At 64.6% G+C, this 55096-nt stretch carries 39 protein-coding genes; 29 read left to right on the top strand and 10 right to left on the bottom strand.

The window, feature by feature from the left end:
- Nucleotides 1–672 (top strand): hypothetical protein (locus VFG49_RS08535; protein ID WP_324859430.1); only part of this gene is annotated, 672 nt, incomplete at its 5' end.
- A gap of 170 nt (nucleotides 673–842) precedes the next feature.
- Nucleotides 843–2375 carry a glycoside hydrolase family 1 protein gene (locus tag VFG49_RS08530; protein ID WP_324859428.1) on the top strand — a complete coding sequence of 511 codons (1533 nt, stop codon included), beginning with the start codon at nucleotides 843–845 and terminating at the stop codon, nucleotides 2373–2375.
- A gap of 94 nt (nucleotides 2376–2469) precedes the next feature.
- Here VFG49_RS08530 and VFG49_RS08525 read toward each other — a convergent pair whose 3' ends face one another.
- On the bottom strand, nucleotides 2470–3798 hold the full coding sequence (locus tag VFG49_RS08525) for a hypothetical protein (protein WP_324859426.1): 1329 nt from the start codon (nucleotides 3796–3798) through the stop codon (nucleotides 2470–2472).
- A gap of 391 nt (nucleotides 3799–4189) precedes the next feature.
- On the opposite strand from VFG49_RS08525, the gene VFG49_RS08520 reads away from it, so the two are divergent.
- The 15 genes from VFG49_RS08520 to VFG49_RS08450 all read left to right on the top strand — a co-directional run bounded on the left by VFG49_RS08520 (nucleotide 4190) and on the right by VFG49_RS08450 (nucleotide 25120).
- Complete coding sequence (locus tag VFG49_RS08520) at nucleotides 4190–4561, top strand: hypothetical protein (protein ID WP_324859424.1); 372 nt, start codon at nucleotides 4190–4192, stop codon at nucleotides 4559–4561.
- A 61-nt stretch (nucleotides 4562–4622) separates the two neighbouring features.
- On the top strand, nucleotides 4623–5057 hold the full coding sequence (locus VFG49_RS08515) for a VOC family protein (protein ID WP_324859422.1): 435 nt from the start codon (nucleotides 4623–4625) through the stop codon (nucleotides 5055–5057).
- Nucleotides 5058–5303: 246 nt separating this feature from the next.
- On the top strand, nucleotides 5304–5786 hold the full coding sequence (locus tag VFG49_RS08510) for a hypothetical protein (protein WP_324859421.1): 483 nt from the start codon (nucleotides 5304–5306) through the stop codon (nucleotides 5784–5786).
- Between the two features lie 72 nt (nucleotides 5787–5858).
- Entirely contained in the window at nucleotides 5859–7640 is a 1782-nt protein-coding gene (locus tag VFG49_RS08505) for an aspartyl protease family protein (protein WP_324859419.1), read from the top strand.
- Nucleotides 7641–8095: 455 nt separating this feature from the next.
- Complete coding sequence (locus VFG49_RS08500; protein ID WP_324859417.1) at nucleotides 8096–9061, top strand: helix-turn-helix domain-containing protein; 966 nt, start codon at nucleotides 8096–8098, stop codon at nucleotides 9059–9061.
- A 617-nt stretch (nucleotides 9062–9678) separates the two neighbouring features.
- Nucleotides 9679–15411: an ESPR-type extended signal peptide-containing protein gene (locus VFG49_RS08495; protein ID WP_324859415.1), complete on the top strand. Its 5733-nt coding sequence runs from the start codon at nucleotides 9679–9681 to the stop codon at nucleotides 15409–15411.
- Nucleotides 15412–15520: 109 nt separating this feature from the next.
- Nucleotides 15521–17482: a S8 family serine peptidase gene (locus VFG49_RS08490; RefSeq protein WP_324859413.1), complete on the top strand. Its 1962-nt coding sequence runs from the start codon at nucleotides 15521–15523 to the stop codon at nucleotides 17480–17482.
- Between the two features lie 252 nt (nucleotides 17483–17734).
- The gene (locus tag VFG49_RS08485) at nucleotides 17735–18397 is read left to right on the top strand and encodes a response regulator transcription factor (protein ID WP_324859411.1); all 663 of its coding nucleotides are present in this window, start codon (nucleotides 17735–17737) and stop codon (nucleotides 18395–18397) included.
- Nucleotides 18398–18515: 118 nt separating this feature from the next.
- Nucleotides 18516–19253, top strand: coding sequence for a response regulator transcription factor (locus tag VFG49_RS08480; RefSeq protein ID WP_324859409.1), 738 nt, complete (start codon nucleotides 18516–18518; stop codon nucleotides 19251–19253).
- Between the two features lie 130 nt (nucleotides 19254–19383).
- A complete protein-coding gene (locus VFG49_RS08475; RefSeq protein ID WP_324859407.1) occupies nucleotides 19384–20310 on the top strand; it encodes a M14 family metallocarboxypeptidase in 927 nt (308 codons plus the stop codon).
- 233 nt (nucleotides 20311–20543) lie between these two features.
- Nucleotides 20544–21467, top strand: coding sequence for a transporter (locus VFG49_RS08470; protein ID WP_324859406.1), 924 nt, complete (start codon nucleotides 20544–20546; stop codon nucleotides 21465–21467).
- Between the two features lie 72 nt (nucleotides 21468–21539).
- Complete coding sequence (locus VFG49_RS08465; protein ID WP_324859404.1) at nucleotides 21540–22370, top strand: SAM-dependent methyltransferase; 831 nt, start codon at nucleotides 21540–21542, stop codon at nucleotides 22368–22370.
- Between the two features lie 182 nt (nucleotides 22371–22552).
- Nucleotides 22553–22852, top strand: a complete 300-nt coding sequence (locus tag VFG49_RS08460; protein ID WP_324859402.1) for a hypothetical protein — start codon at nucleotides 22553–22555, stop codon at nucleotides 22850–22852.
- A gap of 9 nt (nucleotides 22853–22861) precedes the next feature.
- A complete protein-coding gene (locus VFG49_RS08455) occupies nucleotides 22862–24634 on the top strand; it encodes a GGDEF domain-containing protein (RefSeq protein ID WP_324859401.1) in 1773 nt (590 codons plus the stop codon).
- A 240-nt stretch (nucleotides 24635–24874) separates the two neighbouring features.
- On the top strand, nucleotides 24875–25120 hold the full coding sequence (locus tag VFG49_RS08450; protein WP_324859399.1) for a hypothetical protein: 246 nt from the start codon (nucleotides 24875–24877) through the stop codon (nucleotides 25118–25120).
- 343 nt (nucleotides 25121–25463) lie between these two features.
- On the opposite strand, the gene VFG49_RS08445 is transcribed toward VFG49_RS08450, so the two are convergent.
- A complete protein-coding gene (locus tag VFG49_RS08445) occupies nucleotides 25464–26759 on the bottom strand; it encodes an amidohydrolase (protein ID WP_324859397.1) in 1296 nt (431 codons plus the stop codon).
- Between the two features lie 239 nt (nucleotides 26760–26998).
- Here VFG49_RS08445 and VFG49_RS08440 point away from each other — a divergent pair, with 239 nt between their 5' ends.
- Nucleotides 26999–28681: an AMP-binding protein gene (locus tag VFG49_RS08440; RefSeq protein ID WP_324859395.1), complete on the top strand. Its 1683-nt coding sequence runs from the start codon at nucleotides 26999–27001 to the stop codon at nucleotides 28679–28681.
- Nucleotides 28682–28786: 105 nt separating this feature from the next.
- On the opposite strand, the gene VFG49_RS08435 is transcribed toward VFG49_RS08440, so the two are convergent.
- The 4 genes from VFG49_RS08435 to VFG49_RS08420 form a co-directional block, all read right to left on the bottom strand.
- Complete coding sequence (locus tag VFG49_RS08435; RefSeq protein ID WP_324859393.1) at nucleotides 28787–30628, bottom strand: sensor domain-containing phosphodiesterase; 1842 nt, start codon at nucleotides 30626–30628, stop codon at nucleotides 28787–28789.
- A gap of 145 nt (nucleotides 30629–30773) precedes the next feature.
- On the bottom strand, nucleotides 30774–31151 hold the full coding sequence (locus VFG49_RS08430; RefSeq protein ID WP_324859391.1) for a peptidase C13: 378 nt from the start codon (nucleotides 31149–31151) through the stop codon (nucleotides 30774–30776).
- Between the two features lie 141 nt (nucleotides 31152–31292).
- The gene (gene zapE, locus VFG49_RS08425) at nucleotides 31293–32414 is read right to left on the bottom strand and encodes a cell division protein ZapE (protein ID WP_324859389.1); all 1122 of its coding nucleotides are present in this window, start codon (nucleotides 32412–32414) and stop codon (nucleotides 31293–31295) included.
- A 75-nt stretch (nucleotides 32415–32489) separates the two neighbouring features.
- Nucleotides 32490–33179, bottom strand: a complete 690-nt coding sequence (locus VFG49_RS08420) for an alpha/beta hydrolase (protein WP_414649089.1) — start codon at nucleotides 33177–33179, stop codon at nucleotides 32490–32492.
- A gap of 57 nt (nucleotides 33180–33236) precedes the next feature.
- On the opposite strand from VFG49_RS08420, the gene VFG49_RS08415 reads away from it, so the two are divergent.
- Nucleotides 33237–33821 (top strand): ACP phosphodiesterase, encoded by a 585-nt coding sequence (locus VFG49_RS08415; protein WP_324859385.1) that lies wholly within the window; start codon nucleotides 33237–33239, stop codon nucleotides 33819–33821.
- A gap of 55 nt (nucleotides 33822–33876) precedes the next feature.
- On the opposite strand, the gene VFG49_RS08410 is transcribed toward VFG49_RS08415, so the two are convergent.
- Complete coding sequence (locus tag VFG49_RS08410) at nucleotides 33877–34770, bottom strand: LysR family transcriptional regulator (RefSeq protein ID WP_324859383.1); 894 nt, start codon at nucleotides 34768–34770, stop codon at nucleotides 33877–33879.
- 190 nt (nucleotides 34771–34960) lie between these two features.
- Here VFG49_RS08410 and VFG49_RS08405 point away from each other — a divergent pair, with 190 nt between their 5' ends.
- Nucleotides 34961–36151 (top strand): MFS transporter, encoded by a 1191-nt coding sequence (locus VFG49_RS08405; RefSeq protein ID WP_324859381.1) that lies wholly within the window; start codon nucleotides 34961–34963, stop codon nucleotides 36149–36151.
- 195 nt (nucleotides 36152–36346) lie between these two features.
- Here the strand turns inward: VFG49_RS08405 and VFG49_RS08400 are convergent, their stop codons facing one another.
- A complete protein-coding gene (locus VFG49_RS08400; protein WP_324859379.1) occupies nucleotides 36347–36868 on the bottom strand; it encodes a c-type cytochrome in 522 nt (173 codons plus the stop codon).
- Nucleotides 36869–37205: 337 nt separating this feature from the next.
- Here VFG49_RS08400 and VFG49_RS08395 point away from each other — a divergent pair, with 337 nt between their 5' ends.
- From VFG49_RS08395 to VFG49_RS08365, 7 genes are all read left to right on the top strand, one after another.
- Nucleotides 37206–38441 (top strand): efflux RND transporter periplasmic adaptor subunit, encoded by a 1236-nt coding sequence (locus VFG49_RS08395; RefSeq protein ID WP_324859377.1) that lies wholly within the window; start codon nucleotides 37206–37208, stop codon nucleotides 38439–38441.
- Between the two features lie 215 nt (nucleotides 38442–38656).
- The gene (locus VFG49_RS08390; protein ID WP_324859375.1) at nucleotides 38657–41893 is read left to right on the top strand and encodes an efflux RND transporter permease subunit; all 3237 of its coding nucleotides are present in this window, start codon (nucleotides 38657–38659) and stop codon (nucleotides 41891–41893) included.
- A gap of 363 nt (nucleotides 41894–42256) precedes the next feature.
- Nucleotides 42257–45385: an efflux RND transporter permease subunit gene (locus VFG49_RS08385; protein ID WP_324859432.1), complete on the top strand. Its 3129-nt coding sequence runs from the start codon at nucleotides 42257–42259 to the stop codon at nucleotides 45383–45385.
- Nucleotides 45386–45497: 112 nt separating this feature from the next.
- Nucleotides 45498–45803 (top strand): LysM peptidoglycan-binding domain-containing protein, encoded by a 306-nt coding sequence (locus tag VFG49_RS08380; protein ID WP_324859373.1) that lies wholly within the window; start codon nucleotides 45498–45500, stop codon nucleotides 45801–45803.
- A 9-nt stretch (nucleotides 45804–45812) separates the two neighbouring features.
- Nucleotides 45813–46283 (top strand): hypothetical protein, encoded by a 471-nt coding sequence (locus tag VFG49_RS08375; RefSeq protein ID WP_324859371.1) that lies wholly within the window; start codon nucleotides 45813–45815, stop codon nucleotides 46281–46283.
- A gap of 367 nt (nucleotides 46284–46650) precedes the next feature.
- Entirely contained in the window at nucleotides 46651–48879 is a 2229-nt protein-coding gene (locus VFG49_RS08370) for an NADP-dependent isocitrate dehydrogenase (RefSeq protein WP_324859369.1), read from the top strand.
- Nucleotides 48880–49151: 272 nt separating this feature from the next.
- On the top strand, nucleotides 49152–50225 hold the full coding sequence (locus VFG49_RS08365) for a TraB/GumN family protein (protein ID WP_324859367.1): 1074 nt from the start codon (nucleotides 49152–49154) through the stop codon (nucleotides 50223–50225).
- A gap of 127 nt (nucleotides 50226–50352) precedes the next feature.
- Here the strand turns inward: VFG49_RS08365 and VFG49_RS08360 are convergent, their stop codons facing one another.
- Complete coding sequence (locus tag VFG49_RS08360; RefSeq protein ID WP_324859365.1) at nucleotides 50353–51297, bottom strand: aldo/keto reductase; 945 nt, start codon at nucleotides 51295–51297, stop codon at nucleotides 50353–50355.
- Nucleotides 51298–51427: 130 nt separating this feature from the next.
- Between VFG49_RS08360 and VFG49_RS08355 the strand changes: the two genes are divergently transcribed.
- Entirely contained in the window at nucleotides 51428–53638 is a 2211-nt protein-coding gene (locus tag VFG49_RS08355; RefSeq protein WP_324859363.1) for a beta-glucosidase family protein, read from the top strand.
- On the opposite strand, the gene VFG49_RS08350 is transcribed toward VFG49_RS08355, so the two are convergent.
- Nucleotides 53607–53882 carry a hypothetical protein gene (locus VFG49_RS08350; protein WP_324859361.1) on the bottom strand — a complete coding sequence of 92 codons (276 nt, stop codon included), beginning with the start codon at nucleotides 53880–53882 and terminating at the stop codon, nucleotides 53607–53609. The two genes, VFG49_RS08355 and VFG49_RS08350, sit on opposite strands and share 32 nt — an antisense overlap.
- Before the next feature lie 97 nt (nucleotides 53883–53979).
- Here VFG49_RS08350 and VFG49_RS08345 point away from each other — a divergent pair, with 97 nt between their 5' ends.
- Nucleotides 53980–54885: a LysR substrate-binding domain-containing protein gene (locus VFG49_RS08345; protein WP_324859359.1), complete on the top strand. Its 906-nt coding sequence runs from the start codon at nucleotides 53980–53982 to the stop codon at nucleotides 54883–54885.
- Nucleotides 54886–55096 lie beyond the last annotated feature (211 nt).

Raw genomic sequence — 55096 nt, 5'->3', positions numbered from 1 at the left:
GGGCCCGAGCACCAGCGTTTGCCGACCCGCCATCACCGCCTGACCCGAAGCGAACGCCGTTGGCTGCATTCCCTTGACACCGCCGGCGCGTCGCCCGAACACTCGCGCAAACGTGTCGAGTCAGGGGGGCTCATGGCAAGGAAACTGGGTTTGCTTCTATTGGCCTTGTTGGCGCTGCCGGCGCTCGGCCAAGAGGGTTGGAAAGACGCCAAAGGCCAGCCAGCGCCGAACACCGAATCCAGAAAGTCCGTCGGTGGATTTGGCGGATCGCTGATCGTCACGTCCGATGCGGACTGGCAAGCCAAGTGGCAAACACCATCAGATACGGTTCCGCACTTCACCGAGGCGAAAACCGTTGCCAGGGGCAAGCAGGTTTTTGTGCTGACGTTCTTCGCGAATCCCCTTCTCGACTCGCGCGGCTCAGCGGATGTCAGGTGTGATATCGACGTCGTGCGGCCGAACGGAACAACCTCGATCCACCAGGTTGATGCGCCCTGTTTCAAAGGCCCTCTCCAAGGACCGCCGACCTATCTCTATCTCTCGAACGCGGTGATCGGATTCACCGGTGATCCGGGCGATCCTGCTGGCGAATGGATCGTGCGTGTGTCGATCAAGGACAACGTAAGGCAGGTGGCTGTGCCTCTGCGCACGTCATTCGTACTTGAGCCATAGCACCCGGTTGACCTGCGAAACACTCATCTGAGCGATCGGCGTTCCGAGCGTTCCACTTTCGATCCAACGCGTATTCCGAAGAATCGTAACGAGCTTGGGGGCGAGTGATGGTTGGGAAAACAGGACCGTATTTCCTTGGGCGCAGCGGGAAGGGCCTGGCGGCCATAGGCGTGTTCGTTCTGCTCGTTCTCGGATTCATGGTGCTTTGCCTGATCCTGCCGGGGCGCGGCGAACAGCGTGAAACCCCGGCACCGGTGCAAGCGATGGTGTTTCCCAGGGGCTTCCTGTGGGGCGTCGCGATGGCCGGGCAACAAACGGAGAGCGTGCCGGCCAGTGACTGGACAAAATTCGAGGCGGAGGTATTTCGAGGCCATCGTTTCGCGCAGGGCGAGAAGATCGGCGCCACGCCCCCCGGAGATATCCACGATCTTGGTCGATGGTCGGATCAGGTGCGAATCCACAAGGCAGGCTTCGACCTCCTTTACGACCAGGATATCGATGCCGCCGCGCAGCTCGGCCTCAATGCCTTCCGTGTCTCGATCGAATGGGCGCGCCTGTTTCCGCGCGCCGGCATGACCCAGCCCGACCCTGAAGCCATCGCCTATTACCACAGGATTTTCGCTGCCATGCGCAGCCGTGGCATCGAGCCGGTGGTGACGCTCTTCCACTATGTCTCGCCGTCCTGGTTCTTCGAGGCGGACACCGGTGGCAAGCGTGGATGGGAGCGTGCCGATGCATTGATGCTCTGGCAGGCCTACGTCGACGCGGTCGCGCAGAACTTCATTCCCGAGGTGCGGATCTGGTGCACGCTCAACGAACCGATGGTCTATCTCTATGACGGTTATGTCATCGGGTCCTACCCGCCGGGCGAGAAGCGCGGCGACTTCGCTGGTGCGAGAGACGTGTATGCCGCGCTGCTGCGTGCGCACGTCGAGGCTTATCGCGTGCTGCACCGCGTAGCCAGGGCGCGTGGCGCATCGGTTTCAGTGGGGTTGACCCAGAACCTCGAAGTCTTCGAGCCCTACAACCGCTATTCGCCACTCGACCGGGCGCTCGCCTGGGTGGTCGACAAGGCGTGGAACTGGGATTTCCTGGATGCGGTGGCCAGTGGCCGCATGCGACTCACCACGACCGGCATCGACGTGCCGATCGAGGGCCTGGCCGGCACCGAGGACTACGTTGGAGTCAATTACTACAGCCGGAATTATGTGCGCGGCGACTGGCGACATCCCTTCGCACCCGACGTCGGCAATATCGCGCCCGACCTGCCTCACGAGGAGCGGAACGATCTGGGTTGGCCCTCTTATCCGCGCGGCTTCTACGAGATGCTCACCAAGGTGGGCAAGCGCTACGCCAAACCCTTGATGATCCTGGAGAACGGAACGGCCGATGGCGCCGCCGACGACAAGAAAAGGCAGCGCTACCTGGTAGCGCATGTGCGTGAGGCCTGGCTCGCACGGCGGGACGGTGTCGACATCCGCTCCTATGTCCACTGGTCGTTGATCGACAATTTCGAATGGGTGGAAGGGTTCGATGCCAGGTTCGGCCTGTTCGCGGTGGACTACGAACATGATTTCCATCGCACGCCTCGCCCTTCGGCGGCTCTCTACGGTGACATCGCCCATGCCAATGGATTGAGCGCGGCGATGCTGAGCCAATATCTGGCAGACCCGGAGACGGCCGCCAACGCAACCGGTCGATGAGATTTGGACTAGCCGTGCTGGTCCGTACCGGGCGCCCGCGACCTGGAGTGAAAGAAGGCAGGCTTGCCGCAGAAGCGAATGGCAGCGCTCCACGCTACTTTCTTCGCGCATATCCGACCGACCGCATCAGTATCAACACGAACAAAAGCGCGATGAAGGCGGCGTAGGCGTACTGGCCTCTCGCCACTCCCGTTCCAAAGGGAAACCAGATTCCCGGAATGCCGAGTGCGTTGAGCTCCGTTGCGAACAGGCCAATGCCCACCAGGATCGCGGCAAGTGCGGCGAAATACGTGGATGGCTTCCTTGATTGCATCACGCCACGGCCGACGACCCACAGATAAAGCGCCGCAAATGCCACCCGAATGCCTTCTCCAACGATACCGGCAGCCGCCTTGAGACCGAGGGTGGTCTCCGGTGCGAACCAGGGGCGGCCAATCAGCGCAACAACCACGTATGCCAAAGTCAGCACGCTGACTGCGTGCCACAGCCACGTGCTTCCATTCAGGCGAAACCAGTCTCGCCACGCCAACGTCCATGCCGCCAGGACGAGCGGCCTTAGCAGCACGGATACGGCGATGTCATAGCCGCGCAAGCTGAGATACGGCGTCCAGAAGAACAGCACCTGGTTGACGCGTAGCAGTGCAAGGAGAATCAGCGCTGCCATGAGCCAGCGATAGGAATCACCCGTTCGGCTCAACATCAGCCCCGTCGCCATGATGGCGAGCAAGACAAAGGCGAGCGGCTCGATCGCATCGGCCACATAGCCCTTGAATGTCTGTAGCCATTGCACCTGGAACAATGCATCGATGCTTTTCGCATCGCCAATCACCGGCGCGACGTGGATGCCGCCGCTTTCCTGGCCACCGTCAAGCGGGTCCATCCAGACGCGAAACGCAATGAGGTACGTACGCGCGCCTACCGGCGATGAAGTGGGCAAGGGAAACACGCTCGGCCGAACGGCGAACACGGTAGGCGATGTACCGGAGAACACGCCGGGTCCGCCGAGCAGCTTTCCGTTTACATAGACCTGATAGGTTGAATCAACCAGGGTGGGTCCCGCCAGGGCGAGCGAGGAGCCCAGGTCGCCGTCGACGGTAACCTTCATCCGATACCACGCGTAGCCGGTGTAATGCGCATGGCCACGCTGGTTCCAACCGGTGACGTAGCCCGGCAATCCGACATCGCCGTCATGCGCGCCGGGCGCGGGAGTGAAATCGACTGTTTCCCACGCGCTGTCATCGAAGTCCGGCGAGGACCAACGATCATCATCTCCTATGTGAAACCGCCACGGTCCAGTCAAGGGCACGGTCGAATGACCAAGGGTGATGTTCGCAGTCTCGGTTGGCCCATCCGATGCCAGACAGCTGACGGACATGAGCACCATAAGCAGCCAAAGAGAAACCAGAAGCACTGATCGTTGCATCGCATCGCTTCCTGCCAGGTTCTCGCCGGAGTCTAAGAGAGTCCTCGGAAAAGCGCATCGGTGACAGTGTCAGGGGCGGAGGCGAGATGGCCATCCAAAAGGCATGCTTGTGGCCGAACCATGTGAGCACGCGGCATTCCCCGTGCATGTCGAGCCTATAGCCAGCATGTTGGCCCCTGCGTTCCTTGCCGCGGATGGGGGCATTGGGCATGCTGGCGATGCCCGCCATGGAATCGAAGCGGGCGCAGGGGTGCAAGGATTCTCTATTGAGCAGCAGGCCTTGGTGATGCCGAACAGGCTTTCATCAGGAGACGGTGGCATGGCCCAACGGATCATTGCGACCTGACAGTCCGTCATCTTCAATCGCACGACTGTAAATACAGGGGATAACATGAAAGTGTTCGTGCTTTGGATGATGCTTCCGCTGTTGCTGGCGTCATCGGTCCTGTTGCCGCAGGTTCGTGCTGAAGCGCCCTCAAAAATGAAGTGCAGCATCGGTCCCATGGCCAAGCAGTTTGGAAAGACCGCGTGGCTTGTCTATGACTGCGAAGACGGGAAGTCCGTCCGGATCGTGTCTGCCCCGACCAACAAGGCCGTTCGTTTCCATTTCACCTTCATCGCTGACGACGACGGGTACGCGCTTCGCGGCGAATGCCAGGGCGATAAGCGTGTCACCGATGCCGCCTATCAGGAACTGAATTCACTGAGCGAAGCGGATATTGCTGCGCTCGTGTCGGAAGTGCGGAAGTCATCGGGAAGCTGATCGGGAATCCATACTGAGCCGCCGAAAGCGGCCACCATCACTAAAGCGGGAACAGAACGACATGACGCTCAAACGAATGGACAACATCCTCATCGTTGTCGATGACCTCGAAGCCGTGAAGTCGTTCTTCATCGAACTGGGCCTGGAGCTTGAGGGTCAAACGACGGTTGACGGGCCTGCGATCGGCAGCTTGATCGGGCTCACGGATGTCCGGGCAACCCTCGCGATGATGCGAACTCCCGATGGCCAGGGCATTGAACTGGACAAATTCCATACACCCGATGCGGTGCGGTTCGGGCCCGTGAAAGCGCCGGTAAACACACTTGGCCTGCGTCGCATCATGTTCGCTGTCGACGATATCAATGCACTCGTCGCCCACATGCAGGCTCACGGCGCCGAACTCATCGGACAGATGCAGTACGAAGACTCGTACCGGCTCGCCTACATCCGTGGGCCGGAAGGCATCATCGTCGGGCTCGCCGAGCAGCTGGCTTGAGCAGGGAAGCTTGCTCGTGTGCGGCAGCCGCCATGCAGAAAAGCAGCTCAGCAAGCGCCTAATGCCTTGTTGCATGCTGCCGGTTGCCATATTGCGAGTGTTCGCGTCCCGAGGCGGGTGTGTTCATGGCCCTCGCTCATGACCCATACGGTCACGAGTGGCTGGGTCTGTCGGAGCGAGCCTCTCTGGGAAATGGAAGCGGCAATGCGCTGACATCTTGAAATATTGAGGATAAAGGAGATAACCGTGAAGGCCCTGCTGCCAATCGTGTTGCTCGTCGGACTGATGCGAAGCGAACCGGCGGTTTCCCAGTCGCGCAATTCGTCTCCCTTGATTGGCAGTTGGGCTGTCGACGTGTCTCGCTTGCCGATGCCGCCGGAGGGTCGACCGAAGAGCGCCATCATCACCTTCAGCGACGATGGCGCTGGCAGGTGGTTAACGAAAGTTGACATCGTGTACGCCAACGGCTCGGAGAATCACTCCACGGGAACCGCCACGCTGGATGGCAAGTCGTCTGCCGTTAAAGGCAGCGACGAGGCCGATACCGCCGCCTTCAAGATGCCCGCTCCCAACGTGCTGATCATGGCGTTGGCAGAGGGCGGGGTGCCGGCGTCCACGCGCATCTACACCGTCTCTGCCGATGGCAGGTCGCTCATCGAGACGGCCGTCTATTTCGGAAACGATGGGCTGCCCATCATGCGCACGCATTACTTTGCGCGCTTGCCTTGATGAACGCGCCGTCCGCCGTAAGACTATGATCACCGTGCTGCTTGGCGTCACGAGCATGCCTTGAGGCCATTCATGTCAAAAGTCCTCGTCGGATTGTTGCGCCTGTGCTGCGTCGGTCTCGGCCTTTTGCCAGCCGTCAGCGCATGGGCTGAAGACTGCCGTTTGAAGGACTACGGAACCATGCCCGTGGAAGTGGTGGGAAGCCGTGCTACCACCATGGTGAAAATCAATGGCATCAGCACGCGCTTCATCATCGACACCGGCGCTTTCTTCAACACCATGTCGAGCGCCAATGCGGCATCGCTGGGGCTCAAGCTCCAGCCTGCGCCCTTTGGCTTTCGCCTCAGTGGCATCGGCGGTTCGGCGAGTGTCCAGCAGGCGCACGTCAAGGCGTTCGGCATACTCGGCACGACGCTAGACAATGTGGACTTCATCGTCGGCGGTACTGATGCGGGCACCGGTTTGCTTGGGGCGAACCTGCTCGATCTTGCCGATCTGGAGATGGATCTTTCGCATGGCAAGCTGACGCTTTTCAAGGCAGAGCACTGCGATAATGCTTCGTTGGCGTACTGGGCGAAAGACGGCAAGTACAACGTTGCCGATATCGTGGCGTCCGAGAATCCCTTCGACCGGCGCACTTTTTTCGATGTGACGATCAATGGCAGGAAAGTGCGCGCGGTGCTCGATTCGGGAGCGCCGGCCACGGTGCTGAGCCGCGATGCGGCCGAGCGGTCTGGCATAAACCTCGCTGCGACAGGCATCGAGGCTGGCGGTGTCAGCATTGGCATTGGTGCCAAGCCGGTGAAGACCTGGATGGTGCACGTCGATTCGTTTTCGGTGGGCTCGGAAACGATCCAGAACAGCCAGGTGCTGGTGATCGATGGACGGATCGGCGACAGGACCGACATGCTGCTTGGCCTGGATTTTCTGCTCGCCCATCGCATGTTCATCGCCAACAGCAAGAAGAAAGCCTATTTCTCGTACAACGGCGGCCGCGTGTTTGCCTTTGCCGCGGCAACAGGCGATACCGCAGGGCCTGATGCGGGCAGCGCTGCGGGAGAGGGCACTGCCTCGCCCAAAACTGCGGGCGACTACGCGCTATCGGGACAGGCGCATTTGTCGCGCGGCGAAACCAGGGCTGCCTTGGCCGATCTGGACGAGGCGATTCGGCTGGCCCCGAGCCAGGCGGCTTACTACGTTGCCCGCGCGAGTGCACGTGAGGCGAACCAGCAACCCGACGCAGCACTGGCCGATCTCGACAAATCGCTGAACATGGAAGCAGGCAACCTTGACGCCTTGCTGATGCGCGCCCATTTTCGCTTCGCGCGCAAGGATCGCGAGGGCGCGTTGGCCGACGCGTCCGCGGCAAGCGCCCTGGCAGCGGCGGGATCTGCGCAGACGCGCACCCTGGCTGCGCTCTACATCGAACTTGATCAACCTGCCTCGGCGCTGCCGCTGCTCGACAACTGGATTCGACTGCACGGCAACGATGCGATGCTCGGGTCGGCACTCAACGAGCGTTGCTGGGCACGCGGCCTGAGCAACCAGATGCTGGACGATGCCCTCAAGGATTGCCGAAGGGCGATCCAGCGCGATGGCGACCAGCCGACCTATCTCGACAGCCTGGGACTGATTGAGCTCCGGCTGGCGCGTTATGGCGACGCGATCAAGGCGTACGAGCAGGCCTTGGTGCTTGAGCCGCGTTCTGCGTGGTCGCGCTATGGACTTGGCCTGGCGAAGGTTCGAAGCGGTCAGATTGCGGCGGGAAATGCCGATCTCGCGTCCGCGCGCGCGCTCGATCCGCGCATCGAGAGCCGCGCCGCGAAGCTCGGCTTGAGCGCGTCGACGCCTTAGGCACGTCATCACGTCTGCCACGGATTCACGCCTGAGCGCTGCCGTATGCGCGCGTACTGGCGCGAAGGCGCTCTGGCGGGCGGCCGGCGGCGCTATCAACGAGGCTGAGACGGCTTCCCCGAAGCTAGAGCTCACTCGTTTGCCCCGGCGCATCATGATCCTGTGAAGGCGTGCTGTGCGAAACCCGCTTGCAGTTTTGCCAAGCGCCCCCATTTTTTATCTGCATCCGTTGCTTTTTGCCTGATTTACGTAGGCCGACGGATTCGCGCACGGTATACATAGATACCAACCTCGGCGCCAAGAGCGGCCCGAACCCCGTTGGCTTTGGGCTTGCCGGTTGGTTATCAGCGCGCCGTATGGCGCGGTGGGACGCATTCCTGATTCGTCCACCTCTCTGCGACAAGCGGAAGCGAGGCTGCGTGCGGCCATGCCTCCAAGCCAATAGGAGTTGATCCGTGGGCCGACTGACGGGCCTGACCATCGACGAGTTCGAACATGCCATGCGCGGCGTCGAAGGGCGCTACATCCCCGTGCGCAAGAGCACGGGGGACTGGCACATCCGGCACATCGCGCTGGATGGCTTTGAGCTGATGGTCGGATACAACGGTGGCGGAAGCATCTACCAGGGCGCCTGCGGTCCCGGGAACGCAGGCTTGTTCTTTCCGCTTTCCGAAGGAGGATCGGTGCTGGTCAACGGCGAACAGGCCAACGTCTCCACCCTGAGCTGGCTTGCGACGTCCCGCGATTTCCACGTGTACAACAGCGACGCCATGGCGTGGATGGGTGTCAGCATTGACTGCGAAACAGTCGCCCATTGGCTGGATCTGACGCATGAGGATTTTCGTCCTGCCATTCAGCAGCATCTCCTCGCCCCCGTGGGCGATGCGCGCGTGGAGCGACTCAAGGGCCTGATCAACAGGATCTTCGAGGTTTGCGATGCCGGCGAGGATGTCCTGCAAGGGGCTGCGCCGCGTACGGTGTCTTCGCAACTCTCCTGGGCCATCTATGAAGCCGTGCAATCGATGACCTTCGAAAAGCAGGTTGCGCAAGGCCGCCCCAGGCTGTCGCGGGGGAAGATCCTGGACCGCACGCTGCAACTGCTGGAAGCGGCGGGTAGCGAGCCTGTGCAGATCCTGGACCTGTGCCGTGCATCGGACGTATCAAGTCGCACCTTGCACGCCGTGTTCAATGAGCATTTCGGCATAAGCCCTTATCGCTTCCTCGTGTTGCAGCGGATAAGGAATATCCATGACGCCTTGCGCGATGCCGGCGACGAGGAAACGGTTGCCGGCATATGTGCCCGCTTTGGCGTATGGGATTTTGGTCGATTCTCCGGTTTGTACAAGCGGATCTACGGTGTGCATCCCTCTGCCGCCATGGCGAAGAAGTCCCCCTCGCGCGCCAACAAGCCTCTTCAGTAGCGGGCGCATCGCGCATGGATGGCGCAGGCGATGCCGCGCCCAGTGCGGAGGCGATGCCGTGACTCGCGCATGAGCGAGCGCGATCGCCGTGTCGCACTCGTCATGATGGTTTCATATCCGATCGCTATGTTGCGATGCGCGCGCATTGATGCGCCCGCCGTGCCGAAGACATGCGCACGGATGACGGATGCGGAACTGTCTGTCGCTTTTTGACCGGGCAGGGCGAGCGCCGACTTTTTGCAGGAATGGGATAGCGTGAGACGTGGCGGTTCACGCCGCGTGCTGCATGCCTCTCTTCGCGCAGATCAGCTACACCGTTCTCTGGCCGGCATATTTTTCGCGCGCCGCGCAGCAGCGCCTCCTGATCGATGACGGTACGAAGTTTCCGGGCCATCCGGAGCCCGCCGTGTGCTTCGTGAATACCGTGAAATCACGAGAAAAGGTGTGCGTGACGCATGCGTTTTCCACGGTTCACCCTTGATCGGACGAGCTTGTGGCACACGACCCTCGTACTTCGCGTCGCGTGCAGGACCGGCAAACGCCGGTCATCGGGGAGCGAGCTCGACGACTTTGAATCCGGCTCAGACGAGCCTGGCGAAGATCACGGGGAGATACCTATGAACACGATCTACAGCAAAATCTGGAATCCATCGCTCGGCGCGGTGGTCGTTGCCTCCGAATTGGCGAGAAGCAATGGCAAGGGCCGTCGTGGCGTAGCCCGCGCAGGTGCAGCACTCGCGCTTGCCCTGTCTTTTGCACCGCTTGCCTCGCATGCGGCCGTCTGTACCGGAACATTCACCGCGGGCATGGAACCGACGGCAACCACCAACTCGCTCGCTTGCGGCGAGGTGGCTGCCGCCACGGGCCAATACGCCACGGCGTTGGGCAACAACACGGCCGCCACCGGCAACCACAGCACGGCCGTCGGCAACGCCGCCAAGGCGTCAGGGAAAAACGCTGTCGCAGTGGGCGACGCCAGCAATGCCAAGGCGGCAAACAGCGTGGCGCTTGGCCAGGGCTCATTGGCCAATGAAGCCAACACCGTTTCGGTCGGTACGGCGGGCAGCGAGCGTCGCATCACCAACGTTGCCGATGGCACCAATGCCCACGACGCCGTGAACAAGGAGCAGCTCGATGCCGCTTCTGCGCAGGCGCAGGACGATCTGGGCAACGCCACGCGTTACCTCAAGGCCAACGGCAGCAACGATGGCACCGACGATGCCCAATCCCTGGGCAGCAACAGCGTAGCCATCGGTGCCAGCGCACAGGCACAGACCGACAACAGCGTGGCGCTTGGCGCCAATGCCAACGCGGCAGGAAACGCGGCGACAGCGCTGGGCGCCGGATCCGCCGCCTCGGGCGTCAATGCGGTTGCGCTGGGTACGTCGGCCAATGCGCAGGCCGATAACAGCATCGTGCTTGGCGCGGCGTCGGGCACGGGCGCGTTGTCGTCGGGTGCGATCGTCATCGGCAATGGCGCCATGGCGACCGACGGCGTGGACAACAACGGCGTTGCACACGGTTCCACCAACAGCATCGTGATCGGTAACGAGGCCATAGCGTTCTCCAATGCGCAGAACGGCGTGGCGATCGGGTATCAGTCCGGGGTTGCGCAGAACACCGTGAACGGAACCGCCATCGGCACCAAGGCCGTCAGCTATGGCAATGGTTCGGTGGCGCTGGGTTCGGGTACCTATTCCATCGGTGCAGGTTCCACCGCCATCGGCGGATGGTTTGACGCCAACAATGACGGCCGCCTGCCCGCGCACGGCAACGGCGGCGAAACCACCTGGGCCTACGGCAAGGGCTCCAATGCCTATGGCGCTGCCGCCATCGCTTTCGGTGATTTCGCCACGGCACTTGGCACGCTCTCGTACGCCGGCGGCAGCCAGGATGACGGCGACGGTGCGCTGAGCGGCTCGGTGGCTGTGGGCTACAAGGCGTTCGCGGCGGGTGACGGCACGGTCGCCATCGGCCGCGAAAGCGTGACGCAGTATGACGGCGCCACGGCCGTGGGCTTTGCCAGCGTGGCCTACGGCCAGGACAGCGTAGCCCTGGGCCACAACGCCGTGGCGGCATACACCGATGACATGGCGCTGGGCGCCAACGCCTGGGCCGGCGGTGGCTACGGTTCGCGCAACATGGCCATCGGCGTGGGAGCGATGGCTGGCAATCCGAACGCCGACATCGATGATCCCAGCCAGGACGTGAGCGACGCGATGGCCATCGGCGCTGATGCGTCGGCGAGCAGCAACCAGTCGCAGGCGATGGGTGTGGGTGCCACGGCTTCGGGCGAACAGAGCGTATCGATCGGCAACCAGGCGTATGCCCTGGGCGACTATACGACCAGCATCGGCGCATCGAGTTTTGCGGGCAACACGGGTGCTTCGGCCGTGGGCAGCGGCGCGACGGCCGTAGGCGGCTTCAGCACGGCGACGGGCTACAACAGCGTGGCGTCGGGCGAACACAGCTCGGCCTACGGAGAGAATGCGCAGGCCAGCGGCGTGCATGCATCGGCCATCGGCGACAACAGTGTTTCCAGTGGTGACGGTGCAACGGCCTCGGGCTCGTATGCACAGGCCACGGGTGGCTACAGCGTGGCCGCAGGTTATGCCGCGCAGGCCACCGGCGGCCAGGCGGTTGCCGTAGGCCTGGGCAGCCAGGCGCAAGATGGTTCCACGGCGGTCGGCGGGTATGCGGGGGCCACGGGCGTGGCTTCGTCCGCCTTTGGCAACGGTGCACTGGCCAGTGGCAACTCCAGCGTGGCCATCGGCGCGCCGGTGGATGCGGGCGGCGTGCTCTACAACATGCCCACGGGCTTGCTGGTGGGCACGACGGCCAAGGGTCTGGCGTCGACCGCTGTGGGCCCGGGCGCAATGACCGGCACTGAGGCATATAGCGCGATTGCCATGGGCACCATGGCCGAGGCCGATGGCCGGATGAGCATTGCGCAGGGCACCTTGAGTCTCGCCAAGAACGATTTCGGCGTGGCCATCGGCGCGCGTACCTATGCCGGCGGCGACTATGCCGTGGCGCTGGGCTATGCCAGCCAGACATCGGCACGCACCGGCGTGGCCGTGGGCGTGGGGTCCACCGTGGCAAGCGCAGCTTCGGGTGGCATCGCCATCGGCGCGGGTGCCGCGGTACAGGGTACCGCGACCAGTGCGATCGCACTGGGTGCGAACTCACAGGCCACGCGCGCCAATACCGTGTCGGTGGGCAGCAACACTACCAAGCGGCAGATCACCAACGTGGCTGCTGGCACTGATGCAAATGATGCGGTGAACGTCGCGCAGCTCAACGCAGTCGCCGGCACGGCATCGCATTACGTCTCCGCCAACGGTGCGGGTGATGGCAGCGACGATGCACTGGCCATCGGTGATTACGCCACGGCGGTGGGTTCGGCCAGCTTTGCGCAGGGCACGGGTTCGTCTGCCATTGGCAGCGGCACCACGGCATTGGGCGAGTTCAGCAGCGCGGTGGGCTACAACGCTGTTGCGAGCGCCGACAACAGCGTGGCGCTGGGTGCGAACTCGGTGGCTGATCGCATCAACTCCGTGTCGGTGGGCAGTGCCGGTGCGGAACGCCAGATCACCAACGTGGCTGCCGGTACGGCGGACACCGATGCGGTGAACGTGGCGCAGCTCAATCAGTCCAACCAGTACGAAGCGTTTGGTCCGCACGATGGCCCGGGTGGCGGCATCAATGGCAACTATGTACCGGCTTCCGCTACCGGCGTGGGCGCCGTCGCGGTGGGAATGAATTCGCAGGCGCGCGGCGTGTTCGGCACGGCGCTCGGCTTGGTGGCGCGCGCCAACAACAGCGAGACCGTGTCGATTGGCGACTGGACCGATGCCGAAGGCTTTGCTTCCACGGCGGTCGGCGGCAGCTCGAAGTCGTACGGTGACTATTCCACCGCGATGGGCGCACACGCGTCGACGCCGGGTGAAAACGCCACGGCCGTGGGTGCCGGTGCCACGGCGTTTGCCTCGGGCGGCACCGCCATCGGCGAAGCCGCGAAGGTCCTGTCCAATGCCACCAGCGGCACCGCCGTGGGCAAGTTCGCCACGGTGATGGCGGGTACCACCAACGCCGTGGCACTGGGTGGCAACTCGATCGCCGACCGCGCCAATACGGTGTCGGTGGGCGCGGCAGGCAGCGAACGCCAGATCGTCAACGTGGCGCAGGGCACGCAGGACACCGATGCGGTGAATGTGGCGCAGCTCAACGCCGCCACCGGCACGGCCTCGCATTACCTGGCTGCCAACGGCGTGGGCGACGGCAGCGACGACGCACTGGCCATCGGCGATTACGGCACGGCGGTGGGTTCGGCCAGCTTTGCGCAGGGCACGGGCTCGGCGGCGCTGGGCAGCGGCTCGACGGCGATCGGCGAATTCAGCAGTGCGGTCGGCTACAACGCCATCGCCAGCGCCGACAACAGCGTGGCGCTGGGTGCGAACTCGGTGGCTGATCGCGCCAACTCCGTGTCGGTGGGCAGTGCCGGTGCGGAACGCCAGATCACCAACGTGGCTGCCGGCACGGCCGACACCGACGCGGTGAACGTGGCGCAGCTCAATGCCTCGCATCCGTACGAAGCGTTTGGTCCGCACGATGGCCAGGGGGGCACCATCAATGGTGATTTCGCACCGGCCTCGGCCACCGGCATCGGTTCGGTGGCGGTCGGCATGAACAGCAATGCCAGTGGCGTGTTCGGTACCGCGCTGGGCTTGATGGCGCGTGCGACCAACAGCGAGGCCACAGCCCTGGGTGATTTCACTGACGTCGAAGGCTTCAACGCCACCGGCATCGGTGGCAGCGCTAAGGCCTTTGGTGACTTCGCCACCGCGGTGGGTGCGCATGCCTCTGCCCCGGGTGATTCGGCAACGGCCATCGGTATGGGTGCCACCGCGTTTGCAGACAGCAGCGTGGCTATCGGCAACGCAGCGTCAGTGAGCGGTGCTGCGGAAAACGGGACGGCTATTGGCTACTGGTCCGTGGTAAAGGCAGCTGGCACCAATAGCGTGGCACTGGGCACCTATTCGATTGCCGATCGCGCCAACACCGTGTCGGTGGGCAGTGCGGGTGCGGAGCGTCAGATCGTCAACGTTGCCGCCGGTACGCAGGGCACCGATGCGGTGAACGTGTCGCAGTTGAACAACGCCATGCAGGGCGTGAACAGCACGCTGTCCGGCAGCGTGATGTATGACGACGCCGGCAAGGCCAGCATCACGTTGGGTGGCGAATCCGGCACCAGGCTTGGCAATGTGGCGGCCGGTACCGGCGACATGGATGCCGTCAATGTGGCCCAGCTCAATCAGGCCTTGCTCAGCAATAGCAGCAGCATCAGCGGCTCGATGGGCACGTTGGGCAATGCCGTCGCGCAGCTGATGGGCGGCAGTGCCAGTTATGGCGCCAACGGCTTCACGCCGCCGTCGTACCTGATCCAGGGTAGCGCCTATAACAACGTCGGTGACGCACTGGGCGCACTCGACGGTGCGATGAGCGGCGCGCTGGGCAGCATCGCCAACCTCGGCACCCAGATGAACCAGCTGAGCGGCGTGGCGCAGGGCAGCGGCAACGGCTTTGCCGTCGGCCAGGGTAGCGTGGCCACCGACGGCCGCGATACCGCCATCGGCAAGGGCGCGGTGATCGGCGCGGACGGCAGCACGGCCGTTGGCAACAACGCCATCATCGCGGCGACCGCCACCAATGCCGTCGCCGTGGGTGCCGACACCAATGTGCAGGCAGCCAGCGGCACCGCCGTAGGCCAGGCAGCAACGGTGAATGCCGCCGCCACCAACAGCGTCGCTCTCGGTGCCAACTCCGTGGCTGATCGTGCCAACACGGTGTCGGTGGGCAGCGTGGGCGCGGAACGCCAGGTGACCAACGTCGCGGCCGGATCGGCCGCAACGGATGCGGTGAACAAGGGCCAGCTCGATGCCGCCACGTCGGACGCGATTGCCACGGCGAAGACGTATGCCGACTCCGGCGATGCCGCGACGCTCAGCAGCGCCAAGGCCTACACCGACACCAAGCTGGCCAACGGCGTGAGCACCAGCGACTTCACCGCGTTCAAGGACCAGGTCAATGACCAGTTCCACACGGTCAACACCCGCCTGGATCGCGTTGGCGCGATGGGTTCGGCCATGGCGGGCATGGCCGGCGCCATCGCCGCGGCGCCGGGCACCGACAACCGCGTCAGCGCGGCGGTCGGTGGCTACGGCGGGCAGGGCGCATTGGCCGTGGGTTATGCGCACAGCCTGCCGGGCAATGGCGCGGTGATCGTCGGCGGCACCATCGCCGGCGGCGGCGAGTCCAGCGGCACGGTCGGCGTCAGTTTCGGCTGGTAATTCCTCTTCAACCACGCACTCGTCAAAGGCCCGGTCGCTGCACGCGCACCGGCCGGGCCAGGGACGTTCGCATCAGGGACCACAAGTCCACATCCATCGGGGAGTCAACATGTTCAAGATCCGCTCCATCAAGACGTGCGCGCTCGCAGCAGCGCTCGCGCTGGCACTGCCTTCCGCCTACGCCACCGACGCGGCGCCGGCGATCAACGCCAAGCTCAGCCTCAGCCACATGAAGGCGCAGCAGACCTACGACCGCTTCATCGTCACCTACCGCAACGGCACCACCGAAAGCGTGGATGGCAACGCTGCCACGCAGAATGTCCGCACCGCCATCTCGCACGTGGGCCTGGATCGCGCCACCATCAACAGCCTGGGTGCCAGCCAGGCCGCGGTAAGTGTGGGCTATGTACGCAAGCTCGCCATCGGCGGTCACGTGCTGCATACCTCGCGCAAGCTCAGCACCGCCGAAGCGGGCAAGCTGATGGCGCAGATCGCCAGCGATCCGGCCGTGGCTCATGTGGAGCCGGACGTGATGATGCGCCTGGTGCGCGACGTGGCCGCCACGCAGACCGTGGGCGGCACGCTCAAGCCGCAGGACATGCTGACCGGCGCGCCGAACGACGGCTATTACGCCCAGTACCAGTGGCATATGCAGCCCGTCACCGCCAGCGACGCCGGCTCCGCTGACGTGGAGAAGGCGTGGACCGTGGCTGACGGCGCCGGTGTCACCGTGGCCGTGCTCGATACCGGCATCACCGCGCATCCGGATCTGGACGAGTCGCTGGCCAGCGCCGGCTATGACTTCACCTCGGTTGCGCTGGTGTCCGGCCGCGCTGCCGATGGTCGTGCCGCCGGCGGCATGGATACGGGCGACTGGACCACGGGCACTGCCTATGCCGAGTGCCGCGATGCCGGTGACAGCGGCGAACCCAGCAGCTGGCACGGCACGCACGTGTCCGGCACCATTGCCGAGCTGACCAACAATTCCACGGGCATGGCGGGCATCGCGCATTCGGCGCACGTACTGCCGGTCCGCGTGCTGGGCCATTGCGGCGGTCTGACCTCGGACATTGCTGACGCGATTACCTGGGCCTCGGGCGGCCACGTCGACGGCGTGCCGGACAACCAGAATCCGGCGCAGGTGATCAGCATGAGCCTGGGCGGTGAAGGCGCTTGCTCGGCCGACGATGCATTCGGCGTCGCCATTGCCGGCGCTATCTCGCGCGGCACTACCGTGGTGGTCGCTGCGGGCAACTCCGGTGAAGACGTGGCCAATGCCAGCCCGGCCAGCTGTCCCGGTGTGATTTCGGTGGCCTCCAACGGCATCACCGGCAAGCGCGCGTTCTATTCCAACTACGGTACCGGCGTCACGATTTCCGCCCCGGGCGGCGGCATCTACGTGAACGATGCGTCGAGCGGCGACGAAGCCAATCCGACCGGCTTCGTGTGGTCCACCATCAACAACGGCGCCACCGTGCCCGCTACCGCGACCTATGGCGGCATGGCTGGCACCTCGCAGGCGACGCCGCACGTGTCGGGCATTGTGGCGATGATCCTGGGTGCCGAGAAGGACGCGGGCCTTACCGCCTCCACGCCGGCGCAGATCAAGGACATCCTGACCTCAACCGCACGCGCCTTCCCGGTGGCCGAAGATCATCCGATCGGTGCAGGCATCGTCGACGCCTACGCCGCTGTGCAGAAGGCCGTGGGTGGTTCCAACGACGGCGGTGGCGGCGACGATGGCTCCAACGCCACTGCGCTGACGGCCAACGTGACGCTGGCCGGCCAGTCCGGCACGGCGGGTTCGTCCACGCTGTACTCGATCGTGGTGCCGGCCGGCGCCAAGAACCTCAGCCTGCGCAGCTTCGGCGGCACCGGTGAAGTGACGCTATACGCCAAGGCCGGTACCGCACCTGCCGCCGACGGCAGCGACGCCGACGTGGTCTCCGCACGTCCCGGCAACACCGAGACGGCCGTGTTCCGCACGCCGGCCACCACCACGTACTACATCCGCATCGTGGGCGTGGCGGCGTACAGCGGCCTGAGCATCCTCGCGTCCTACACCATGTAAGTGGCAGCAACTCCCGGAATGAGTCCTGCCTTGGCCAGGCTCGTTCCCCCTGTAGACATGGAGGTTGACCGGTGTCTCTCCTACACCCGGGAAAGACACCGTGCTCCACCGTCCGCGCGTCGAAGGAGTGGCGTGCGGACACTGACTCTTTGCAACTGGCAGCCCGCTTTCCAGCAAATGAACCACGCAAGCGATAACCCGCCGCCACACTCCACCCATCGTGCATGGCGCGTTGCCGTGCTGGAAGATGGCGTGAGGCACCACGAAAGTATCATCGGTCCGGGATTGGAGTTCTTCGGCTTCGAGGTCATTGGCGCGGTGAGTGCGGCGGAACTTCATCGTCGCGTGCGATCGAGCCATGTCGACATGGTCGTGCTCGATGTCGGGGTGCCCGGCGAGAACGCGATGGATGTCCTTGGCGCCTTGCGCAACCACGCCGCGCTAGGCATCGTGGTGATCATGGAAAGCGCGACGGAGCGCAATCATCTGGCGGCGCTTTCGCGCGGCGCGGATGCCGTCCTCAAGCAGCCCGTCGACATGGAAGTACTGGCGGCCACGCTGCACAGCATTGGCCGTCGCGTGGTCATGCAGCGACATGACATGGTGGCCGCAAGGCCTTCCGGCTACTGGCAACTGGACACCGAGGGCTGGTGCCTCATCACGCCTTCCGGCAAGTCGGTGCCGCTGACCGCACCGGAGCGATGCATACTGCGGACGCTGATGGAAAGGAGCGATCAACCGCTCTCGCGCGACCATCTCGTTGGCGCGTTGACCGACGCCGTCAGTGAGTTCGATCCGGGTCGCATGGAAATCGTTGTTCATCGCCTGCGCAGAAAGGCCAGGGTGGCCGCGGGCGTTACCTTGCCGCTGGCTACGGTGCGCGGCTACGGTTATGTCTTCCAGGAGACAACCTGATTGCGCCAGTCATCCGGCCATCACGAAGTTACCGGCGTTGCCCAAGGCTCACTTTCAAGCCCCGAGGCGACCAGCCTCGGCGGTGGCAACCCAGATCAACCATCTCGACGTGCCCATCATGAAAGACCTAGCACCACGCTCGCCCGCCGCTGATGCCAACAGGGTATGGCGCATCGCTGTACTGGAAGACGATGCCCAGCTTCGAGAGGGCATCATCCTGCCGGGATTGCGCTATTTCGGGTTTGAAGCGGTAGGCGCCGGGACGGCAGCCGAGCTCTATCGAAGCCTGCTTGGCCAACGTTTTGACATGGCGGTGCTGGACATCGGTGTTCCCGACGAGGATGGCCTGAGCGTGCTCAAGCATCTTCGTGATGTGTCCAGGCTGGGCATTGTCATGCTGACCGCGAACACCGGCACGGACGAACACCTTGAGGCACTGACGCGCGGTGCCGATGCGTTTCTCCTCAAGCCGGTGAACATGGAGATCCTGGCCGCGACGTTGCACAACGTGGGCCGCCGCCTCGCGGCCATGTCCAGCGCGCAGCCTGCGCCGGAAGGCCTTGGCAAGTGGCGCATGGATACCGATGACTGGTGTCTCGTGGAGCCGGGCGGAAAGATCTTGCCGCTGACCGCTCCCGAGCGCTGCATTCTTCGCGTACTGATCGATGCCCGCGGCGAACCGGTGACGCGCGAACAGCTGATCAGCGCGCTCACCTCGGACATTTATGAATTTGATCCGCATCGCCTGGAGATGATGGTGTTCCGCTTGCGCAAGAAGGCGCACGAGGCTGCCGGCGTGCCGTTGCCGTTGCTCACCTCGCGTGGCCAGGGCTATTTCCTCGCGATCGATGCGTAGACGGAACCTGCGTTGCAGGTTCTGGCGATGACGGTCTGCGGCATGTCGGGACTCGACGAGGGCACGGCCCGGGCGGTCGGCCCGAGGGCAGGGTGATAAAGTACGCCCAACTCAAAACGACGACTTCACCATGGGCGACCAGGCTTTTTATCCCATCGGCATTCCCGGGCAGCCGTGGGGCGTACAGGAACGGGCTGCGTGGCTCGCAAAGCAGGGCCGGCAGCGCAGCTATGCGGATGAGGTGGCGAGCGCCATCGATCGCCTGCGCGAATCCTTCGACGTGTTCGCATACGGTTCGCTGGACTATGGCGCGGAGCATTACCCGTTGCTGGCCGTGCGAAGCCGCGGCTGGCGCGAGGATCTGCCGGTGCTGCTGGTGACCGGTGGCGTGCACGGCTACGAAACCAGCGGTGTGCACGGCGCGTTGCAGTTCCTGCAGCGGCACGGCCACGAGCATGACGGCCGGGCCAATCTTCTGGTGGTGCCGTGCGTCAGTCCGTGGGCGTATGAGCGTATCAATCGCTGGAACCCCGACGCGCTCGATCCCAATCGCAATTTCCGCAAGCACAGTCCTGCGGGCGAATCGGCAGCGCTGGTCGACCTGCTGGAACCGCTGCGCGATGCGGTGCTGATGCATATCGACCTGCACGAAACCACGGATTCGGACGAGTCCGAGTTCCGACCTGCGCTTGCGGCCCGTGATGGCAAGGCGTTCGAGCCCGGCGAGGTTCCCGATGGTTTCTATCTGGTAGACGATACCGAGCGTCCCCAGCCCGAATTTCAGCGCGCCGTGATCGAAGCGGTGGCGAAGGTGACCCATATCGCCGAGGCCGATGCACGCGGCGAGATCATCGGGGCGCCGCTGCTGATGCCGGGCGTCATCAAGTTTCCGGTGAAGCAATGGAACCTGTGCGCGGGCATCACCAATGCACGCTACGCGACCACCACCGAGGTCTATCCCGACAGCCCGCGCGCCACGCCACAGCAGTGCAACGATGCCCAGGTCGCCGCGGTGCGCGCGGCGATGGATTACGCCTTGCGACATGTGGACAGCTAAAGCTACCGATGACATCCATCGCCCGGGCTGGCTGGCGGCTTTTCATCCCCTGCCGTGGGCTTGAGCTGCCTTAAGTAAATCTACGCGCCCATCAGCCGTAGATTTGCAGTCGCGTTGGTGGCTCGATGAACGGCACTCTGTCCGGCAGACCTTGGTCAGGCGAAGTCGGACATGAAGCAGCCACTGGTGGTTGCCTGCATCCTGATGCGCCCCATCGTCCGCCGGGGCGGGCCATGAGGCGTGCATCGACTCACCACGTCGTGCTGAAAGCAGCCGGCCTGGCGTGGGCGCTGTGCGCCGGATCGGCCGGTGCACAGGAGCTGGAACCGCGCTCGTATTCGCCGTCCCCTACTGGCACCAACTTCCTCGATGTGGGCTACACGCGCCTCAGTGGTGACGTGCTGACCGATCCCTCGTTGCCCGTCACCGACGTGCAGGCCAGGATCAACAGCGTCGTGCTGGCCTATGTGCGCACCTTTGGCCTTGCGGGCCACAGCTCGTCGATCGCGATCGGCGTTCCCTATGTGAGCGGGGACCTGAGCGGGAACGTGATCGATGCACCCACTGCGATCCATCGCGAGGGCCTGGGCGACCTGCGCTTGCGCCTTGCGTACAACATCGTCGGAAGTCCGGCGCTGGCGCCCTCGGAATTCATGACGCGTACGCCATCCACCGCGGTGGGCGTGAGCCTGACCGTGTCCGCGCCGACGGGTGCCTACAATGCCGAGCACCTGGTCAACATCGGCACCCATCGCTGGTCGTTCAAGCCGGAGATCGGCATTTCGTGGCCCATGGCGAACTGGTTCCTGGAGGCGTCCGCGGGCGCGTACTTCTTTACCGACAACGACAGTTTCTACCGTGGCCGCGTGCGCAGCCAGGATCCGCTGGGCACCGTGCAGTTGCATGCCGGCTACACGTTCCGCTCGCGCATCTGGATGGCAGCCGACATCGGCTACGTCGTGGGCGGGCGGACCGGTCTCGACGGTGTGCCGGATCATGATCGCCAATCCAACATGCGCTGGGGCCTTACGCTTTCCGCACCCATCAACCGCCACTGGTCGGCCAAGTTCGCCGTGTCCAATGGCCTGGTCACGCGGCTGGGTGGCGATTACACGGGCTTTTCAACGGCGTTGCAGTACCGGTGGTTCGATCGGTGAACCCTGCACCTGCGGGGGTTCCCACCGAGAGGCGGGCCTGGCGAGGCACGGAAGTTGCTTGATGGTTCGTCGATGACTACGACCCTTTCGACGACACCAGGCACCTCCTCACGCGGCAGCCTTGCCTGCGTGGGCATGGGCATGACCCTGGGTTCCCATCTCACGCCGCTGGCGCGCAGCCACATCGAGCAGGCGGAGGTGGTATTTGCGGCACTTTCTGACCAGATCGTAGAGCAATGGCTGCACCGGATGAACCCGGACGTGCGCAGCCTGCAGCCTTACTACCTCGACGGGCAGTCGCGGCTGATCACTTACCGACAATGGGTGGACCTGTTGCTGACCGAAGTGCGCGCAGGCAAGCGCGTGTGCGCCGTCTTCTACGGGCATCCCGGCATTTTTGCCTGGTCGCCCCACAAGGCCATCGAGGTGGCGCGGGCCGAGGGATTCCAGGCGCACATGGAGCCGGGCATTTCCGCCGAGGACTGCCTCTATGCGGACCTGGGCATCGACCCGGGCCGGTTCGGCTGCCAGCACTTCGAGGCCAGCCAGCTGCTGTTCTACGAGCGGCGCATCGACACCACCGGCTACCTGGTGCTGTGGCAGGCCGGCTTGGTGGGTGACAGGTCGCTCACGCGTTTCGAGACAGGCCCGGAATATCGTCAGGTGCTGGTGGACGTGCTGGGCCAGGATTATCCGGCTGAGCACGAAGTGATCATTTATCGGGGAGCGACGCTGCCGATCGAGAAGCCACGCATCCGGCGGATCACGCTGGGCGATCTGGTGCGTGCCGCGTTGACGGCCGAGGATACGGTGGTGCTGCCGCCGGCCGCGGCGCTGAAGCCGAATCTGGCTGTGCGTGCTCGACTGGACGCGCTGGACCACGTGGCCTCGGCGGTTGGGTAAGACAACGGGACAACCAGGCAGGATTTTCACCATGCCCGCGGGCGCAGCAGGCAGGCGCGAAACGGGCATCGCATGGCTGGTGGAATGGACGTCCATTCCATCACGCTGGCAACCAACGTGGCACCGGTTTTCGCAGGATCTCAATCCGGGGCCCGCACATCACAGGGAACAGGGGAAAACGCATGTCGGACACGATTGAACTGCTGGAAGCCATCGGCAAGAACGCAGCCCTGCGTCATGCCTCGGCCGAGGAACTTTCCAACGCCTTGGTCGAGGCCCATGCCTCGGACGCACTGAAGGCCGCTGCGGCATCCGGCGACAGCTCGCTGCTGTCGGCCGAGCTCGGCCACAAGCCCATGCGCGTCAACCACAACACGCACGCGCCGGGCCACGAGGAAGATCCGGATCACCACCATCATCACGGCGACGACCATCCGCATCCGCCGTCCAAGCCCGATCACTCCGAACCCAGCCACGACTGATCGAAACGCATGTCGCGGTGGACGCGCCGCCTGGGGCCATGGCTCGTCATGGGGGCCATGGCTTTGTGCGCCTTGCCCGCCATGCAGGCGCACGCGCAGGCATCGGGCATGACGGTGCTGCTCGATGAAACCGAGAGCCTGCGCACCATCGACCACCCGCGTTTCTTACGGCTGCTGGAGGAAGCGCGGCAGCAGACCACGCTGATGTCCACGCGCGAGCGTTGGCGACTGCGCTACCTGGACGCATGGCAGGCGTCGTTCGAAGGGGATTACGTCAAGGCCGACCCGCTGTTCCAGGACGTGATCGCCCACTCCGGCGATGCGTTGCTGGCGGCGAAATCATCGGCGGTCCTCATGGACGACATGGGCAACAACAAGCGTTACGAAGAAGCGTTTGACCTCGCCAATCGCCTGGTGGCCGAGCTTCCCTCCATCCAGGACAAGCCGACGCGTTTCATGGTGCTGTCCTATCTCTCGCAGTTGCTGAGGTCGGCGGGGCAATACGACCTGGCCGCAGGCTATGCGCGCGAAATGAGCCAGTCGCTGCCGCCCGGCCACACGGCGTGCCAGCCGATGGCCATGCTGCTCACCACGCTGTACGCCGCCCACAAGCTCAGCTCCTCCAGCGAAGACCTCCAGCAGGGCATCGACGCCTGTGCTGCAGCGAAGGAGCCGGTGTTTGCCGACACCTTGTGGCTGGTGAAGGCGAGCCTGCATCTGGACGAAGACGAGCCGCTCAAGGCCATTGAACTGCTTCATCGCATCGAGCCCGGCATCCAGGCCAACCAGTACTACTCCAACCTGCTCGCCTCCAAGGTGGAACTGGCACAGGCCTACTGGAAGCTCGGCGACGACGGCAATGCCAGCAAGGCTGCGCTGGCCGCACTGGCCTCCAGCGACGCGGGCGACATCAGCGAGTCGCTGAGGGACGCGTACCAGGTGCTTTATCTCATCGAGAAAAAGCGCGGCAACGCGGCGGCCGCATTGGCCTATTACGAGCAATACGTCACGCAGGATATCGGCTACCTCAATGATGTCAGCGCCAAGGCGCTGGCTTATGACGTGGCCCAGCAGCACATGCTGGCGCAGAAGCTGGAGACGGAGAAGCTCAGCCGGCAGAACAACACGCTGCGCCTGCAACAGGCATTGGCCAACAAGGCCGTGGAAACCAGCCGCCTCTACATCGCGTTGCTGCTGCTGGTGTTGTTGTCGATCGTCTTCTGGCTGTTGCGGCTCAAGCGCTCGCAGCTCCGCTTCAAGAAACTGTCGCGCATTGACGGTCTTACCGGCATCTCCAACCACCAGCACTTCTTTGGCGATGCCGGGCGCGCATTGCGCCAGCTGGAAAGGAAGGGTGGCGTGGCCTGCCTGGTCTCCATCGACCTCGATCATTTCAAGCAGGTGAACGATACCCATGGGCATGCCATGGGCGACTCAGTGCTGCGACGCACGGTGGAGATCTGCAAGAAGCAGTTGCGGCCGCTCGACATGTTCGGGCGCGTCGGTGGCGAAGAATTTGGCGTCCTGCTGCTCGATTGCACGCGCGAGCAGGGGCTGGCCATTGCCGGCCGCATCCGCACGGCCATCGAGGCATCGCCGGTGCAAGGCGACGACGGGCTGGTGTCGTTCTCCGCCAGCGTGGGAATCGCCTGCACCGATACCTCGGGCTACGCCTTGCCGCGGCTGTGCAAGGAGGCCGATGCCGCGCTCTACCGCGCCAAGCGCACAGGCCGCAATCGCGTCATCGCCGATATCGAGGGCGAGCACTCCGTCGAGGCGTGACGCACGCCTGGAGCCTGGCGTAGGGATGGACAGCATCGCCGTGCGGGCGCAAGCGCGGCGGCTTCGGCGAGCCGGCAAGCCGCGCTGTCATCCGTGACCTCAGTCGCGCGTTGATGGGTTACCGGGTTCAAAGACGGCAACGGCTAGCTGACGTATCCCACCGGGGCACCTGGCCGCGATCGGCACTGTCGCGACCCGGCGGGGCGACCCACTGGCGCCTGGGCAGGCGTGGAGCATCGCATGGACCATATCGATGTCATTCGTAGCTGGGCACCCACCGCGCTATGCGCCTTCAACGTGGGGCTCGCCATCTACTACGCCGGAACCTCCAACGGAACCATCTGGCAGACCGTCATCATCGGCCTGCCGATGTGCTTCTTCTTCGCCAGCGTGTCGCTGTTTGCCTTGACGCAGAAAGTGCGTGATTTGCAGAAGGAGGTCGAGATGTTGCGGCTGGCCTCGGGGCAGCGCGCGGATCGCGATTGAGCATCACCGAAGCGGACACGACTGCGGCGAGCCACCATCGTCAACCACCTCGCGTGACTTCGTTCGCACGACGCGCTGAAGGGCGTGCGGCCTGCACTTGCGTCGATACCCCGCGCATCGGGATGATCCAGGGCCACCTGCTGACTCCCCGGGAGAGTGTCGATGGATGTACGGCCCGGCCGTGTGCCGGGTGTCACGTTGGTGCCGGGAGGCATGCCGTTGTCGATGGCGGCCGCACAGCAAGCCGAGCCTCCGGCGTCAACGATGGCAATGGTTGCGATTACGAACCAGCGCCGAGGCGCACCTGGCTGCTGGGCGCGCGCTTCAGTTTCTGAACTTCGGATCAGCCTGGCGGTGTGTTGAGGTAATCCAGCGTGGCCTGCAGCATCGAATCCATGCCGACCTTCAGCGCCCCTTCGTCCATGAAGAACTTCGGCGAGTGATTGGAAGGAGCCGTCGCCGCGTCCTGGCCGACGGGCGTCGAGCCCACCCAGAAATACACGCTGGGTACTTCCTGCGCGAAGTAGGCGAAGTCTTCGGAGGCCATCCAGGGCTTCGCGTCGATCACATGGTCGGCGCCGATGGCCTTGGCGATGCTTGTGCGAACGCGGACGGACAAAGCGGGATTATTGACGAGTACCGGATTGCTTTCTCCCACCGGGAACTGGGTCTCCACCGTGGCGCCGTTCGCTTCGGCGATGTGCTGCGCGATGCCCTTGAAGTTGTCGATGGCCTGTTGGCGCATGCCGGCATCGAACGTGCGCAGTGTGCCCTGCAGTTCCACCTGATCAGGCACGATGTTGTAGCGCGAGCCGCCTTCGATGATGCCGAAGCTGAGCACGGCTGGCAGGTCGCTGATGTTGAGCTTGCGACTCACGATGGTCTGCGCGGCGCTGATGATCTCGGCTGACGTGACTACCGGATCGACGCCATTCCACGGCATCGCTCCGTGCGTCTGGCGGCCATGCACCACAAGCTTGAACCAGTCCGAGCCGGCCATGGCGGGCCCGGAACGCACGCCGACCGTGCCGACATTGAGCGAGCTGACTACGTGCATCCCGAACATGGCATCGGGCCTGAAGTCGCGGAACACGCCTTGCTTCAGCATCAGCGAAGCACCTCCCTCTTCGCCCGGGGGCGCGCCCTCCTCGGCGGGTTGGAACACGAACATCACTTCGCCAGGAAGATCCTTCTTCATGCCCGCCAGCACGGTGGCAAGGCCAAGCAGCATGGCTGTGTGCGCGTCGTGGCCGCAGGCATGCATCACGCCGGTAGGCTTGCCGCGATATTCGCCCTTGGCCTTCGAGGCGAATGGAAGATCCACTTCCTCGGTGACCGGCAGCGCGTCCATGTCGGCACGGATGGCCAGTTTCGGCCCGGGCCTTCCCCCTTTGAGGATGCCGATCACGCCGGTGTGCGCGATACCCGTCCGGACGTCCAGGCCGAGCTTCTTCAGTTGTGCAGCGACCAGGGCGGAGGTGCGCGTCTCGCGATTGCTCAGTTCGGGGTGCTGGTGGATGTCGCGGCGCCAACTGGTGACCTGGGGAAGCTCGTTCTGCACCAGCTGCGTGGTGTCGGTAGCGTGGACGGAGCCGATGGTGGTGACGGCAAGGGCGAGGGCAAGCACGGTCTGGTGCATGGAAGCTCTCCGCGTGAGATGGCTCGATCCTAACGCGATCCCGCGTCATTGTTTGCACGGAGGCACCCAGCGCGCGATCTTTGGCAACCGACGAGGTGACCATCCTGCAGTCCTCCGGATTGCCTGTCAGCCGCGGTTTTGCCGATCGCGCACGGGGTTCGAGCCTGCAAAAAGTCGAACTCCCGTGGTGGCGAAAACACCAGTGCTATGCTCGGCCATCGACCATAGGGGACGTCTCCATGCGTGCGCCGAGCTATGTCCAGGGTGTCAGTCAGCAGCCCCTGCTTGGCGATACTGTGGGCTCGCTGCTCGATCGCATCGCTGCGACCCATCCGGAGCGTCCCGCCCTGGTGGTGCGCGCGCAGCACGTGCGCCTCTCCTATCGCGAGTTTCATGCCGAAGTGGAACGCGTCGCGGCGGGACTGCTCGCGCTGGGACTGGAGCGTGGCGACCGCATCGGCATCTGGGCGCCCAATCGCGCGGAATGGGTGACACTGCAGTTTGCGGCGCCCAAGGCGGGCCTCATCCTGGTCAACATCAATCCCGCGTATCGCCTGCATGAACTGGAATATGCGCTCAACAAGGTGCGTTGCCGCGCACTCGTCCTGCCCCGACGTTTCAAGAGTTCCCATTACCTGGACATGCTTGCCGAACTTGCGCCCGAAATGGCCGACTGCGCGGCAGGCAAACTAGCGTGTGCGCGGCTTCCGTCCCTTCGCGAAGTGATCCTGCTCGATGACGAAATCTCGTCCGGTACGCGCTTGTGGTGCGAAGTCACGGAACAGGCGGACGCGCAGGCGATTGAGCGACTGCACGCGCTGGAAAGCGAGCTGAACTTCGACGACCCGGTGAATATCCAGTTCACCTCCGGCACCACCGGCGCGCCCAAGGGCGCCACACTGACACACCACAACATCATCAATAACGGCTTCTTCATCGGCGAGGCCATGCGCCTGACCGAGCAGGACCGATTGTGCATTCCCGTGCCGTTCTATCACTGCTTCGGCATGGTGCTGGGCAACCTGGCGTGCGTCACGCATGGCGCCTGCATGGTGATTCCCGGCGAAGGCTTCGACGTGCTGGCCACGCTGGAAGCGGTGCGGGAAGAACGCTGCACGGGTCTGCATGGTGTGCCTACGATGTTCATCGCGGAGCTGGAGCACCCGGAGTTTCGTCGCTTCGATCTCAGCTCCCTGCGCACCGGAATCATGGCCGGCTCGCCTTGCCCCACCGAGGTCATGCGCCGTGTGATGGATGAGATGCATATGAGCGAGGTGACGATTGCCTACGGTATGACGGAGACGAGCCCGGTCAGTTTCCAGACCACCGCGCGGGATCCGCTTGAGCGTCGCGTGGACAGCGTTGGACGCATCCATCCGCACGTGGAAGTGAAGCTGGTGGACGAGCGCGGATGCGTCGTTCCACGCGGTACGACAGGCGAGCTGTGCACTCGCGGCTACTCGGTCATGCTCGGTTACTGGGAGGACGAAGCGCGCACGCGCGAAGCGATCGACGAGACGCGCTGGATGCACACCGGCGATCTTGCCGTGATCGATGACGACGGCTACTGCGCCATCGTTGGCCGGCTCAAGGACATGATCATCCGTGGCGGCGAAAACGTGTATCCGCGCGAGATCGAGGAGTTTCTCTATACACATCCGAAAGTGCAGGACGTGCAGGTATTTGGCGTACCCGATGCGAAGTTCGGCGAACAGGTGTGCGCCTGGGTGCGCCTGCGCGAGGGCTGTGAATCGAGCGAGGCCGAGATCCAGAGCTACTGTCGGCACCACTTGGCTTATTTCAAGGTGCCGCACTACGTGCGCTTCGTCGATGCTTTCCCCATGACGGTGACGGGCAAGGTGCAGAAGTACCTGATGCGCGAGGCGATGGCCGAAGAACTCGCTGCGAAACGCGTCCTGTAGAAGCGCACTCGTGCGCGAGCGCAAACCGCCTTCCGCACGGGGCGTGCCCTGCACAAGGGCATCACACTGCGCCGAGCCACCGGTGACCTGTGCACCGGATATTTTTTAGAGAGGAGTGGAAAGCGCGTCCGCCCGCCGCGGCATGCCGCGATGGGCGGCTAGCCAAGGGGGAATGTCGAAGGAGGGCATGGGGCGTGAGATGTGGAAGCCTTGTGCCTCGTCGCAGGCCATGCCCAGCACGCTGTCGTACAGGTGATGGGTTTCCACGCCTTCCACTACCACGCGGAAGCCAAGGTTGCGCGCGAGCTGCGCGACGGAGCGCACGATGGCTTCGTCGTGATGGTTCGTGCCCATGCCACGCACGAACGACTGGTCGATCTTCAGGCTGGTGGCCGGCATCTGTCGCAGGGCGGCGAGATTGCTGTAGCCGGTGCCGAAGTCGTCGATGGCAATGCCCGTGCCCAGCTGGCGGATCGCGGTGAGATGGCGTCGCGTGGTGGCGCTGTGTTCCATCAAGGTGCTTTCGGTGAACTCCAGTTCCAGCGAGTCCAGGCCCACCTTGTGGTGTTCGGCGACTTCTCGAAGGCGGCCGACGAGGTCGGCGTCAAGGTCGGTGCTGGACACGTTGACGGAGAGCTTGATGTCGTGGCCATCGCGGCGCCACGCGGCCAGTTGCGCCACGCCTCGTTCGAGTACCCATTGCGTGAGCGAACGCATCAGGCCCGCGCGTTCGGCAAGCGCCACGAAGTGGCTGGGCGGAACCTGGCCCAGCGTCGGATGCTGCCAGCGAGCCAGTGCTTCCAGCGCCACGCATCGGCCACTTTCGAGATCCACGCGCGGCTGGTAGTGAAGATCCAGCTCGGTGCGATCGGTAAGCGCAGCAGCCAGTTCGGTGACGAGGAAGAATTGCTGCCGATGCAACTCGTCCTGCTTGCGGTCATAGACCGCCCAGCCGCGCACGCTGTGCTGCGCTTCGTGCGAGGCGTTCATCACCAGTCGCAGCGGGTCACCGCCGCGCAGCTCGCTCTGGTTGATCTTCAGCAGCCCGACGCCGGGTTGGATGGTGAGCGGTATGCCGAGGCAATCGAATGGCTGGCGCAGGCGACTCACCAGGTCGTCCAGACGCGTGGTGTCCGCCTCGACGTGGCGATCGGGCAGCACGGCAGCGAAGCGCGATGCACCAACCTGGTACAGGCGCGTATCGGGCGGAAGCCACGCAAGCGCGCGCTGAGCGACGGCGCGCATCAGTTCGTCCGCGTAGGCGTGCCCCATGGCGCGGATGAAGGCATTGAAGCGTTGCACTGGCGCCAGGTCGATGGCGATCACCCACGCATGGGGTGCCTCATCGTGCAGGTGCCGGCGCAGGTCGTCGAAAAAGGCATAGCGATGCGGCAGCTGCGTGATCGGATCGGTGCGACCGAGGTAGCTGCGCAGCACCACGCCGGCGCCGATCAACGACGCCGCATCGCGCAACGCCGACTGCTCGCTTTCCGACAGTTCGGTGCGCGGCGTCATGCCCATCACGCACAGCGCGCCGATCTGCTGGCCGGTCAGCGTGCACACCGGCTCGCTGGCGAAGAAACGCACGGGGTCCTGCGTGGTTCCCGGGGTGAGTGCCGAGCCTTGCAGGCGTGGATCGTGCAGCGTGTCGAGCACGACCTGCGGATCGAGGCTGCGAGCGGCCTCCAGGTAGAGCGGGTGCAGCATGCGCGGTTCGTGCGGGGGCAGGGCGCTGCCGTGGGCGAACCAGTAGGCGTTGCCGCCGTTGAGCACCAGCGCCACCAGCGGCACGTGGAGCGAGCGCGACACCAGTCGCACGACGGCGTCGAAGCCGGGCACGGCAAAGCTGTCGGGGGAGAGCGTGCTGGACGTCTGGACGGCCGCCTTCGTCGCATCCGGATGGCCGGGCGCGAGGTGCCTCGGGTCCCATCCCGGGCTGCTGCGCATTGCGAATCACCCCTGTGAGAAACGGCGTTACCTCTCCGCCCGCCCGAGGCTAACGCAGCCGCAGCCGCCGCCGCAATGAGCCAGACGGAAGGCGGCCGGGGGCGCTCCAGCAAGCGTTCTTTGCCATAGAAATCGGCCGGTCAGCCTAGTTCTTGATACTGAAATCGATCTCTACCGGATAGGGCGCCGGCGAAGCGGGCGGCGCCGGCAGCATCCAGGTGGCGAACTGGCCAGCCATGCAGCGGGCGATCGGAGTCTGCGGTTGCACCTCGATCTGCGCGAGGCGTCCGTCGGCCATGACATCGGCAACCAGTGTGAAAGGCGAGCGGTCGGCTGGCGCGTTGCTGGCCAGGCACGACTTGTAAGCGTCGGTGGTCGGGTTGCCGATGCGATCCCACATCTGCTTCTGGTACGCGGGCCCGGTGGCCGCGCCTTCGGCCAGCTTGGCCTGGGTGACGCGCGCGTGGAAATCGGAGCCGGCGGCGGGTGCAAGTTGCAGTGCGAGGGCGAGCAGGACGGACATGGTGTTTCCCGGGTGTCGTGAAAACCTGCGTTGGTGCGTGGTTCGTTGCGGTGACCTGAATCTGTAGGAGCGCATCTGGTGCGCGATCGACCATGCGAAGCAGTGAGGGCGTCAAACCCAGCCACCGGTCAATGGGCAAGGTTACGGCAGATGCGCGCTTGCCAGGTATTCCTCGCTCTGCATTTCGATCAGCCGCGATTCGGTGCGGCCGAATTCCGCGCGCAAACGCTCGCCATCGTAAAGCTCGGTGATCGGCGCGGCGGCAGAAAGGATCAGCTTCACGTGGCGGTCGTAGAACTCGTCCACCAGCAGCACGAAACGCCGCGCAGCGTCGTCGCTGTAGACGTTGAACTGGGGCACGTTCGAAATGATCACCGCGGGACCGGCCTTGGCCAGCTCGATGTAATCGGACACCGCACGCGGGCCTTCGCACAGTGCGGCGAACTCGAACCACAGGATGTTCTGCGCACGCTTGCGCACCGGAATGAGCCGGTCGTTGAGGATGATCTCGCCACTTTCCTCGATCGTGCCTTCCGCCTGGCTGGTGAAGATGCGCGCGAGTGCGCGTTCCGCTTCCGGACCAGGTGGCGTCTGGTACACGGCCGCCTGGGTCAATGCGCGCAGGCGCCAGTCGTGCGATGAAATCATCTGCACCACGCGGCAGTGTTTCTCGATCAGCGCGATGGCGGGCAGGAATCGCGCGCGTTGCAGGCCATCCTTGTAGAGGTTGGCGGGCGCGGTGTTGGAGGTGGTCACCAGCGCCACGCCGCGTTCGAACAGCGCCTGCAGCAGCGTGCCCAGGATCATCGCGTCGCCGATGTCGTTGACCAGGAACTCGTCCAGGCACACGACGCGGCAGCGCGAGGCGATGTTGGCGGCCACTTCCAGCAGCGGATCCTGGCGTTCGCCCAGCGTGCGCAGCTGCTCGTGCACTTCGCCCATGAAGCGGTGGTAATGACGGCGCAGCGCCATGCCGTGCGGAAGGCTCGATACGAACAGATCCATCAGGAAGGTCTTGCCACGGCCCACGCTGCCCCACAGGTACAAGCCCTGCAAGCCTTCGCGGTCGTCGCCGCCGAGCAGCGCTTTCAGACGTCCAAACAAACCGCCGCCGTTGCCGCTGGCGGCCCTGGCGACCAGTTCGGCGTGCATGCGATCGAATTCGGGCAGCAGTGCCTGCTGGGCCGGATCGGCCTCCCAGCGGTGCGCGGCGACGCCTTCTTGGTAACGCGCGCTGGGCGCGAGCAGGGGGATATCACTCATGGGGTACAACGGCTTCGATGGACGGACGCCCGTGGGGAGCGTGCTGACGGGGCAGATGGAACGGCATGCGCGGCATCAGTCCTGCCGCAGCGGCGGCAGCCAGGGTTGCACCGCGTGCTTGATGACACCGCGCAGGTCCATCAGGCGGCGGTGGAAGAAATGGCTGGTCTCGGGCATGCGCACCAGCTCGGGTTTTCTCTTCATGCCGTCGATCCAGTCGAACACGGCCTGCGGATCGACGATCTCGTCTTCCTCGCCCTGCACGACCAGCCAGGGGCAGGTGGGCAGCGAGATGCCCTCGAACGGCCAGCGACCGGCGGGTGGCGCGATGCTGATGAGGGCATCGGCATGCAGGCGCACTGCGTTGCGCAGGGAGACATAGCTGCCGAACGAGAAACCGGCCAGCCACAGCGCATCGCCAGAGCGCACGCTGCGCAGCCACGCAGCGACGGCGGCCAGGTCATCGCCCTCGCCGTTGCCGTGGTCGTAGATGCCCTCCGATTCACCGGTGCCGCGGAAATTGAAGCGGATGGTGTCCAGCCCCGATTCGCGCAGCGCGCGCTCCACCATCGTCACCACCTTGTTGTGCATGGTGCCGCCCTGCAGCGGGTGCGGATGGCAGATGATGGCCGTACCGCGGCGGGCCTCTTCGGGCACCGCCACATCGCTGATGGCTTCGAGCTTGCCGGCCGGCCCGTGCAGCGCGAAGCTGGAGGCCTGCTCGGGAAAATGGTCGGGCTGGGTGGGGAGCATGACGGGGTTCATGGCCAGAATGATAACCGCCACGTATGGCCGCCGTAGCCGCGGGCCAAGGCAGCGCGCATGAATCACCTCGCCCATACCCTGCTCGCGGGGGACGACGAACTGCTGCAACTGGGCGGTTTGATGGGCGATTTCGTCCATGGCCAGCCTGATCCTTCGCTGCCCGAACGACTGGTGACGGGCATTCGCCTGCACCGGGCCATCGACGTCTACACGGACAGCCATCCGGAAGTGGCAGCGGCGCGCGAACGCTTGCCCGCACCGTATCGGCGCTACGGCGGCATCCTGCTGGACATGTGGTTTGATCACCTGCTGGCGCGTGATTTTCCGCGCTGGAGCGAGCAGGCGCTGGACGCGTATTCGATGGGCGTGCGCCAGATGCTGGATCGCCATGACGCCCTGTTGCCGCCGAGCCTGCAGCGCTTTCGCCTTTACATGGAGGCGCATGCACTGCCGGCTGGCTATGCGCGGCCTGAGGAGATGGCCGCGGCATTCGATGGCATTTCCCAGCGCCTGCGCCGGGCCAACCCGGTCAGCGGCGCCTTGCCCGTGTTGAGCGGGTTGGAGCGTCCGCTGCAGGCGCATTTCGAGGCGTTCTTCCCACAGCTGCAGGCGTTCTCGGCGCGGTGGATCGAAGAGCACTGACCCGGACCATGCGTGGCGATGGCGACCGTGCGGTGAAGCGGTCTTCGCCAGGCCGCTATGGACTACCCAGATTGCCGGCCAGCAGCCGCTCGCCCATGAAATCCACGAAGGCGCGCAGCTTCGGCAGCATGTGCCGCCCTGACGGCCACAGCAGGTAGAACGTTCCACACATGTTGGCGTACTCGTCCAGCACTGTCACCAGCTCGCCCGAGGCAAGCGCGGCGCGCACCGCGTGTTCGGGTATGTAGGCGATGCCGCGACCGCGCATGGCGAAGCACACGCGGGTGTCCACGTCGTTGCACACCATGGTGATGGGAACCTCCATCTCCGGCGGCGTGGGCCAGGTTTCCAGCTTGCCGCTGGTGGGGAAGCGGTAATGCAGGCAGTCGTGGTGCACCAGTTCCGCAGGCGCAAGCGGCGTGCCCTTGCGCGCCAGATACGCCGGTGACGCTACCAGCCGGCGCCGGAAGGTGCCGACGCGGCGGGCACTCAATCGCGAATCGGAGGGTTCCCCCACGCGCAGCACGGCGTCGAAACCCTCTTCGATGACATCCACCAGCCGGTCGTCGAAATCCAGGTCCAGCCGCACGTGCGGATAGGCTTCCATGAAGTCCGACAGCACCGGCAGCACCAGGCCGCTGACCAGCGGCAGGCTCACCCGCAGGATGCCGCGCGGCTCGGCAAACTGGTTGGACAGCTCGGCCTCGGCCAGTTCCAGCTCGTCCAGGATGCGGCGGGTGCGCGCAAGGAACTGCTGCCCCTCGGCGGTCAGTGCCACGCTCCGCGTGCTGCGGTGGAACAGTCGCACGCCTAGCTGTTGTTCCAGCCGCGCGATGGCCTTGCCCACCGCCGAGGCCGAGACGCCTTGCAGGCGGCCGGTTTCCACGAAGCTCAGGGTGTCGGCCACCTGCACAAAGGTCTGCAGCAGGCCCAGGCTGTCCACGCTCATGGATTGTGGAACTCCTGTTCCGTAAAGCCATGAACTCTACCCGTATTTTTCCGCCACTGCGCGACCTTTAGCTTCTCGTTCCTCTCTGCCCGTGAAGGAACGCCCCCATGACAACGAATCCCGCCGCGCCCTCGATGGCTTTGGCCGTCGCCCGGGTCGTTACAACCACCGCCGGAAAGGGTGGCCACCCATGAGCGCCGTTGATACGACCTTGCCCGGCAGTGCCTGCGATCCGGTACCCGGACGGCTGCCGCTGGCCGGCCTGCTGGCGCTCGCCTGCGGCGCCTTCATCACCGTGCTCACCGAGTGCATCGTGGCCGGCATGCTGCCCGACATGAGCCGGGACCTTGGCATCTGCGACGTGCTGGTAGGCCAGCTCACCAGCATCTATGCGCTGGGGTCGCTGCTTACGGCGATTCCCGTGGTGAAGCTCACCAGTCACCTGCCGCGCCGTCCGTTGTTGCTCGCCGCGCTGGTCGGCTTCGCCGTGGTCAACAGCGCCATGGCCTGGACGACGTCCTACGCGTTGATGCTGGCCACGCGCTTCCTGGGTGGCGTCGCCGCCGGGCTGTTGTGGGCGCTGCTTGCCGGTTACGCCAGCCGCATGGTCGGGCCGCAGCAGCAGGGACGTGCCATTGCGGTGGCGATGCTGGGCACGCCGTTGGCGATGACCATCGGCATTCCCGCCGGCACCTGGCTTTCCCATCTGATCGGCTGGCGCTGGGTATTCGGCTTGATGTCGCTGCTCAGCCTGGCGCTGGTGCTCTGGGCGCGCATGGCGCTGCCGTCGGTCCCCGGGCTGCCGCCACAAAAGAGCGGTTCGCTGCGCGGCGTGCTGGCCTTGCCGGGGCTACTGCCGGTGTATCTGGTGATGTTGCTCGCCGTGCTGGCGCACAACGTGCTCTACACCTACATTGCCCCGTTCGTATCGCTGTCCGGCGCGCAGCACTCATTGGACCGCCTGCTGTTGCTGTTCGGTGTGTCTTCGGTGCTCAGCATCGCCATCACGGGTGCCCTGATCGATCGCTGGATGCGTCCGCTCATGGCGATCGGCACGGGCCTGTTCCTGCTGGCCTCGCTGGCAATGGCGATATGGCCGTCATCGCCTGTCGTGCTGGTGGCCGCGGTTGCCGTTTGGGGGCTGGGCTTCGGTGGCGCCGCCACCTTGATCCAGACGGCGGTCGCGCGCCGCTCGGGTGAACAGCAGGACCTGGGACAGTCGTTGGTCGTGGTGGGATGGAATCTCGCCATTGCCGGTGGTGGCGTTCTTGGTGGCGTGCTGCTCAAGACCGGCGGCATTGCAATGTTGCCGTGGTCGCTGGTGCTGTTGCTGGCGCTGACCCTGGTGACTGTGCTGCCGGCGAAGCGGGCATGGGCGTGAGGGAATAGCCGACCCGTGCGCCGTATTTCGCAGGAGCGCACCCAGTGCGTGGTTAGCCTTGCAAAGGGTCAATGCCGAAAAACACTGCGGTCGCGCACTGGGTGCGCTCCTGCAAGGGGATGGCGGCGCCGGAAGCAGAAGCGAAAACGCCGCCCGAGGGCGGCGTTTTTCGAAGCACGACGGGCGAACCGCCGATTACTTCGCCTGGTCCACGATCCAGCTCACCGCGTTCTTCACTTGCTCGTCGGTGAGCGAGGGATTGCCGCCCTTGGCCGGCATCATGTTGCCATCCGGGCCCTTGTAGCCGTCAGTCGCGTGCTTGACCAGGGTGTCGAGACCCTGCGCAATGCGCGGACCCCAATTGCCCTTGTCGCCCAGCTTCGGCGCACCGGCCACGCCTGCGGTGTGGCAGCTGTGGCAGAGGTTGTCGTAGATGGTCTTGCCATCGGTGGTGCCACCGTAGGCCACCTGCGAGGCAGCGGCCTTGGCGGCAGCTTCCTGGGCGGCGGCCATGGCGGCGCGGCCCGTGTCACCCGCGTAGACAGCACCGGCCGGCGCGATGCGGGCCTGGGTCTGCTGTACCGTTTGCGGGTTCACTTCCTTCGGCTCGTGGTCGTAGATCCACCACGCGCCGCCGATCAGCAGCAGGGTCAGCACGCCGAGGCCAGCGATCAGCAACGAGAAGCTGCGCATGAAGCTCTGGTCGGATTTGGTCATGGAACCGCTCACGCAATCACTCCATCATTGGGACGGCCTTGCAGCCGGATTAGGCACAGGTTCAGACAACAAGCCCCGGAGTATAGACGAAGCCCGCGGCAAGTTTCAGGGGCGGCAGCGCGTTATCACGGCTTGCCACGCGCGGTGTTTTCGCGCATTTTTCTTCATTTTGACGCGATAGGCCGGTAAAACCCTGCCATCGGTCATGGGGCACCCATGTCAACTGGCATTGTCCAATTCCGTTGATCTGATCCTATCCTTTCATCCGACAACGGGTCAGGCGCGGACCGCGCCGGTGAGGTCGGGTGGGCCTGCCGTTTATTTCTGGGAGCTTTTCATGTCGCGTTTTTGGAAGATCGCGCTGGTCGTTGTGGCCGTGATCGTGGTGGGAGCGGTCGGCTTCCGTCTGCTGCACAAGCCGTCCTCGGAGGGCGGGCAGCAGGGTCAGGGTCAGGGAAAGGGCAAGGACGATAAGGACACGCCCGTGCCGGTGACGGTTGAACCCGTCGTCAAGCAGGACGTGCCGGTGTACCTCACCGCGCTCGGTACCGTGCAGGCGCTCAACACCGTCACGGTGAACCCGCAGGTCAGCGGGCAGATGCTCAGCATCAATTTCAAGGAAGGCCAGGAAGTGAAGAAGGGCGACCTGCTTGCGCAGATCGATCCGCGCACTTTCCAGGCCGCCTATGACCAGGCCGAGGCCAAGCAGCAGATGGACGAGGCGCAGCTCTCCACTGCGCAGAGCACGCTCAAGCGCAACGACGCGCTGGTCGCCAAGGGTTATGTGGCCCAGCTGGACATGGACACCTTCCGCAACAACGTGTCCAACCTCACCGCTTCCGTGGCTGCCGACAAGGCCGCCGTGCGCTCGGCCAAGGTCAACCTGGACTACACCCGCATCGTCTCGCCCATCGACGGCGTCGCGGGCATCCGCAATGTCGACCCGGGCAACGTGGTGACCACCACCACGGCGGTGGTGACGCTGACCCAGATCCATCCGATCTACGTCAGCTTCAACCTGCCCGAGCAGAACCTGGAGATGGTGCGCTCGGCTGCATCCGGCAGCGAACCGCTGGAAGTGCTGGCGCTCGACCGCGCTGACGCCCACACCATCGCCAACGATGGCCAGCTCAACGTGATCGACAACCAGATCGACACCACCACCGGCACCTTCAAGCTGCGTTCAATCTTCCAGAACGCCAAGGGCGACCTGTGGCCGGGCCAGTTCGTCAACGTGCGCCTGAAGGTGCGTACGGTGGCAGGCGGCCTGGTGATCCCGGCGCAGGCCGTGCAGCGTGGTCCGGATGGCGACTACGTGTACCTCGTACAGCAGGATGCGACGGTCAAGATGAATCCGGTGAAGGTGGCCGGTGAAGTGGGCGACAGCCACGTGATGATCGGTTCGGGCCTGGCGCTCAACGACAAGGTGGTTACCGAAGGCCAGTTCCGCCTCAAGCCGGGCAGCAAGGTCAAGGCGCTCAAGCCGGGCGAAGTGCCGGCTGCGCCGACGGCGGCCGAGATGGACAAGGCCAAGAAGAACGCGCAGAAGCAGGGCGGTCGCCGCGGCGGCTAAAGGCGCGAAGCGCGGGACGAGGGATGGGTCCCCGAAAGGGGACAGATGGCGAAGGCGCGACACGCAGGCCGATCGTCGTTCATCCCGGTGGCAGAGTGGCGCACGCGTGCGCCCTCGCCACTCATCCCCTCACGGGGAATCGTTCCTGATCCCTGCAGCAACAACACAAGGCGCCGCGGGATTGGCGCTCGCCACACACATCGACGGCTGACCCCATGGGCTTCTCCACACTTTTCATTCGCCGACCGATCGCCACCTCGCTGCTGATGGTGGCGGTGCTGCTGCTCGGCATCCTCGGTTATCGCCAGCTGCCGGTGTCCGCGCTGCCCGAAATCGACGCGCCCAGCCTGGTGGTCACCACGCAGTATCCGGGTGCCAGCGCATCGACCATGGCGTCGCTGGTCACCACGCCGCTGGAGCGCAACTTCGGCCAGATCTCCGGCCTGACCATGATGACCTCCGACTCGTCGGCGGGCCTGTCCACCATCGTGCTGCAGTTCGCGATGGATCGTGACATCGACATCGCGGCGCAGGACGTGCAGGCGGCCATCAACCAGGCGCGCGGCACTTTGCCGGCCACGCTGCCGTATCCGCCGGTGTACAACCGCGTGAATCCGGCCGACGCGCCGATCATGACGCTCAAGCTCACCTCCGACAGCCTGCCGCTGCGCGATGTGAACAACTACGCCGACTCGATCCTGGCGCAGAAGCTGTCGCAGGTGCAGGGCGTGGGCCTGGTGTCGATCGCCGGCAACGTGCGCCCCGCGGTGCGCGTGCAGGTGAATCCGTCGCAGCTTGCGAACCTTGGCCTGACCATGGAGGACGTGCGCAGCGCGCTCACCCAGGCCAACGTGAACGCGCCCAAGGGCACGCTCAATGGTGCCACGCAGTCCTACAGCATCGGCACCAACGACCAGCTGGTCGACGCGGCCGAATACAAGAACACCATCATTTCCTACCGCAACAACGCGCCGGTGCGCCTCTCCGACGTGGCCAGCGTGGTCGACGGCGTGGAGAACGACCAGCTCGCCGCGTGGGCCAATGGCAAGCCCGCCGTGCTGCTCGACATCCGTCGCCAGCCGGGCGCGAACATCGTGCAGACGGTGCAGCAGATCCGCAGCATCCTGCCGCAGCTGCAGGCCGTGCTGCCGGCGGACGTCCATCTGGATGTCTTCGCCGACCGCACCATCACCATCCGCGCCTCGGTGGAGGACGTGCAGTTCACGCTGATCCTCACCATCTGCCTGGTGGTGGCGGTGATCTTCGTGTTCCTGCGCCGCCTGTGGGCCACGGTGATTCCGTCGGTGGCGGTGCCGCTGTCGCTGATGGGCACGTTCGGCGTGATGGCCTTCACCGGCATGTCGCTGGACAACCTCTCGCTGATGGCGCTGACCGTGGCCACCGGCTTCGTGGTGGACGATGCGATCGTGATGATCGAAAACATCGTGCGCTACATCGAGCAGGGCATGGACGGCAAGGAAGCGGCCGAGGTCGGCGCCAAGGAAATCGGCTTCACGGTGCTGTCGCTGACCGTGTCGCTGATCGCAGTGTTCCTGCCTCTGCTGCTGATGCCGGGCGTTACCGGTCGCCTGTTCCACGAGTTCGCGTGGGTGCTGACCATCGCGGTGGCCATCTCGATGCTGGTGTCGTTGACGCTGACGCCGATGATGTGCGCCTACCTGCTCAAGCCCGATGCGTTGCCCGAGGGTGATGACGCCCACGAACGCCACGCCGCTGCCGGCAAGAAGACCTGGTGGTCGCGCCTGGTCCACGTGTACGAAAGCTCGCTCGACTGGGTGCTTGGCCATCAGCGTTTCACCATGCTGATCGCGGGCGCCACCGTCGTGGTCACCATCTTCCTCTACATCATCATTCCCAAGGGCCTGCTGCCTGAGCAGGACACCGGCCTGATCACCGGCGTGGTGGCTGCCGACCAGAACGTGGCGTTCCCGCAGATGGAGCAGCGCACCAAGGCCGTGGCCGAGGCTCTGCAGCGCGACAAGGCAGTGACCGGCGTGGCGGCCTTCATCGGCGCGGGCTCGATCAATCCCACGCTCAACCAGGGTCAGCTCAGCATCGTGCTGAAGGACCGTGGCGATCGCGACAGCCTGGACGAAGTGCTCAAGCGTCTGCAGCAGGAAGCCGCGGACATTCCGGGCGTAGCGCTGTATCTGAAGCCCGTGCAGGACGTGACGCTCGATAGCCGCGTGGCCGCCACCGAGTACCAGTACTCGATGTCCGACGTGAGCTCGGCGGAACTCTCGCAATACGCCACGCAGATGACGCAGAAGCTGCGCGAGTTGCCTGAACTGGCCGACGTGGACAACAACCTCGCCGACCAGGGCACCTCGCTCAAGCTCACCATCGACCGCGAGAAGGCGAGCCGCCTGGGCGTGCCGGTGCAGACCATCGACGACACGCTGTACGACTCGTTCGGCCAGCGCCAGATCTCCACCATCTTCACCCAGCTCAACCAGTATCGCGTGGTGCTGGAAGTGGCTCCGCAGTTCCGCTCCAGCACAGCGCTGCTCAACCAGCTGACGGTGAAGAGCAACGGCAGCGGCGCGCTGACCGGCAGCAATGCCACCAGCTTCGGCCAGGTGTCGTCGAGCAATTCCTCGACCTCGACGGGCCTTGGCGTGGCCAACACCGGCGTGGTGATCGGCGCGGGCGGCACCATTCCGCTGGCTTCGCTGGCCACCGCAGAAGTGACGAGCGCACCGCTGGTGGTGAGCCATCAGCAACAGCTGCCGGCCGTGACGATCTCCTTCAACCTGGCGCCGGGCTACTCGTTGTCCGAAGCGGTGAAGGCGATCCATGAAGCGGAGCAGAGCATCAACTTCCCGCCGCAGGTGCGTGGCCAGTTCGTCGGCAAGGCGGCGGAATTCTCCACCTCGCTGACCAACGAAGTGCTGCTGCTGATCGCCTCGATCGTGGTGATCTACATCGTGCTGGGCGTGCTGTACGAAAGCTACATCCACCCGTTGACCATCATCTCCACGCTGCCGCCGGCCGGCGTCGGTGCGTTGCTCGCACTGATCATGTGCGGCATGAGCCTGTCGGTGGACGGCATCGTGGGCATCGTGCTCCTGATCGGTATCGTGAAGAAGAACGCGATCATGATGATCGACTTCGCGATCGAGGCGCAGCGCGACGGAATGAAGCCGCGCGAAGCGATCCGCCGCGCGTGCCTGCTGCGCTTCCGCCCGATCATGATGACCACCGCGGCGGCCATGCTCGGTGCACTGCCGCTGGCGCTGGGCAATGGCATCGGCGCGGAACTGCGCCGTCCGCTGGGCGTCTCCATCGTGGGCGGCCTGCTGCTTTCGCAGCTGGTGACGCTGTACACCACGCCGGTGATCTATCTCTACATGGAACGTTTCTCCGACTGGCTACGCGAGCGCCGCGAACAGCGCGCACTCGCCAAGGCCCAGACACGGGGAGCGATGTGAGTCGAACACCGGCCCGGGACAACCCGGGCCTTTGCGAAATCACTGGAGGGGCGCGGCCGACACGGCGCGCCCCTTTCGGCGTTTTCGGGATCGGCTGTGTCTGTAGGAGCGCACCCAGTGCGCGAAAAGCCAACAGGGTGATGATGCAGTCACCTGAATCATCACTAGAGTGCCGTGTTGCTCCGTTGATGCGAAGCCCGATCGCGCACTGGGTGCGCTCCTACACAAGAGCCTGTTCGGTTCAACCAAACTCCCCGTCATGCGTTGTGTAGACGTTGTGCGGTATATACGTCCATTCCTTGCGCCCGCGTGGCGTTCCGAACGGCTCCTTGAATGGAGCGACTTTCCTGGCTTGTCGATGGCATGAACATTTCCGGTCCCTTCATCCGCCGCCCCATCGGCACGTCACTGCTGGCCATGGGTGTTTTCGCGATAGGCCTGATCTGCTACGTGCTGCTGGGCGTGGCCGCGTTGCCGAACATGACGTTCCCGGTGATCTTCGTGCAGGCGAGCCAGGCGGGCGCCAGCGCGGGCACCATGGCGTCCACCGTGGCGGCACCACTGGAGCGCCATCTCGGCCAGGTCGCGGGCATCGACACCATGCGTTCGTCCAGCTCGCTGGGCAGTACGTTCGTGTTCCTGATGTTCAATGCAGGCCGTGATCTCGACGCCGCCGCGCGCGATGTGCAGGCGGCCATCAACGCCGCGCAATCGGATTTGCCCACCGGCCTCAATGCGCCGCCGAGCTACCAGAAGGCCAACCCGAACGACGATCCGATCATCGCGTTCGCGCTGACCTCGGACACGCAATCCGCACGCGACCTTTACGACGTGGCCGATTCGCTGCTGGCACAGCGCCTGCGCCAGATCGAAGGCGTGTCGGAAGTGGACATCCTCGGCGCCGCCACGCCGGCCATCCGTGTCGACGTGAACCTGCGCCAGTTGAACGCGCTCGGTCTTTCGCCCGACCAGCTGCGCAATGCGCTCACTGCGGCCAATGTCACCTCGCCGCAGGGCTTTCTCTCCGACGGCAAGACCACCATGTCGGTAACGGCGAACGATTCACTGCACACGGCGGATGACTTCGCCAGCCTGGTGATCGCCTCCAACAGCGGCGTGCCCGTGCGCCTCTCCGACGTGGCCAAGGTGTACGACGGTACACAGGACGCGTACCAGGCCGCATGGTTCCAGGGCAAGCCGGCCATCCTGATGTATGTGTACCGCCAGTCCACGGCGAACATCATCGGCACCGTGGACCGCGTGAAGGATGCCGTGCCGCTGTTGCGCGCGTACCTGCAGCCGGGCACCACGCTCACGCCGTATTTCGACGGCACGCCGACCATCCGCGCCTCGCTGCACGAAGTGCAGGCCACGCTGCTGATCAGCCTGCTGATGGTGATGCTGACGATGGCGCTGTTCCTGCGTCGCCTCGCGCCCACGTTGATCGCGACCGCCGCCGTGCCGTTGTCGCTCGCCGGCGCGGCGATCGTGATGTACGTCCTCGGCTTCACGCTCAACAACCTCACCCTGCTGGCGCTGGTGATCGCGATCGGCTTCGTGGTGGACGATGCGATCGTGGTGATCGAGAACATCGTGCGCCACATCGACCAGGGCATGACGCGCATGGATGCCGCATTGACCGGCGCGCGCGAGATCGGCTTCACGATCGTGTCGATCACCGCCTCGCTGGTGGCGGTGTTCGTGCCGCTGTTGTTCATGGGCGGCATCACGGGCCTGTTCTTCAAGGAATTCACCATTACGCTGGTGGCGGCGATCATCGTGTCTGCGCTGGTCTCGCTCACGCTCACCAGTTCCCTGTGCGGACAATTCCTCACGGGCCACGATTCGGAGCAGCCGACTTCGCGGCTCGGCATCGCGCTGGACAAGTTCCAGTCCGGCCTGATCGGCCTCTATTCGCGGGCACTGAAGTTTTCGCTCAAGCACGCGCTGGCATTTTCGCTGACGCCGCTGGTGCTGATCGTGGCGACGGTGTTCCTGTTCGGCGTGGTGAAGACGGGCCTGTTCCCGGCGCAGGACACCGGACTGATCCGCGGCCGCGCCACCTCCGGCGCCACGGTGTCGTTCCAGGATGCGCGGGCCCGTCAGCAGCGCCTGATCGACATGCTGCTGAAGGATCGTGATGTGGCGCGCGTGGGTTCGCGCCTGGGCAGCAGTCGACAGGGCGCGTCGGGCACCTTCGATATCGAGCTGAAGACGCATGCGCAAGGTCGCAAGGACGACACCTTCACCGCGCTGGCGCGACTGAGTGCGAAGGCCGCGCGTTATCCCGACCTCAACGTGCGCCTGCGTCCCATCCAGGATCTGCCCAGCTTCGGCGGCGGCGGCTCCAGCCAGGGCGCGCAGTATCAGGTCTCGCTGCAGGGCGACAACCCGGACGAATTGCAGGCCTGGTTGCCCAAGCTGGTGGCCGAGCTTAAGAAGAATCCCAAGCTCAAGGATGTCGGCAGCGACATCGACGATGCCGGCCTGCAGCAGAACATCGTGATCGATCGCGACAAGGCCGCGCGCCTGGGCGTGGGTATCGGCACCATCGACGGTGCGTTGTACAACGCATTCGGCCAGCGCCAGATCAGCACGATCTATTCCGATCTCAACCAGTACAAGGTGGTGGTGAACGCGCTGCCGAACCAGACCGCCACGCCCGCGGCCATCAACGCGGTCTACGTGAAAAGCAACAGTGGCGCGATGGTGCCGCTCACCGCTTTCGCGCGTCAGGAGCCCGGTCTCGCACCCACGCAGATCACGCATGAAAACCAGTACACGGTAATGAGCATGAGCTTCAATCTCGCGCCGAACGTGAGCATGGGTGAGGCCCTGGAGATCATCCAGCAGACCGGTCGGCAGATGCGCCTGCCGGGCGATATCCGCATCAATATCGGCGGTGATTTCCGGCGCTTCCAGCAATCGCAGAGCGGCATGCTGCTGCTGCTGCTCGGCGCCGTGGTGGTGGTCTACATCGTGTTGGGCATGCTGTACGAGAGCCTGATCCACCCGGTGACGATCCTGTCCACCTTGCCTGCCGCGGGCGTGGGTGCGTTGTTGGCGCTGTGGATTACCGACACCGAGCTCTCGGTGATTGCACAGATCGCCTTGGTACTCCTGATCGGCATCGTGAAGAAGAACGCGATCATGATGATCGACTTCGCGCTGGTGGCGCGGCGCGAGCATGGGCTCAGCGCGATGGAGGCTGCCTACGAGGCGTGCATGGTGCGCTTCCGCCCGATCATGATGACCACCATGGTGGCCATTCTCGCCGCGGTGCCCATCGCGGTCGGTCTCGGCGAGGGCTCGGACCTGCGCCGTCCGCTCGGTATCGCACTGATCGGTGGCCTGATCATCTCGCAGAGCCTGACCTTGCTCAGCACGCCGGCGCTCTATGTGATCTTCTCGTGCCTGGGCGACCGCTTCCAGGCATGGCGCGCGCGTCGCCGTGCCGGCGTCCGTACCCAACAGGCACTGTCACAGTCCTGATCCTGTTCGGTGGCAGCCATCGGATGGCTGAATCCGTCACGCGAGCGATCACAGCCCGTTAACCATGCCGTCGGTAACACTGATCGCTCCTTTCGGGACGGAGGAGCGTTCGATGGGCAACGAAACGGGCAAGCCTGACTTCTCAAACGTACAGAGCACGGTCCAGTCCACGGCGCCCGACGCGCCCAAGGCCGATTTCAGCAATGTGCAGAGCGAGGTCGTATCGACCGCGCCCGACGCACCTGCCCAGACGCAGACCTACACGGTCCAGTCGGGTGACAGCCTTTCCAAGATCGCCAAGCACGTCTATGGCAATGCCAACGCATGGCAACAGATCTTCGACGCCAATCGCGATCAGCTTAGCAATCCTGACCTGATCAAGCCGGGTCAGGTCCTGAAAATTCCGGCCAAGGCCTGAGGAGGACGCATGAAGCTCAACCGCATTTCCACTGTGACGGCATTCGCGCTGGCGGCCAGCCTCGCCCTTGGCGGCTGTGGCAAGAAGGAAGAAGCGGCCACGCCACCCGCGGACACCACCCCGCCGCCCGTAGCGGCAGCCCCGGCGGCCCCGGAGGCCGTCACTGTCGCTTCCATCGACCTTGGCAGCGCCGTCGGTGCGGACCAGAAGGTCACCACCGCGACCACCAGCTTCACTCCGAAAGACCCGATCTACGCAGCCGTGAACACCAGCGGCAGCGGCACGGCGACCCTTGCCGCCAAATGGACCTATCAGGATGGCCAGACGGTGAAGGAGGACAGCAAGTCCATCGCCCCGATGGGCCCGGCGACCACGTCGTTCGAGATCACCAAGCCGGACGGCTGGCCAGCCGGCAACTACAAGGTCGAGATCTCTTTGAACGGGCAGCCCGCGGGGAGCAAGGACTTCTCGGTGAAGTAACCCGCTTGCCATGATCCCCTGCGAAAGGGCGCGGCGATGTCGCGCCCTTTCCTTATCCGGTGCTTGCCTGATTCTGCGCGGCATCAGGCCACTGCCTGCCATACGTTGCCGTACGTAGCGGTTTCCGTACTGGTTTTCGCAGACCTCCGTCCCCATGCTTGGTTGCTTCGCGCCGCAAGGCGCGGGCCCGCGGCAACTTTTCCCGGTTCGGTGAAAACGCGACAATGGGAAGATTTCGCGGGCATCGTCCGGTCTTCTCAGCGAAGCCGGGCGCCACAAGAACTGCGGGTGTCGTGCCATCTCGGCTTTCCGGCCGGTGGCGTGCTCCCATCCCGAACTGCCGTTGCAAGAGAGGCTCTAGCAGACCATGTCGAACACGCCGAAGATCATTTACACGCTCACGGACGAAGCGCCGTACCTCGCCACGCAGTCGCTGCTGCCGATCGTCAAGGCCTTCACCGCCACCGCCGGCATTGCCGTGGAAACACGCGACATCTCGCTGTCGGGCCGCATCATCGCCCAGTTCCCGGACATCCTCCCCGAGGACAAGAAGATCGCCGACGATCTCGCCGAGCTGGGCCAGCTGGCGACCACGCCGGACGCCAACATCATCAAACTGCCCAACATCAGCGCCTCGATGCCGCAGCTGAAAAGCGCGATCAAGGAACTGCAGGGCCAGGGCTATGCGCTGCCGGACTATCCGGAAGACCCGAAGGACGTCAGCGAGTGGAACATCAAGGCGCGCTACGACAAGGTGAAGGGCAGCGCGGTGAATCCGGTGCTGCGCGAAGGCAATTCGGATCGCCGCGCCCCGCTTTCGGTGAAGAACTACGCACGCAAGCATCCGCACAAGATGGGCGCGTGGAGCAAGGACTCGAAGACGCACGTCGCGCACATGGACGGCGGTGACTTCTACGGCAGCGAAAAATCCGCCGTGGTCGCCAAGGCCACCAACGTCAAGATCGAATGGTTCGGCAAGGACGGCACCAGCAAGGTGCTCAAGGAAAAGACCTCGCTGAAGGACGGCGAGATCATCGACGCCGCCGTGATGAGCCGCAAGGCGCTGGCTGCCTTCATCGATGCGCAGATCGAGGACGCCAAGAAGCAAGACGTGCTGTTCTCGCTGCACCTGAAGGCCACCATGATGAAGGTGTCCGATCCCATCATGTTCGGCATCGTCGTCAATGAGTTCTACAAGGACGTGCTGACCAGGCACGCCGACGCGCTCAAGGGCGTGGGCTTCGAGCCGAACAACGGCATCGGCGACCTGTATGCGCGCCTGGGTTCGCTGCCGCAGGCCAAGCAGGACGAGATCCTGGCCGACATCAAGGCCGAGTACGCCAAGCGCCCGGGCGTGGCGATGGTGAACTCGGACAAGGGCATCACCAACCTGCATGTGCCCAGCGACGTGATCGTCGATGCGTCGATGCCCGCGATGATTCGCGACTCCGGTTGCATGTGGAATGCGCAAGGCAAGCTGCAGGACACCAAGGCGGTGATCCCCGATCGCAGCTACGCCGGCGTGTACCAGGTGGTGATCGAGGACTGCAAGGCCAATGGCGCGTTCGATCCGGCCACCATGGGCTCCGTGCCCAACGTGGGCCTGATGGCGCAGGCCGCCGAGGAATACGGCTCGCACGACAAGACCTTCCAGATCGCCGCCGACGGCGTGGTCAAGGTGATCGACGAGGCCGGCAACGTGCTGCTGGAGCAGCCGGTGGAAGCGGGCGACATCTGGCGCACGTGCCAGACCAAGGACGCGCCGATCCAGGACTGGGTGAAGCTTGCCGTGACGCGCGCGCGTCTCAGCAACACGCCCGCCGTGTTCTGGCTCGACGCGAACCGCGCTCACGATCGCCAGGTGATCGCCAAGGTCGAGCGTTACCTCAAGGACCACGACCTCAGTGGCCTGGACATCCGCACGCTGTCGCCGGTGGACGCCACCAAGTTCTCGCTGGAGCGCATCCGCAAGGGCCAGGACACCATCTCGGTGACCGGCAACGTGCTGCGCGACTACCTCACCGACCTGTTCCCGATCATGGAGCTGGGCACCAGCGCCAAGATGCTCTCCATCGTGCCGCTGATGGCCGGTGGCGGCCTGTTCGAGACGGGTGCGGGCGGTTCGGCGCCCAAGCACGTGCAGCAGTTTCTGGAAGAGGATTGCCTGCGTTGGGATTCGCTGGGCGAGTTCCTCGCGCTGGCCGCGTCGCTGGAGCACCTGGCCAACCGCTACGACAACGCCGATGCCCGCGTGCTGGCCAGGACGCTGGACCAGGCCACCGGCAAGTTCCTCGACAACAACAAGTCGCCGGCACGGAAGGTGGGTGAGCTGGACAACCGCGGCAGCCACTTCTACCTCGCCATGTACTGGGCGCAGGCGCTGGCCGAGCAGAGCGACGACGCCAAGCTCAAGGCGAAGTTCGCACCGCTGGCCAAGCTGTTGACCGAGAACGAGACGGTCATCGTGGGTGAGTTGAACGAGGCCCAAGGCAAGCCCGTCGACATCCAGGGCTACTACCACCCGAACCTGGACCTGGTGAGCAAGGCCATGCGTCCGAGCAAGACACTCAACGACGCGCTGGCGACGCTGGGTTGATGGACTGGAAGCTTTGATCGGGTTGCAAGGAAGGCCGCGCAAGCGGTCTTCTTTGCACTGGCCGTCTGGATGTTGATGTGGGAGCGCACCCTGTGCGCGACCGCAGGGCATCAGGGTTGCTGCTTCGTGGGATCGTCGCGCACTGGATGCGTTCCTGCAGTCGCGATGGCGGGATGCCACGCAACACGTTCACTGAACGGCAAGCGGCTGCGCGGAACTGCCTTCACGCGTAAGCGGTCACAATGCGGCCTTCAGCACAGGAATCCGTTGCGATGAACCGAAAGGTCGTCCCTTCGCTGTCCCGCCACTGGCTGGTAGCCCCGCTCGCTCTAGCGCTTGGTGCCCCAGCCCACGCGCAGCAGGCACCAGCCCCAGCGGCCGCATCGTCGTCGCAGGTCACCAACCTGGAGGCAGTGACGGTCAGCGGCGAGCAGCCGGGCCCGGGCTTGTGGCGCGTCAGCAAGGGCGACCACGTGATGTGGGTCTTGGGCACTTTGTCGCCGCTGCCCGATCGCATGCAATGGAAGGCGGGCGACGTGGAGCAGACCATCGCCAGTTCGCAGGAAGTGCTTGGTCCGCCTTCGATCGCGCTCAAGCCCAAGACCAACTTCTTCGGCAAGCTGTTCCTGCTGCCGTCGCTGATTGGTGCGCGCAAGAACCCCGACGGGCAGAAGCTGCAGCAGCTGGTGCCCGCGCCCGACTACGCGCGCTGGCTGACGCTCAAGCAGCAATACATCGGCAGCGATCGCGGCATTGAAGAATGGCGTCCGATATTCGCGGCGGTGGAACTCTACGACAAGGCGATCAAGCGCCACGGCATGACCGCCTCCGGTGGCGTGAAGGACACCGTGCGCGACCTCGCCAAGAAGCACAACGTGAAGTTCGTGACCGCGCGCTACACCATGCTGGTCGACCAGCCGCGGGATGCGGTGAAGACGTTCAAGTCGTCGCCCATGGATGACCGCGAATGCTTCGGCCGCACGCTGGATACGGTGGAGCGCGACATGGGCCGCATCACCGAGCGCGCCAATGCCTGGGCGACGGGAGACATCGACCTGCTGCGCAGCCTGCCGATGAACGACCAGCGCGAGGCGTGCATCGCCGCCGTCACGGAAGCGGGCTTCGCCAAACAGCTGGGTTTCAGCGACGTGAAGCAGAAGGCCGAAGGCATGTGGATGGATGCGGCCGAACAGGCACTCAACGCCAACGCGCAAACCTTCGCCATGTTGCCGATGGAGGACGTGTTGTCACCGAAAGGCCTGATCGCCCGGCTCAAGGCGAAGGGCTACCAGGTCGAGGCCCCCGACGGCAGTGATACGGAGGCCGCGGCGCCGGCGCAACCGTGAGGTTGGCCATCGCGCACTGGGTGCGCTCCTGCAGCAACGCTCGTCAGCCGATGCAACCCGTCGGAACGGTGACGCGCTCTTGCAGGAGCGCACCCAGTGCGCGATCCCGGCCGCCACCATCCATCACTCACGCGCTCGCCTGATCCAGCAACGCCATCTCATCCCGGCTCAACTGCAGCTCCACCGCACCAACCAGTTCCTTGAGTTGCGGAATGCTTGTGGCGCTGGCAATGGGTGCCGTGACGCTGGGCCGTGCAATCAGCCACGCCAACGCTACCTGCGCCGGTGTTGCACCGTGGTCGCCGGCCACCTTGTCCAGCGCGGCCAGCACGCCGAGGCCGTGGCCGTTGAGGTACTTGCGCACCGAGCCGCCACGCGCCGCGCTCTTCGCAAGATCGTCCTCATTGCGGTACTTGCCGCTGAGGAAGCCGCTGGCCAGCGCGTAGTAGTTGATCACACCAATGTGCTGCGAGGTGACCAGGGGTTCGAGGTCTTTCTCGTAGCCTTTGCGGCTCATCAGGTTGTATTCCGGCTGCAGCGTTTCGTAGCGCGGCAATCCCTGTTCCGCGGCGACGGCCAGCGCTTCGCCGAAGCGCTCGGCGCCGTAGTTGGACGCGCCGATCACGCGCACCTTGCCCTGCTCGATCAGCGTGGCGAACGCACCCAGTGTTTCGTGCAGCGGAACGCTCGCGTCGTCTTCATGCGCCTGGTAGAGGTCGATGTAATCGGTCTGCAGGCGCTTGAGCGACCCTTCCACCGCCTGGTGGATGTTCACTGGCGACAGCCCTCGGTGCTCCGTCCATTTGGCCACCTTGGTGGCGATCACCACCTTGTCGCGCTTGCCGCTGCGCTTGAGCCATTTGCCGATGATGGTTTCCGATTCGCCACCGCGATTGCCGGGCACCCACGCCGAATAGACGTCCGCCGTATCGATGAGGTTGAAACCCGCGTCGACGAATGCATCGAGCAGTTCGAACGAGCGCTGCTCGTCCACGCTCCAGCCAAACACATTGCCGCCAAAGGCGAGTGGTGCGACGGAAAGCGGCGAGCGGCCAAGGGGGCGAAATGACATGGATGTGCTCCGCGTTCGATGAAGAGAGGGCGTGCTTCGTGCATACTCGGGCATTCGAGACACCCGAGTATACGCGTCGCCCGCGTGATGCCGAGGCGAGCGCGGCAACGCCAACAGCGGAGGAATGCGGATGAAGGGCAAGGCTGCGAATGCACTGCGGTGCGCGATCGTGATGGGCTTGTGTACGTGGATGGGCGCGGCGGTTGCGCAGCAACAACCTGCGAATCGTCCGTGGAGCGATGCCGCGCTGTCGCCGGATGCACGCGCCAAACTGCTGGTGTCGCAATTGACGCTGGATGAAAAATTCCAGTTGCTCCGCAGCTACTACGCGGGCCCCGATCGTCCTGCCAACAAGCCGTTCCCGAAGGGCGCGCAGGCCTCCGCCGGTTACGTGCCGCCAATTGATCGCCTGGGCATTCCCGCGCTGACGGAAAGTGACGCGGGCCTGGGCGTGGCCAGTTCCACGCGCATGCGTCCGGGTGACAGCGCCACGCCGTTGCCCGCCGGTCCCGTCACCGCGGCGAGCTGGGATCCGAAGGTCGCTTTCCGCGGCGGCGCGATGATCGGCAATGAAGCGCACAACAAGGGCTTCAACATCCTGCTGGCGGGCGGCATCAACTTGATGCGCGAGCCGCGCAACGGGCGCAACTTCGAGTACGCGGGTGAAGATCCGCTGCTGGCCGGCACTATCGTGGCCGAGACCATCCGCGGCATCGAAAGCCAGCACGTGGTGTCCACCATCAAGCACTACGCGCTCAACGATCAGGAAACCGGCCGCAACACCATCAGCTCGCAGATCAGCGAAAAGGCCATGCGCGAGTCGGACCTGCTCGCGTTCGAGATCGCCATCGAGCGCGGCAAGCCCGGTTCGGTGATGTGTTCGTACAACAAGGTCAACGGCGACTGGGCGTGTGAGAACGACTACCTGATGAATCAGGTGCTCAAGCGCGACTGGGCTTATCCGGGCTTTGTGATGTCCGACTGGGGCGGCGTGCACAGCGCGGCCAAGGCCGTGAATGCCGGCCTCGACCAGGAGTCGGCGGGCGAAATCTTCGACAAGGAAGTGTATTTCGATGCGCCGCTGCGCCGGGCGCTGGCCAAGGGCGAAGTGAAGCAGGCGCGCATCGATGACATGGTGCAGCGCATCCTGCGCAGCGCGTTTGCCGCAGGCCTGTTCGAGCATCCTGCGAAGAAGGCGCCGATCGACAGCAAGGCGAACCTGGCGGTGGCACGCGAAACACTGGAAGCCGGCGCGGTGTTGTTGCGCAACCAGGACAATCTGCTGCCGCTGGATATTTCCAGGCTCCAATCCGTTGCCGTGATCGGCGCGCATGCCGACAAGGGCGTGCTTGCCGGCGGCGGTTCCTCGCTGGTGACGGCGATGGGCGGCAACGCCGTGCCTGGACTGGCACCCACCACCTGGCCGGGCCCGGTGATGTATCACCCGTATCCGCCACTCAAGGGCATCCGCACGGTGGCGCCGAAAGCCAACGTGCAGTACGCCGACGGCAATGATGTCGCGGCCGCCGCCGCGCTCGCCGCCAAATCGCAGGTGGCCGTAGTGTTCGTGCAGAAGTGGGCGGCCGAATCGGTGGACGCTGCGGATCTCGCGCTGCCCGACGGGCAAGACGCGCTGGTGGAGGCGGTCGCCAAGGCTAATCCCCGCACCGTGGTGGTGCTGGAAAACAACGGCCCGGTAGCGCTGCCGTGGCTGGAGCAGGTCGGCGCCGTGCTGGAAACCTGGTATCCCGGCGGCGATGGCGGCAACGCGATCGCCAATCTGTTGTCGGGCAAGGTCAACCCGTCGGGTCGTCTGCCGATCAGCTGGCCGCGCGATGTGTCACAGCTGCCGCGCCCCGAGCTTCCCGCCACGATGGGCGGTACGCCGCCGGAGTCGGTCGACTACAACATCGACGGCGCCGACGTGGGCTACCGCTGGTTCCAGTCGCGTGGCATCAAGCCGCTGTTTCCGTTCGGCTACGGCCTCTCCTACACCACGTTCGAGCATGGCGCGTTGAAGGTGTCCAGTGACAACGGAAACGTGCAGGCCACCGTCACCGTGCGCAACACCGGCGCACGCGCTGGTGCCGAAGTGGCGCAGGTCTACGTGCAGGTGCCGGGTGCAAAGGCCCGGCGCCTTGCCGGTTACTCCAAGGTGTTCCTCAAGCCGGGCGAGCAGCGCGAGCTCAGCATTCCGCTGGAACGTCGCCTGCTCGCCGATTTCGATCCGGGCAGGCATGCCTGGGTGATACGCGGTGGCCAGTACAGCGTGGTCGAGGGGCATTCCTCGGAAGACCTGGGTGCGCCCGTCAACGTGCAGTTACCATCCGCCAGCCTTTGAGGGGATTGCGCGGCGCCGTCCCCGGCGCCGCCGGTTGGGGCTGTCTGCTTTGAATGACGTTGACCAAGGCCTGTCCCAGCGCAAGTGCGTTGGTTTGGGGCGGGGAGCCCGGAAGCACCGTCTCGCTTCCCGTCCGCTTGCCGGAAGGAAGCGAAGGCGGGCTGATATCGGCCAGCCGGCGGGCAAGCTCCAGGTCGGCAATATGTCCGTGCAGGAACAACAGATTGGTCCAGAGCGAGCTCATGACATCCTCCTGTCGTTTGGTAGGGCGCTCAAGATAGGTGCCTCGCATCTGTTGCAAAAGCGATATATTCGCAAGCCAGCCTTGAAAGGAATTTCAGATGGCCCGTGTCTCGCTGGACCTCCTTCAACAGTTCGTGCAGGTCGCACGTCTGGGTAATCTTTCCCGCGCCGCCGAGCAGGCCAACCTCACCGTCAGCGCGCTCAGCCACCAGGTGCGACAGCTGGAGCAGCGACTGGAACGTCGCCTGTTCGAACGGGGCCCGCGCGGCGTGCAGCTTACCGCCGAGGGGCGGCGCCTGATGGAAGCAGTGAGCCATCACTTCGAAGGCATCGACCGCGCCATGGCCGGCTTTCGTTGCCGCCGCGAGAACGCGCTGACGTTCAGCGCCATTCCCGGCGTGATGTCGAGCTGGCTGGTGCCCCGGCTGGCGCGGCTGGTGTCGGCGCATCCGGAGCTGGAGCTCAATCTGCAATCGAGCGTCGAGCTGGTCAATTTCGAGCGCGATCCGGTCGATGCCGCCATGCGTTATGGACGCGGTCCCTGGCCCGGTCTCGTCACCGAACGACTGTTCGGCGAGTGGATTGCGCCCATCGCGTCGCCCGCCTTGCTGGAACGCATGGAGGGCGCCGATCCGAATGACCTGAGCCAATGGCCGCTGCTTGGCGACCCCGGTGGTCGCTGGCAGGACTGGTTCGCTGCGTCCGGCAGCCAGCCGCCTGCTCGCTACGTGGCGCATTTCGACAACACCGATGCCTTGCAGCGCGGCGCGCTGGAAGGCATGGGCGTGGCGCTGGGCCGCATGGTGATGGCGCGACCGTTGGTCGAAGCCGGGCTGCTCAAGGTGCTGGGCAAGCGTTACCAGCAGATTCCCGAAGCCTATTTCCTCGTGTATCCCGAGCATGCACGCGATCACGCAGGCCTTCGCATCTTTCGCGACTGGCTGTTGTGCGAAGCGGACAAATATTCAGAGGCGATGTCCTCTGCCACCAATGGCAACGCATAACTGTATGTAGGAGCGCACCCAGTGCGCGATGGTTGCCGCCGGGAAGCGCGGCAAAACGTGGGTATGGCATGCGAATGCGGGCGACCGGCCCGCAGGCAACGATGTCCTCTGCCACCAATGGCGACGCATAACTGCATGTAGGAGCGCACCCAGTGCGCGATGGTTGCCGCCGGGAAGCGCGGCAAAACGTGGGTATGGCATGCGAATGCGG

The sequence above is a fragment of the Dyella sp. genome (genome assembly GCF_035685885.1).
In the GTDB taxonomy this organism is placed as follows: Bacteria; Pseudomonadota; Gammaproteobacteria; order Xanthomonadales; family Rhodanobacteraceae; genus Dyella.
Note: the sequence above shows the minus strand (reverse complement) of the source record. Positions and strands in the feature narration are given on the sequence as shown.

What these genes read in the sequence shown, in the direction of transcription:
- VFG49_RS08525 (WP_324859426.1), bottom strand. Translation starts at nt 3,798, where the DNA reads ATGCAACGATCAGTGCTTCTGGTTTCTCTTTGGCTGCTTATGGTGCTC.
- VFG49_RS08520 (WP_324859424.1), top strand. Translation starts at nt 4,190, where the DNA reads ATGAAAGTGTTCGTGCTTTGGATGATGCTTCCGCTGTTGCTGGCGTCA.
- VFG49_RS08515 (WP_324859422.1), top strand. Translation starts at nt 4,623, where the DNA reads ATGACGCTCAAACGAATGGACAACATCCTCATCGTTGTCGATGACCTC.
- VFG49_RS08505 (WP_324859419.1), top strand. Translation starts at nt 5,859, where the DNA reads ATGTCAAAAGTCCTCGTCGGATTGTTGCGCCTGTGCTGCGTCGGTCTC.
- VFG49_RS08495 (WP_324859415.1), top strand. Translation starts at nt 9,679, where the DNA reads ATGAACACGATCTACAGCAAAATCTGGAATCCATCGCTCGGCGCGGTG.
- VFG49_RS08490 (WP_324859413.1), top strand. Translation starts at nt 15,521, where the DNA reads ATGTTCAAGATCCGCTCCATCAAGACGTGCGCGCTCGCAGCAGCGCTC.
- VFG49_RS08480 (WP_324859409.1), top strand. Translation starts at nt 18,516, where the DNA reads ATGAAAGACCTAGCACCACGCTCGCCCGCCGCTGATGCCAACAGGGTA.
- VFG49_RS08475 (WP_324859407.1), top strand. Translation starts at nt 19,384, where the DNA reads ATGGGCGACCAGGCTTTTTATCCCATCGGCATTCCCGGGCAGCCGTGG.
- VFG49_RS08470 (WP_324859406.1), top strand. Translation starts at nt 20,544, where the DNA reads ATGAGGCGTGCATCGACTCACCACGTCGTGCTGAAAGCAGCCGGCCTG.
- VFG49_RS08465 (WP_324859404.1), top strand. Translation starts at nt 21,540, where the DNA reads ATGACTACGACCCTTTCGACGACACCAGGCACCTCCTCACGCGGCAGC.
- VFG49_RS08460 (WP_324859402.1), top strand. Translation starts at nt 22,553, where the DNA reads ATGTCGGACACGATTGAACTGCTGGAAGCCATCGGCAAGAACGCAGCC.
- VFG49_RS08455 (WP_324859401.1), top strand. Translation starts at nt 22,862, where the DNA reads ATGTCGCGGTGGACGCGCCGCCTGGGGCCATGGCTCGTCATGGGGGCC.
- VFG49_RS08450 (WP_324859399.1), top strand. Translation starts at nt 24,875, where the DNA reads ATGGACCATATCGATGTCATTCGTAGCTGGGCACCCACCGCGCTATGC.
- VFG49_RS08445 (WP_324859397.1), bottom strand. Translation starts at nt 26,759, where the DNA reads ATGCACCAGACCGTGCTTGCCCTCGCCCTTGCCGTCACCACCATCGGC.
- VFG49_RS08440 (WP_324859395.1), top strand. Translation starts at nt 26,999, where the DNA reads ATGCGTGCGCCGAGCTATGTCCAGGGTGTCAGTCAGCAGCCCCTGCTT.
- VFG49_RS08435 (WP_324859393.1), bottom strand. Translation starts at nt 30,628, where the DNA reads ATGCGCAGCAGCCCGGGATGGGACCCGAGGCACCTCGCGCCCGGCCAT.
- VFG49_RS08430 (WP_324859391.1), bottom strand. Translation starts at nt 31,151, where the DNA reads ATGTCCGTCCTGCTCGCCCTCGCACTGCAACTTGCACCCGCCGCCGGC.
- zapE (WP_324859389.1), bottom strand. Translation starts at nt 32,414, where the DNA reads ATGAGTGATATCCCCCTGCTCGCGCCCAGCGCGCGTTACCAAGAAGGC.
- VFG49_RS08420 (WP_414649089.1), bottom strand. Translation starts at nt 33,179, where the DNA reads ATGAACCCCGTCATGCTCCCCACCCAGCCCGACCATTTTCCCGAGCAG.
- VFG49_RS08415 (WP_324859385.1), top strand. Translation starts at nt 33,237, where the DNA reads ATGAATCACCTCGCCCATACCCTGCTCGCGGGGGACGACGAACTGCTG.
- VFG49_RS08410 (WP_324859383.1), bottom strand. Translation starts at nt 34,770, where the DNA reads ATGAGCGTGGACAGCCTGGGCCTGCTGCAGACCTTTGTGCAGGTGGCC.
- VFG49_RS08405 (WP_324859381.1), top strand. Translation starts at nt 34,961, where the DNA reads ATGAGCGCCGTTGATACGACCTTGCCCGGCAGTGCCTGCGATCCGGTA.
- VFG49_RS08400 (WP_324859379.1), bottom strand. Translation starts at nt 36,868, where the DNA reads ATGACCAAATCCGACCAGAGCTTCATGCGCAGCTTCTCGTTGCTGATC.
- VFG49_RS08395 (WP_324859377.1), top strand. Translation starts at nt 37,206, where the DNA reads ATGTCGCGTTTTTGGAAGATCGCGCTGGTCGTTGTGGCCGTGATCGTG.
- VFG49_RS08390 (WP_324859375.1), top strand. Translation starts at nt 38,657, where the DNA reads ATGGGCTTCTCCACACTTTTCATTCGCCGACCGATCGCCACCTCGCTG.
- VFG49_RS08385 (WP_324859432.1), top strand. Translation starts at nt 42,257, where the DNA reads ATGAACATTTCCGGTCCCTTCATCCGCCGCCCCATCGGCACGTCACTG.
- VFG49_RS08380 (WP_324859373.1), top strand. Translation starts at nt 45,498, where the DNA reads ATGGGCAACGAAACGGGCAAGCCTGACTTCTCAAACGTACAGAGCACG.
- VFG49_RS08375 (WP_324859371.1), top strand. Translation starts at nt 45,813, where the DNA reads ATGAAGCTCAACCGCATTTCCACTGTGACGGCATTCGCGCTGGCGGCC.
- VFG49_RS08370 (WP_324859369.1), top strand. Translation starts at nt 46,651, where the DNA reads ATGTCGAACACGCCGAAGATCATTTACACGCTCACGGACGAAGCGCCG.
- VFG49_RS08365 (WP_324859367.1), top strand. Translation starts at nt 49,152, where the DNA reads ATGAACCGAAAGGTCGTCCCTTCGCTGTCCCGCCACTGGCTGGTAGCC.
- VFG49_RS08360 (WP_324859365.1), bottom strand. Translation starts at nt 51,297, where the DNA reads ATGTCATTTCGCCCCCTTGGCCGCTCGCCGCTTTCCGTCGCACCACTC.
- VFG49_RS08355 (WP_324859363.1), top strand. Translation starts at nt 51,428, where the DNA reads ATGAAGGGCAAGGCTGCGAATGCACTGCGGTGCGCGATCGTGATGGGC.
- VFG49_RS08350 (WP_324859361.1), bottom strand. Translation starts at nt 53,882, where the DNA reads ATGAGCTCGCTCTGGACCAATCTGTTGTTCCTGCACGGACATATTGCC.
- VFG49_RS08345 (WP_324859359.1), top strand. Translation starts at nt 53,980, where the DNA reads ATGGCCCGTGTCTCGCTGGACCTCCTTCAACAGTTCGTGCAGGTCGCA.